49 protein-coding genes, 1 tRNA gene and 2 rRNA genes (2 of these 52 cut by a window edge) are annotated in these 56,200 nt (G+C 69.9%); 32 read left to right on the top strand and 20 right to left on the bottom strand.

Annotated elements, in window-relative coordinates; genetic code table 11:
• From G495_RS0105425 to G495_RS0105465, 8 genes are all read left to right on the top strand, one after another.
• Nucleotides 1-1,528: ribosomal RNA gene (locus G495_RS0105425) — 23S ribosomal RNA — on the top strand; it begins 1,407 nt to the left of the window's first position.
• A gap of 43 nt (nt 1,529-1,571) precedes the next feature.
• Nucleotides 1,572-1,686 (top strand): 5S ribosomal RNA (gene rrf, locus G495_RS0105430).
• A gap of 459 nt (nt 1,687-2,145) precedes the next feature.
• Nucleotides 2,146-2,529 carry a DUF3568 family protein gene (locus G495_RS0105435; protein ID WP_028586969.1) on the top strand — a complete coding sequence of 128 codons (384 nt, stop codon included), beginning with the start codon at nt 2,146-2,148 and terminating at the stop codon, nt 2,527-2,529.
• 148 nt (nt 2,530-2,677) lie between these two features.
• Nucleotides 2,678-3,364: a hypothetical protein gene (locus tag G495_RS17795; RefSeq protein ID WP_035251123.1), complete on the top strand. Its 687-nt coding sequence runs from the start codon at nt 2,678-2,680 to the stop codon at nt 3,362-3,364.
• A gap of 87 nt (nt 3,365-3,451) precedes the next feature.
• Complete coding sequence (locus G495_RS0105445; RefSeq protein WP_028586970.1) at nt 3,452-4,495, top strand: OmpA family protein; 1,044 nt, start codon at nt 3,452-3,454, stop codon at nt 4,493-4,495.
• A 132-nt stretch (nt 4,496-4,627) separates the two neighbouring features.
• A complete protein-coding gene (locus tag G495_RS20220) occupies nt 4,628-5,392 on the top strand; it encodes a hypothetical protein (RefSeq protein WP_156939591.1) in 765 nt (254 codons plus the stop codon).
• 171 nt (nt 5,393-5,563) lie between these two features.
• Complete coding sequence (locus tag G495_RS0105460; RefSeq protein WP_028586972.1) at nt 5,564-6,028, top strand: hypothetical protein; 465 nt, start codon at nt 5,564-5,566, stop codon at nt 6,026-6,028.
• Between the two features lie 108 nt (nt 6,029-6,136).
• A complete protein-coding gene (locus tag G495_RS0105465) occupies nt 6,137-6,454 on the top strand; it encodes a hypothetical protein (protein ID WP_028586973.1) in 318 nt (105 codons plus the stop codon).
• 126 nt (nt 6,455-6,580) lie between these two features.
• Here the strand turns inward: G495_RS0105465 and G495_RS17805 are convergent, their stop codons facing one another.
• Entirely contained in the window at nt 6,581-7,744 is a 1,164-nt protein-coding gene (locus G495_RS17805; RefSeq protein WP_051445103.1) for a GAK system CofD-like protein, read from the bottom strand.
• Nucleotides 7,745-7,932: 188 nt separating this feature from the next.
• Between G495_RS17805 and G495_RS0105475 the strand changes: the two genes are divergently transcribed.
• From G495_RS0105475 to tmcA, 5 genes are all read left to right on the top strand, one after another.
• Nucleotides 7,933-8,766, top strand: a complete 834-nt coding sequence (locus G495_RS0105475; protein ID WP_028586974.1) for a zinc-ribbon domain-containing protein — start codon at nt 7,933-7,935, stop codon at nt 8,764-8,766.
• 589 nt (nt 8,767-9,355) lie between these two features.
• Nucleotides 9,356-10,624, top strand: coding sequence for an electron transfer complex subunit TmcD (gene tmcD / locus G495_RS0105480; protein ID WP_028586975.1), 1,269 nt, complete (start codon nt 9,356-9,358; stop codon nt 10,622-10,624).
• A 3-nt stretch (nt 10,625-10,627) separates the two neighbouring features.
• Complete coding sequence (gene tmcC, locus G495_RS0105485) at nt 10,628-11,290, top strand: TmcC family electron transfer complex membrane anchor subunit (protein ID WP_028586976.1); 663 nt, start codon at nt 10,628-10,630, stop codon at nt 11,288-11,290.
• Nucleotides 11,291-11,323: 33 nt separating this feature from the next.
• Complete coding sequence (gene tmcB / locus G495_RS0105490; RefSeq protein WP_035251125.1) at nt 11,324-12,670, top strand: electron transfer complex ferredoxin TmcB; 1,347 nt, start codon at nt 11,324-11,326, stop codon at nt 12,668-12,670.
• 46 nt (nt 12,671-12,716) lie between these two features.
• The gene (gene tmcA, locus G495_RS0105495; protein WP_028586978.1) at nt 12,717-13,109 is read left to right on the top strand and encodes an acidic tetraheme cytochrome c3 TmcA; all 393 of its coding nucleotides are present in this window, start codon (nt 12,717-12,719) and stop codon (nt 13,107-13,109) included.
• 353 nt (nt 13,110-13,462) lie between these two features.
• Here the strand turns inward: tmcA and G495_RS0105500 are convergent, their stop codons facing one another.
• Nucleotides 13,463-14,368, bottom strand: coding sequence for a helix-turn-helix transcriptional regulator (locus tag G495_RS0105500; protein ID WP_028586979.1), 906 nt, complete (start codon nt 14,366-14,368; stop codon nt 13,463-13,465).
• Between the two features lie 276 nt (nt 14,369-14,644).
• Between G495_RS0105500 and G495_RS17810 the strand changes: the two genes are divergently transcribed.
• The 8 genes from G495_RS17810 to murI all read left to right on the top strand — a co-directional run bounded on the left by G495_RS17810 (nt 14,645) and on the right by murI (nt 22,996).
• A complete protein-coding gene (locus tag G495_RS17810; protein WP_084457912.1) occupies nt 14,645-16,006 on the top strand; it encodes an ABC transporter substrate-binding protein in 1,362 nt (453 codons plus the stop codon).
• A 10-nt stretch (nt 16,007-16,016) separates the two neighbouring features.
• Nucleotides 16,017-18,035: an ATP-binding protein gene (locus G495_RS0105510; RefSeq protein ID WP_028586980.1), complete on the top strand. Its 2,019-nt coding sequence runs from the start codon at nt 16,017-16,019 to the stop codon at nt 18,033-18,035.
• A 13-nt stretch (nt 18,036-18,048) separates the two neighbouring features.
• Nucleotides 18,049-18,762, top strand: coding sequence for a response regulator (locus G495_RS0105515; protein ID WP_035251127.1), 714 nt, complete (start codon nt 18,049-18,051; stop codon nt 18,760-18,762).
• Between the two features lie 168 nt (nt 18,763-18,930).
• On the top strand, nt 18,931-19,509 hold the full coding sequence (locus G495_RS20225; RefSeq protein WP_051445104.1) for a peroxiredoxin family protein: 579 nt from the start codon (nt 18,931-18,933) through the stop codon (nt 19,507-19,509).
• Nucleotides 19,510-19,518: 9 nt separating this feature from the next.
• Complete coding sequence (locus G495_RS20230) at nt 19,519-21,270, top strand: rhodanese-like domain-containing protein (RefSeq protein WP_028586982.1); 1,752 nt, start codon at nt 19,519-19,521, stop codon at nt 21,268-21,270.
• On the top strand, nt 21,267-21,743 hold the full coding sequence (locus G495_RS0105530) for a MauE/DoxX family redox-associated membrane protein (RefSeq protein ID WP_028586983.1): 477 nt from the start codon (nt 21,267-21,269) through the stop codon (nt 21,741-21,743). The genes G495_RS20230 and G495_RS0105530 overlap by 4 nt, the downstream gene beginning before the upstream one ends.
• A complete protein-coding gene (locus G495_RS0105535) occupies nt 21,740-22,069 on the top strand; it encodes a hypothetical protein (RefSeq protein WP_028586984.1) in 330 nt (109 codons plus the stop codon). Before G495_RS0105530 ends, G495_RS0105535 begins: the two co-directional genes overlap by 4 nt.
• A gap of 84 nt (nt 22,070-22,153) precedes the next feature.
• The gene (murI, locus tag G495_RS0105540; protein ID WP_028586985.1) at nt 22,154-22,996 is read left to right on the top strand and encodes a glutamate racemase; all 843 of its coding nucleotides are present in this window, start codon (nt 22,154-22,156) and stop codon (nt 22,994-22,996) included.
• A 93-nt stretch (nt 22,997-23,089) separates the two neighbouring features.
• Here murI and G495_RS0105545 read toward each other — a convergent pair whose 3' ends face one another.
• The 12 genes from G495_RS0105545 to G495_RS0105605 all read right to left on the bottom strand — a co-directional run bounded on the left by G495_RS0105545 (nt 23,090) and on the right by G495_RS0105605 (nt 36,423).
• Entirely contained in the window at nt 23,090-23,815 is a 726-nt protein-coding gene (locus G495_RS0105545) for a 4Fe-4S dicluster domain-containing protein (protein ID WP_028586986.1), read from the bottom strand.
• A 3-nt stretch (nt 23,816-23,818) separates the two neighbouring features.
• On the bottom strand, nt 23,819-26,875 hold the full coding sequence (gene fdnG, locus G495_RS0105550) for a formate dehydrogenase-N subunit alpha (protein ID WP_028586987.1): 3,057 nt from the start codon (nt 26,873-26,875) through the stop codon (nt 23,819-23,821).
• 29 nt (nt 26,876-26,904) lie between these two features.
• Nucleotides 26,905-27,117, bottom strand: coding sequence for a hypothetical protein (locus G495_RS0105555; protein WP_028586988.1), 213 nt, complete (start codon nt 27,115-27,117; stop codon nt 26,905-26,907).
• Nucleotides 27,118-27,472: 355 nt separating this feature from the next.
• Entirely contained in the window at nt 27,473-28,201 is a 729-nt protein-coding gene (locus tag G495_RS0105560) for a 4Fe-4S dicluster domain-containing protein (protein WP_028586989.1), read from the bottom strand.
• Nucleotides 28,202-28,216: 15 nt separating this feature from the next.
• Nucleotides 28,217-31,240, bottom strand: coding sequence for a formate dehydrogenase-N subunit alpha (gene fdnG, locus G495_RS0105565; protein WP_084457914.1), 3,024 nt, complete (start codon nt 31,238-31,240; stop codon nt 28,217-28,219).
• Between the two features lie 33 nt (nt 31,241-31,273).
• On the bottom strand, nt 31,274-31,477 hold the full coding sequence (locus G495_RS0105575) for a hypothetical protein (protein ID WP_245588376.1): 204 nt from the start codon (nt 31,475-31,477) through the stop codon (nt 31,274-31,276).
• Nucleotides 31,478-31,763: 286 nt separating this feature from the next.
• Nucleotides 31,764-32,633: an IS1595 family transposase gene (locus G495_RS0105580; RefSeq protein ID WP_245588377.1), complete on the bottom strand. Its 870-nt coding sequence runs from the start codon at nt 32,631-32,633 to the stop codon at nt 31,764-31,766.
• Nucleotides 32,634-32,641: 8 nt separating this feature from the next.
• A complete protein-coding gene (moaA, locus tag G495_RS0105585) occupies nt 32,642-33,634 on the bottom strand; it encodes a GTP 3',8-cyclase MoaA (protein ID WP_028586994.1) in 993 nt (330 codons plus the stop codon).
• A 5-nt stretch (nt 33,635-33,639) separates the two neighbouring features.
• Nucleotides 33,640-34,152, bottom strand: a complete 513-nt coding sequence (locus G495_RS20235) for a TlpA family protein disulfide reductase (RefSeq protein ID WP_051445105.1) — start codon at nt 34,150-34,152, stop codon at nt 33,640-33,642.
• Entirely contained in the window at nt 34,140-34,742 is a 603-nt protein-coding gene (gene mobA, locus G495_RS0105595) for a molybdenum cofactor guanylyltransferase (RefSeq protein ID WP_156939592.1), read from the bottom strand. The genes G495_RS20235 and mobA overlap by 13 nt, the downstream gene beginning before the upstream one ends.
• Before the next feature lie 20 nt (nt 34,743-34,762).
• Entirely contained in the window at nt 34,763-35,521 is a 759-nt protein-coding gene (locus G495_RS0105600) for a formate dehydrogenase accessory sulfurtransferase FdhD (protein ID WP_051445106.1), read from the bottom strand.
• Between the two features lie 11 nt (nt 35,522-35,532).
• Nucleotides 35,533-36,423, bottom strand: a complete 891-nt coding sequence (locus tag G495_RS0105605) for a formate dehydrogenase accessory protein FdhE (protein WP_028586997.1) — start codon at nt 36,421-36,423, stop codon at nt 35,533-35,535.
• A gap of 262 nt (nt 36,424-36,685) precedes the next feature.
• Between G495_RS0105605 and G495_RS0105610 the strand changes: the two genes are divergently transcribed.
• The 6 genes from G495_RS0105610 to G495_RS0105635 all read left to right on the top strand — a co-directional run bounded on the left by G495_RS0105610 (nt 36,686) and on the right by G495_RS0105635 (nt 42,053).
• Nucleotides 36,686-37,510 carry an ABC transporter substrate-binding protein gene (locus G495_RS0105610; protein WP_028586998.1) on the top strand — a complete coding sequence of 275 codons (825 nt, stop codon included), beginning with the start codon at nt 36,686-36,688 and terminating at the stop codon, nt 37,508-37,510.
• Between the two features lie 79 nt (nt 37,511-37,589).
• On the top strand, nt 37,590-38,285 hold the full coding sequence (locus tag G495_RS0105615; RefSeq protein WP_028586999.1) for an ABC transporter permease: 696 nt from the start codon (nt 37,590-37,592) through the stop codon (nt 38,283-38,285).
• Nucleotides 38,282-38,965, top strand: a complete 684-nt coding sequence (locus tag G495_RS0105620) for an energy-coupling factor ABC transporter ATP-binding protein (protein ID WP_028587000.1) — start codon at nt 38,282-38,284, stop codon at nt 38,963-38,965. Before G495_RS0105615 ends, G495_RS0105620 begins: the two co-directional genes overlap by 4 nt.
• Nucleotides 38,966-39,475: 510 nt before the next feature.
• Complete coding sequence (locus tag G495_RS0105625) at nt 39,476-40,180, top strand: molybdopterin-guanine dinucleotide biosynthesis protein MobB (protein ID WP_028587001.1); 705 nt, start codon at nt 39,476-39,478, stop codon at nt 40,178-40,180.
• Between the two features lie 108 nt (nt 40,181-40,288).
• Nucleotides 40,289-40,364 (top strand) — tRNA-Thr (locus G495_RS0105630).
• Nucleotides 40,365-40,460: 96 nt separating this feature from the next.
• The gene (locus G495_RS0105635) at nt 40,461-42,053 is read left to right on the top strand and encodes a peptide chain release factor 3 (RefSeq protein WP_028587002.1); all 1,593 of its coding nucleotides are present in this window, start codon (nt 40,461-40,463) and stop codon (nt 42,051-42,053) included.
• Between the two features lie 143 nt (nt 42,054-42,196).
• Here G495_RS0105635 and G495_RS17830 read toward each other — a convergent pair whose 3' ends face one another.
• On the bottom strand, nt 42,197-42,964 hold the full coding sequence (locus G495_RS17830; RefSeq protein ID WP_051445107.1) for a substrate-binding periplasmic protein: 768 nt from the start codon (nt 42,962-42,964) through the stop codon (nt 42,197-42,199).
• Entirely contained in the window at nt 42,961-45,111 is a 2,151-nt protein-coding gene (locus G495_RS0105645) for an adenylate/guanylate cyclase domain-containing protein (RefSeq protein ID WP_028587003.1), read from the bottom strand. The genes G495_RS17830 and G495_RS0105645 overlap by 4 nt, the downstream gene beginning before the upstream one ends.
• A gap of 191 nt (nt 45,112-45,302) precedes the next feature.
• On the opposite strand from G495_RS0105645, the gene dgt reads away from it, so the two are divergent.
• The 3 genes from dgt to typA all read left to right on the top strand — a co-directional run bounded on the left by dgt (nt 45,303) and on the right by typA (nt 49,576).
• Nucleotides 45,303-46,649, top strand: coding sequence for a dGTP triphosphohydrolase (gene dgt, locus G495_RS0105650; protein ID WP_169734356.1), 1,347 nt, complete (start codon nt 45,303-45,305; stop codon nt 46,647-46,649).
• Nucleotides 46,650-46,672: 23 nt separating this feature from the next.
• Nucleotides 46,673-47,599, top strand: coding sequence for a hypothetical protein (locus G495_RS22775; RefSeq protein ID WP_156939593.1), 927 nt, complete (start codon nt 46,673-46,675; stop codon nt 47,597-47,599).
• Nucleotides 47,600-47,734: 135 nt separating this feature from the next.
• Nucleotides 47,735-49,576, top strand: coding sequence for a translational GTPase TypA (gene typA / locus G495_RS0105660; RefSeq protein ID WP_028587005.1), 1,842 nt, complete (start codon nt 47,735-47,737; stop codon nt 49,574-49,576).
• 91 nt (nt 49,577-49,667) lie between these two features.
• On the opposite strand, the gene G495_RS20240 is transcribed toward typA, so the two are convergent.
• The 4 genes from G495_RS20240 to G495_RS17845 all read right to left on the bottom strand — a co-directional run bounded on the left by G495_RS20240 (nt 49,668) and on the right by G495_RS17845 (nt 53,795).
• Nucleotides 49,668-50,057, bottom strand: a complete 390-nt coding sequence (locus G495_RS20240) for a hypothetical protein (RefSeq protein WP_156939594.1) — start codon at nt 50,055-50,057, stop codon at nt 49,668-49,670.
• 126 nt (nt 50,058-50,183) lie between these two features.
• Nucleotides 50,184-51,536 (bottom strand): dihydrolipoyl dehydrogenase family protein, encoded by a 1,353-nt coding sequence (locus G495_RS0105670; protein ID WP_028587007.1) that lies wholly within the window; start codon nt 51,534-51,536, stop codon nt 50,184-50,186.
• Nucleotides 51,537-51,768: 232 nt separating this feature from the next.
• Nucleotides 51,769-53,049 (bottom strand): DUF401 family protein, encoded by a 1,281-nt coding sequence (locus tag G495_RS0105675; protein WP_028587008.1) that lies wholly within the window; start codon nt 53,047-53,049, stop codon nt 51,769-51,771.
• Between the two features lie 308 nt (nt 53,050-53,357).
• Nucleotides 53,358-53,795, bottom strand: a complete 438-nt coding sequence (locus tag G495_RS17845) for a DUF2784 domain-containing protein (protein WP_051445109.1) — start codon at nt 53,793-53,795, stop codon at nt 53,358-53,360.
• A 543-nt stretch (nt 53,796-54,338) separates the two neighbouring features.
• Here G495_RS17845 and G495_RS0105685 point away from each other — a divergent pair.
• Both G495_RS0105685 and G495_RS0105690 read left to right on the top strand, forming a co-directional pair.
• Nucleotides 54,339-55,184: a GNAT family N-acetyltransferase gene (locus G495_RS0105685; RefSeq protein ID WP_028587009.1), complete on the top strand. Its 846-nt coding sequence runs from the start codon at nt 54,339-54,341 to the stop codon at nt 55,182-55,184.
• 858 nt (nt 55,185-56,042) lie between these two features.
• Nucleotides 56,043-56,200: the beginning of a hypothetical protein gene (locus G495_RS0105690; protein ID WP_028587010.1), read on the top strand. 511 nt of this gene lie beyond the right edge of the window; 158 of the gene's 669 nt are visible here — the first part of the coding sequence; it begins with the start codon at nt 56,043-56,045; the stop codon falls past the right edge of the window.

Below are 56,200 nucleotides of genomic sequence, written 5' to 3' on the forward strand. Positions count from 1 at the left end.
GCGTAGTTGATGGGAAACAGGTTAATATTCCTGTACCTCACGAAGTGTGCGATGGAGGGACGCAGGAGGATAGACAGTCCGGCTGTTGGATGCCGGTGCAAGCGTGTAGGCTTGAGTGGCAGGCAAATCCGCCGCTCTTCAAGGCCAAGGCGTGATGCCGAGACTTTACCGTCGAAGCTGTTGATTCCATGCTGCCAAGAAAAGCTTCTAAGTTTAGCTTCGTGAGACCGTACCGCAAACCGACTCAGGTGGGCGGGGTGAGCAACCCAAGGCGTTTGAGAGAACTATGGCTAAGGAACTCGGCAAAATGACCCCGTAACTTCGGGATAAGGGGTGCCCCTGATGGTAATCAGACTCGCTTTGTGAGCTGTTGGGGGCCGCAGAGAAATGGCGGGGGCGACTGTTTACTAAAAACATAGGGCTCTGCGAAGTCGTAAGACGACGTATAGGGCCTGACGCCTGCCCGGTGCCGGAAGGTTAAGAGGTGAGGTTAGACTTCGGTCGAAGCTTTAAATCGAAGCCCCGGTAAACGGCGGCCGTAACTATAACGGTCCTAAGGTAGCGAAATTCCTTGTCGGGTAAGTTCCGACCTGCACGAATGGCGTAACGATCTCCGCACTGTCTCGGCCATAGACTCAGTGAAATTGAATTGGCGGTGAAGATGCCGTCTACCCGCAGAAAGACGGAAAGACCCTGTGCACCTTTACTATAGCTTGACATTGGATTTTGGGCTAGCATGTGTAGGATAGGTGGGAGGCTTTGAAGCCGGTACGCCAGTATCGGTGGAGCCAACCTTGAAATACCACCCTTGCTATTCTAAGATTCTAATTCCGACCCGTAATCCGGGCGGAAGACAGTGTCTGGTGGGTAGTTTGACTGGGGCGGTCGCCTCCTAAAGAGTAACGGAGGCGTGCAAAGGTTCCCTCAGGCTGATTGGAAACCAGCCGTCGAGTGCAAAGGCATAAGGGAGCTTGACTGTGAGAGAGACATCTCGAGCAGGTACGAAAGTAGGTCTTAGTGATCCGGTGGTCCCGAATGGAAGGGCCATCGCTCATCGGATAAAAGGTACGCCGGGGATAACAGGCTGATCGCATCCAAGAGTTCACATCGACGATGCGGTTTGGCACCTCGATGTCGGCTCATCACATCCTGGGGCTGGAGCAGGTCCCAAGGGTTCGGCTGTTCGCCGATTAAAGTGGTACGCGAGCTGGGTTTAAAACGTCGTGAGACAGTTTGGTCCCTATCTTCTGTGGGCGTAGGAGACTTGAGAAGGTTTGTCCCTAGTACGAGAGGACCGGGATGAACGAACCACTAGTGTTCCTGTTGTCGCGCCAGCGGCATAGCAGGGTAGCTATGTTCGGAAAGGATAACCGCTGAAAGCATCTAAGCGGGAAGCCTGCTTCAAGATTAGGTCTCCCTGACTTCGGTCCTGAAGACCCCTTGTAGACTACAAGGTTGATAGGCCGGATGTGTACGTGCAGCAATGCATTCAGCAAACCGGTACTAATAGGTCGTGCGTCTTAACTCTAATACAAGACTTCAAATCCCTTCCCTATTAACTATATCTTTGTCCTGGTGTCCATGGAGGAGAGGTCACACCCGTTCCCTTTCCGAACACGGAAGTTAAGCTCTCCCTCGCCGATGATACTGCTGAGGAGTCAGTGGGAAAGTAGGTCGATGCCAGGACTTCTTTTCAAGGCCCCCCGCCCAACCGCGGGGGGCCTTGCTTTTTGGCGGACACATCCCGGCAAACCCGCGTGACCGCATCGCCCGCGTGCAGCCAAGCCGTTCCGCGCAGCCGCGCCAGTCCCGTACCCCTCCACGCCCATGCCCTTCCCGGTCTTCGGCAGATGGTTTGTACAGAGTGCGCGAAGGCGGCTGTACAGAGATGATATTCGCCTGACACTGCCACCCTTGGCGGGGTGATCTCCGGGCGGCCTTCTGGGGAACTTTTCTGGCTCCGCGCCTTTCTCGCTTTTCTATCCCTTTTGCCTCGCGGCAGGGCCGCTGGCCGGGGCCGAACCTTCTGCGCGCGCTGGCTTCCGGGGCCGCGGGGGCTTGTGCCCGGGCCCGGGCCCGGATTTTGGAGTTGCGCAACCCGGCGTGAGCCCATAGAATCCTGGCAAATCGTACAGGAGAGATGTCATGAAAAAGCAATTTGCTGCGCTTGTGCTGGGCCTTGCGGCCCTTGCGGCCCTGTCGGGCTGCATGGTCGTCGCCGCGGGGGCGGTGGCGGGCGGGGGCACCTACGCCTACATTTCGGGCTGGGGCGAGCAGTCCTACAACGTGGACCTCGCCGACGCCTATGACGCGACTCTGCGGGCCTGCTCGGCGCTGAACCTGCACGTCGAGGAGAAGTCGCGCTCCCTGAGCGACGCCTCCGTCAGCGGCAAGGACGGGGACACGCCGGTGTGGATCAAGCTCAAGACCGTGAACCCCAAGGTGACCAAGATCAGCGTGCGCGTGGGCTACCTGGGGGACGACCCGGCCACCCAGCGCATCCAGCAGGCCATCCGCAACCAGATCTGACCGCCCGGCGGTTCCGGATGCCCAAGCCCGCCGCAAGGCGGGTTTTTTCTTGTCGGCCCCTGGGCGGGGGGGCTATATTCATGCTGGGACGCCTCGCCATCCGGGCCGGGCGCCGCCGCAAGGCCGTCCACGAGGAGGTCACCCCTTTTTGCCCGCACGGATCATCCCCCTGCGCGACGGGCACGACACCCGCCAGCGCATCCTGGACGCCCTGGCCACGCTGCTGGCCCTGGCCGGGCCCTCCCGCGTGACCTCGGCGGCCGTGGCCGCCCGGGCCGGGGTGGACGAGGCGCTGGTGCGGCGGATCTTCGGCGGCCTGGCCCGGCTCCAGGACACCTTTGCCCGCAGCGACGCCTTCTGGCCGGACGTGGACGAGCTGGCCGGGGGCAGCGTGCTTGCGCTGCGGGGCCAGCCGCTGGGCGCGGTGCTGGCGCAGTTCTTCCGCGCCTACCTGCGGGCGATGATGGCCCGGCCCTGGACCCTGGCGGTGATGGAGGCCGAGGCCCGGGGCGAGCACTGCCTGCTGACCCACGCCCTGGCCTATGTCCGCGAGCGGCGGGCTCTGGAGTTCTTCGAGGCCGCCCTGGACGGCGACCCGCCCCCGGGGCTGGACCTCTCTGCGGTGATCCTGCTCATGGCCATGGCCGTGTCGGCCATCGGCATCCGCTCGCGCAGCGAGCACAGCCTGGGCGGCATCGCTCTGGACTCCCCGGCGGGCTGGGCGCGCATTGAGCGGAGCATCGAATTCCTGCTGGCCGGGGCCATCGACGGCCCGCGCTCCGGCGCCCGGACCTGCTGCGGCGCGGCCCTGGGCGAGAACGAGGAAAAGTGTTGAAAGTGTGCGGGAAAGTGCTACTCTTCTATTGTCCATCTGGCCCCGGAGCGTTCCGGGGCCGCAACAACTGAACGCGAGGATATCATCATGCTGCAAAAGAAATCCGGGCTGCTGGCCCTGGCCTTTGCCCTGTGCGCCCTGCTGCTGGCCTCCGGCGCCGCCCAGGCGAAGACCGAACTGGTGTCCAAGGTCGACAGCTTCGTGCTGTTCGTCGACTACTCCGGCTCCATGGCCATGACCAATGCGGACGCCAAGCTGGAGAAGATCGAGATGGCCAAGGACCTGCTGGCGAAGATGAACGAGAAGATCCCGGCCCTGGGCTACGACTCCCGGCTGACGACCTTCGCCCCGACCTCCAAGCTGTACTCCGGCATCTATGACCGCGCTGCCATGGCCAAGGGCATCGGTTCGCTGGCCACCGGCTTCGAGATCTTCGGCCGGCTGACCCCCATGGGCGGCGGCCTGCAGGACATCCGCCCGACCCTGGACGCCCTCAAGGGCCGCATCGCCGTCATTGTGTTCTCCGACGGCGAAAGCAACCTTGGCGCGAACCCGGTGCCCGTGGCCACCGAGCTGTACAACGCCTTCGGCGGTCGGCTGTGCTTCCACACCGTGTCCTTCGCCGACAAGCCCGAGGGTCAGGCCACCATGGACGCCATCGGCAAGCTTTCGGGCTGCTCCGTGACGGCTTCGGCCATGGACCTGCTGGGCAGCGAGGCCGCTCTGGACAAGTTCGTGCGCGACGTGTTCTACGACGAGGTGGAGATCGCCGAGCCCGCGCCCGCCCCGGCGCCCGTGGCCGAGGTCATGCCCCTGCGCATCCACTTCGACTTCGACTCCGCCAAGATCCGTGACGACATGGCCCCGATCCTGGATGAGGCCGCCGAGCAGATCAAGGCTCGCGGCGGCAGCGTGACCCTGGAAGGCCACACCTGCAGCATCGGCTCCGACGCCTACAACCAGGGCCTGTCCGAGCGCCGCGCCGACTCGGTGAAGAAGTACCTCGCCGGGCAGGGCATCAGCGCTGATGCCATGGCCACCGTGGGCAAGGGCGAGAGCATGCCCAAGTACGACAACAACACCGACGAGGGCCGCAAGCTCAACCGTCGCGTGGAAATCATCTTCGAGTAGTCCTTTCCGGGACTTCCGGCTCACGGGGGCCCGGCGCGCAGGCGCCGGGCCCCTTTGCGTCTTGCGGGGCCGGGGCGCTTGGGATATATCCGCGCCATGAAGCCGTGCCCGCGCGTTTTTTCGTTCCTGGTGATGGTGTTGCCGCTTGTGGCGGGCCTGGGCCTGCTTGGCGGCTGTGGTTCGGACTCCACGGACGCGCCCAAGGCCCAGGCGGACCCCTGGGCCCGGGAGCGGGAGCAGGACTGGGCCGCGAGCGTCAACGCCACGGACTGGCTGGCCACCGTGCAGGCCGGACAGGCCCAGGCCTGGGCCGCCCGCGTGGGCGCCAGCGCCCTGGCCGCCGCCGACTATGCCGCCCAGGTCCGGATCGGCCAGGCCGTCCGGGCCGCCGAGGCCCTGGCCGCCGCCAAGGAAGCCGCCGCCAAGGCCGACGCCGCCAAGGGCAAAGCCGCCGCCAAGGGGGCCGCCCCCAAGGCCAAAACCGTCGCCAAGGCCGCGCCCCCCGCCAAGGCCAAGGCGCAGTCCAAGGCCGCGCCCAAGGGCGGCTCGGGCATCGAGTCCGCCCAGGCCCAGTTCGACGCCTTTGCCCGCAAATGGGTGGGCACCATCAGCCGCAACCTGCGGCACACAGCGGCGGACATGGCCCTGAAGCACGACGGCGGCGGGGTGGTGGCGCGGTTCATGGAAGTGGACCACGGCTCCCTGGAGTTGCAGGTCAAGCCCTCGGCCTCGGGCGGGGCGAGTTGCCCCTATGTGGGCGTGCTGCGCTACCAGGAGCACCATTACGAGGCGCGCGCGGCCAGCGAGGCCGAGGTGCGCCAGGGGCCGTTCACGCGCGTCAAGACCCAGCGCGTGACGGAAATCTTCCGCTACGTGTCGGGCCGCTGGACGAACTGAGCCCGCGCCGGGAGGCCCCGGCCCGTTCCCCCGGGTGCTGGGCCCTGCCGCCGAACTGACCCGCGCCGCCGCGCCGCGCCCCGGGGCAAGCCTTGCCCCGGGGCCGCTTTTGGCTTATCCTGGACGTCCTGCAGGCGAACCCCACATCCAATCCCCCTCCCGGAGGACACCATGAGCGCAGCGGAAAAGATCCATCACATCGGCAAGCCCGGCGACGGCGGCGACGGCGCCGAAACCCCCACGCATCCCGGCCCGCGCTGCTGCGAGGGCGACGAGGCCACCCGCCGCGACATGAGCAAGGTGGCGCTGTTCGTTTCCCTGCTGGCGGTGGTCCTGCTGGTGGTCTTTTTCTTCGGGCTGAACCAGAACCTCAAGGGCGTGTCGGCCACGGTGGAGCAACTGGCCATGAACACCGGCGAGCTGACCGGGCGCATGGACGGCATCGAGGGCAAGGTCGCCGAGCTGGAGAACCTGCCCGAGAAGAGCCGGATGATGGTCATGGGCACCATGCTCCAGGAGATGGCCCAGCGCGCCGCCTACCTGGGCACCCAGATGCAGACCGAGGAGCAGAACGAGAAGCTGCACCGGGCCATGGAGCTGCTCCAGCAGGTGCAGACCGAGATCGCCACGCAGTAGCCGCGGCGGCGACATTTGTGCAGCGGGCGGGGGCGCGAGCCTTCCGCCCGTTCCTTTTTTGTGCGATGCTGGGCCCGGCGTGGCAGATCGCCCGCCGGGAGCCGCTGCATGGAGCGCGTGATCGTGCGCATGGACAACGGGGACGTCCTCGAATTCACCGGCACCCTCGTGGCGCGTTCCAGCCGCGAGGTGGCCCGCGACGGGCGGCGCAGCACGGTGTTCGAATACCGGCTCTACCGCGCGCAGGAGGGCGGCTTCGTGCTGGCCCTGGACAGCTTCGAGAAGATCCGCGCGCGCAGCTTCTACCTGCGTTTCAACTCCCGCGACGACGCCCGCGACTATGTGGCGGGCGACAACGACGGCGCGGCCCTGGCCCGCGAGCTGTTCGGCCCCGGCGAGGGCGGCGAGGGCGGCGGGCGCAGCTAGCGCCGCGTCCTTGCCCTGGGAGCCCTGCGGGCCGTCCTGGCAACGCAGCCGCCTTGAAGGCAGAAAGTATTCCATTACAATGAGTTGTGCGGCGAAGCTCTGGCGTTGTCCTGTGCGGACGCAACGCTAGTCCGCCCCAGCCAGGCGCCGCAGGGCCGAGGCCAGCAGGCGATCGTCCAGCAGCGGGGCGCTGGCCGGAGTGACCAGCGCGGCGGGGCAGAGGCCGATGCCCCGGGCGGCCAGGGGCCCGGGATCGAGGCCGTGCTCGGGGGCCGCCAGCACGAAATCCAGCACCCGGGCCGCGCTGCCCGGAGGCAGGTCGGCGCGCAGGGCGTCGTCCAGCAGCAGGGCCTGGTCCGTGGTGCTCAGGCCCAGGGCCTCGGGGTCGTGCCCCAGGTTGGGCACGAAGACCTTGGGGCAGGGGTTGGCGGCCACGGCGCGGCCCACGCCCCGGGGCAGCAGGTTGGCCAGGATGCTCGTGTAGAAGCTGCCCATGGGCAGCACGATGAGCCCGGCCCCGGCGATGAGGCGGCGCACGGTGGGGCCGATGGCGCAGGGCGGGGCGGGGCTGCCGTCCAGGTCGGCCACCAGCCGCAGGCGGCGGATGGGCGCGGCCAGGGGCGCGGCCTCCTTGCCCGTGAGCAGGTGCTGGCCGACCACGGTGCTCCCGTCGGCCAGCTCGGCGGCCAGGTGCAGGTCGGCTTCCACGGTGGGCAGCACCGTGCCGCGTACCCCGGCCAGGTGCGTGAAGGTGAAGACCACCGGCCCGAAGCGCCGCTCGGCCTCCAGGTAGCCCGCCGTGAGGATCAGGTTGCCGATGCTGGCCCCGCGCAGGTCGAAGCCGCGCGGCATCCGCTCCAGGAACGCCCCCAGATAATGGCGGACCACACCGCCCAGGGGCTCGGGCACCCGGGCCGCCAGGGGATGCGTGCCCGTGGCCAGCTCGGCCAGTTCGGCGTCCAGCCCGTGTGGCTCCGCCCCCTTGGGCAGGCGCGTGGCGAACAGCTCGATGATCTCCGGGCCGCCCTGGGCCAGGGCCATGAGCCGGTTGCGCAGGTCGCCGGGGGCGGGCATGGCGAAGGCCCGGCGCAGGGCCGCCGAACTGCCGCCCGAGTCGAAGGGCGTCACCAGGTGGATGGAATTGTGGGTGTGGCGGATGAGCTGGCGCGAAAGCCCGCGCAGGGCCGTGCCGCCCGAGAAGAACAGGATGCGCGGCCCCCGGCCCGGGTCGGCGGGCGGGTCGGCAGGGGGGCCGTCGAGGCGCGGGGCGGGCAGGGCGTGCGTGCGCATGGCGTCGGGCCGGGCGGCGCGGGGCGCGGCTCCGGGCAGACTCTCAGCAAAGCACAAAAGCCGGGCCCTGTCCATGCGTGCAGGCCGGCCCGTTGCTGCGGCCAGCCAGGGCGATGCGCGGTGCTTCCCTTTTTGGCGGAATCCTGTATCTTCGGCTTTGGATTGCACCCATTGCAAAGGAGAGCGGCATGTACGTCCAGTGCGTTCCATGCAGGAAGAAATACAGGCTCGACCCGGCGCGCATCCCCCCCGGAGGGGGCGCCGTGTCCTGCAAGGGTTGCGGGGCCAAGCTGCATGTCGCCCCGCGCGACAATGTGGAGGCCGACGCCACGCGGATGCCCGTGACCAAGGCCGCGCACCAGAAGGAGGTCAAATGGCACGACCGCAGCGGGGCCATGCTGCGCAGCATGGGCTACGAGAGCAAGACTGCGGAATACAACATGATGTTTTTCCTGCTGCGCGAGTTCCGCAAGCGGCTGGGCATCACCTTCTTCGACATGGGCTGTAGCGCGCGGGTCAAGCATGTGGACCGCGAGCTGATGTACAACCGCCTGTCGTTCTTCGGCGACTGCTGCGTGCCGCCGTTCCCGGGCGGGCCGCAGAGCTGCGTGCCCGACCTGCTGGGCGGCATGGCCGAGGTGCTGCGCGCCAAGGACTCGGCCCGGCGCTACTGCGTGGACGAGCTCCTGCGCGTGGCCTATCCCGACTCCTTCCCGATGCTGGTGCGTTTCGTCCTGGGGGTCGGCTTCGAGGCCTCCTACGGCGAGACGGTCTACGGCAGCGCCGTGCAGATGGACATCACCCTGGACGCCGTGCGCGAACTGCCCGACCAGTACGACGGCGCGGACCTGGAACGCCGCGCGCGCATCGAGATTTCGCGCACGCCCATCGAGACCGGGCACCTGACCCTGGCCGAACTGATGACCCCCGGGCTGCACCTGAACCCCGAGCGCGACCCGGACCTGCGCTGCGCCTGCCCGGTGGTGGACGGGCTGCTGCGCCATTACGGGGGCCAGCCCTAGCCGCAGCGGAGCAGGCAGCGCCATTTCATCCTCGCCAAGGAGGATATTGCCCCGGTTTTTTCCGGGGCTTTTTTTGGGGTTTGCGCGCCGGGAGAGTGGCTGCACTCGCGGAGCCGCCGCAGGCCGGGCCTGCCGGTGGCTGGCGCCGCTTTGCGCCCGCCGGGACGGCCCTGCCGGGTTGCTGGCGGCCCGGGCTTCTGCTCCGGGGGCTATTCTCCTCCCTGGATGTGGGAAAAGCGGGCAACGGCCCGGGATCGCCGCATATCTTCGCGCGGCGCAAGGCACAACCAGCCATGACGCCTTGCATTTTGAAAACATACCATGGAAGTATGTAATAGCTGCAAAGGGCCTCGCAGGGCGCGGGAAACAGGGGCACGTATTGACTGAAAATAAATCATACTGCTATGGAGGGTCGTAAAAAGCTAGGAAAGACGGCGATGCATGGACCGCCCCGCCCGGGCTCCGGCCCGGGCCGTGTTCCGCATCGCCAGGGGCTGGCGGTGGCGGCACGGTGCGTGCGCGCTGGCCCGCAGCGGCAGGGAGAGGCAACCCGCAACGTCTTTGCGCGCCCAGCGCGGCAGGAGGGGCCATGGTCGATGTCCGAACGTGGGATTGGGAACCGGGGGAGCGGGCCGTCGCCGATGTCGGCGCCTGGGACGACCGCTTCGAGTGGGTCGAGGAGCTGCACGCCAGCCCCGACGGCGAGAGCGTCGCCGCCGTGGTCAACAAGGGCGACGCGCAGTTCTCGGTATGCGTCAACGGCGAACCCTGGGAGGGCGACTACGACCGGGCCTGGTTCCTGCGCTACAGCCCCGACGGGCGGCTGACGGCCCTGGTCTCGGAATCCGCCGAATGGACCCTGTGCGTGGACGGCCAGGCCTGGGAGAACACCTTCGGCTACGCCTGGGGCACGCGGTTTTCCGAGGACGGCGCGGTCATCGCCTGCGCCGTGCAGCAGGACGGGCGCTACGGCTGGTGCGTGGACGACGCGCCCTGGGACACGCTCTTCGAGGCCGCCACGGACTTCACCCTGAGCCGCGACGGCAGCGCCGCCGCCGCCGCCGTGCAGGTGGTGACCTTCGGCCAGGCCGACATCTACACCTTCCAGGCCGGGGGCTACACCGCCGCCGTCAACGGCCGCGCCTGGGACGAGCGCTTCGTGAACATCTTCCACCTGGACATCAGCGCCGACGGGGCCCACGTGGCCGCCGAGGCGCGCACCTCGCTGTACGACTACACCATCGTGGTGGACGGCAAGGCCTGGAACAAGAGCTACCCCTGCGTGTGGAAGCCGCTGTTCCACCCCGGGAACGGCTCGGTGGTCGCCCCGGTGCGCACGGCGGGCAAATGGACCATGGCCACGGAGCTGGGGCCCATCTGGCCGCTGTTCGCCCAGTGCTGGCACGCGCTCTACAGCCCGGACGGCGCGCGTCTTGCGGCCATCGTGGCCCCGGCCTTCGGGCGCTGGACCATGGCCGTGGACGGGCAGCCCTGGGCCACCACGTTTTCCACCCTGGTCACCGACGCGGTGTTCGGCCCCGGCGGCGAGCGCCTGGCCTGCCTGGGCAAGAACGACGCCGTGTGGAAGGTGGCCGTGGACGACCGCGTCTGGCCCGGGAGCTACGACATGGCCTGGAAGCCCGTGTTCAGCGCCGACGGCGCGCACGTCGCGGCCAAGGTCGAGCGCGGCGGGCGCCAGACGGTGGCCGTGGACGGCAGGGAGCTGCCGCAGAGCTTCGCCCAGTGCTGGGAGCCCGCCTTCAGCCCCGACGGGCGCCATGTGCTCGTGCGCGGGGTCGAGGACGGCGCGTTCCTGCGCCGGGTGGTGCCCGTGACGGACTTCAGGGAAAGGGGGTAGGCCATGCATGGATTCTACGCACTGGTGAGCGGCCCGCTGGTCTGGGTGGCCTTCGCGGTCTTTTTGGGCGGCGGCGCCTGGAAACTGTGGCGCCTGCTCTCCACGGCCCGCAGGAAGGACGTGTTCATCCACGAATACTGGAGCTGGAGCCACGCCGTGCAGTCCTACCTGCACTGGCTCACGCCGTTTGGCAGCGAGAATTCGCGCCGCCAGCCGGTGATGACGGTGGTCACCTTCCTGTTCCACCTCGGGGTGGTGGTGGTGCCGCTGTTCACCCTGGGGCACCTGGTGCTGCTGGAGGAGGGGGCCCTGGGCCTGTCCTGGCCGGCGCTGCCCGACGCGGTGGTGGACGCCTTCGCCTTCGTGGTGCTGGGCGGCTGCGCCTACTTCGGCTGGCGGCGGCTGGCCCTGCCCCAGGTCCGCTCGGTGACCTCGGCTGCGGACTGGGGCATCCTGGCCCTGGTGGCCGCGCCGTTCGCCACGGGCATCCTGGCCTACCACGGCATCGGCGACGCCCTGCTCATGACCAGCCTGCACATGCTCGCGGGCGAGGTCATGTTGGCGGCCATTCCCTTCACGCGCCTGTCGCACATGTTCACCTTCTGGGTGACGCGCGGGTACACCGCCTCCGAGTTCGGCTCGGTGCGCCATGTGCGGGACTGGTGACGCCCCGCATCCACACCGCAGGAGGATTCGACCATGTCTGAAGCCGCCGAGAAGAAGATCGACATCGTGAATATCGAGGACACGGGGCTGGACCAGGGCATCGCCCGGCTGACCCCCGAGCGCATCGAGAAGGTCATCAACCAGATCATCGACACCGAGACCGGGGTGCGCCTGAAGCTCTACGTGGACACCTGCGTCCACTGCGGGCTGTGCTCCGACGCCTGCCACTGGTATCTGTCCTACGACCGCAACCCCCGCTTCTCGCCCGTGGGCAAGGTCCGCCAGACCATCTGGAAGATCCTGGAGCGCAAGGGCAGGCTGAGCCCCGCCGAGGTGCGCGAGCTGGCCGTGGTGGCCTACACGGAGTGCAACCTGTGCCGCCGCTGCCAGCAGTTCTGCCCCTTCGGCATCGAGATCGCCTACATGATCGCCCTGGTGCGGCGCATCTGCCACAAGCTGGGCGTGACGCCCCTGTACATGCAGGACACCTGCCACAGCCACTCCGCCGCCCTGAACCAGATGTGGGTCAAGGAGGACGAGTGGACCGACAGCCTCCAGTGGCAGGAGGACGAAGCCCGCGACGAATTCCCGCATCTGCGCATCCCCCTGGCCAAGGAGGGTGCGGAGATCATGTACTCCGTCATCGGGCCCGAGCCCAAGTTCCGCACCCAGCTCATCTACCAGGCCGCGAGCATCCTGCACGAGTCGGGCGTGGACTGGACCATGCCCGCCACCCCGGGCTGGGACAACTCCAACATGTGCATGTTCTCCGGCGACGCCGAGATGGCCGGGCGCATCGTCAAGGAGCACTTCGAGGCCGCCTTGCGCCTGAAGGTCAAGCGCATCGTCATGGGCGAGTGCGGCCACGCCTACCGCGCGGTGTACGACGTGGGCAACCGCTGGAACGCCTGGAAGATGTTCCCCCTGCCGGTGATCCACTCGGTGCAGTTCTTCCACGAGCTGCTCACCAGCGGGCGGATCAAGGTCCGCGAGAAGATGCCCGGCAAGGTCTCCTTCAACGACCCGTGCAACATCTCGCGCGGCATGGGCCTGCACGACATGGGCCGCCACGTGACCCGCGCCTTCTGCGAGGAGCTGGTGGAGATGACCCCCAACCGCGAGCACAACCTGTGCTGCTGCGCGGGCGGCGGGGTCATCAACTGCGGGCCGCCGTGGAAGAAGAAGCGCGTGCTGGGCAACTCGGCCAAGGCCGAGCAGCTGCGCCGCGTGGCCGACCAGGGCGTCAGCATCATCGTGGCCCCGTGCCACAACTGCCACGGCGGGCTGGATGACATCATCCACCACTACAACCTGCCGCTGAAGCTGAAGTTCCTGGGCGACATCATCTACGAATACATGGAGAAGACCCGGGCCGAGTAGGCGGGGCCCCGCCCCGGCCAAGGCTCCACAACCAAGGAGACGGGCTATGAAGATCACGACCGCACTGGCCGTGCCGTGCGCGGTGGCCCTGGCCGCCATGCTCTGGCTCCCGGCGGCCTTCTCGCAGGACGATATCGTGCAGTTGCGCAGCGCGGCCTTCGGCGCGCACAAGCGGCCCCCGGCGGTGTTCGTCCACGACGCACACAACGAAAAGGCCGGGCTGGAGGAGGCCTGCGCCACCTGCCACCACGTCTATGACAAGGGCGCCCTGGTGCCCGACGAGGACTCCATCGGCACGCCCTGCGCCGACTGCCACGCCGTGGACGCCCCGCAGATGCCCCTGCGCCAGGCCTTCCACGGCCAGTGCAAGGGCTGCCACGAAATCCGCGCCGCAGGCCCCGTGGCCTGCGGGCAGTGCCACCCCCCGGGCGGCATGTAGCCCCGGCCCGCGCCGGGCGCGCCGGGCGTGCGGGCGCACCCCATAACCCGAGCCCCCTCCCTGCCGGACCTGCGGCGGGAGGGGGCTTTCGCGTCCTTGCAAGCCGGGGCAAGCCGGGGCAAGCCGGGAGCAGGCGCGGGCAAACGGGGGAAGGCAGAGGCAAGCCGGGGGCAGGCCGGGGGCAGGCCGGGGGCAGGCGCGGGCAAGCGGGGGAAGGCAGAGGCAATCCGGGGGCAAACGGGGCGTGCCGGGCCGGGCGGGGCCGTAGGCCAGGGGGCGTGGGGCCTCGGGGTTGGCCTGGCCTGCAACGCTGGCGCAGGGCCTGTGGAATGCGGGGTGCGGACCTGGGGGCGTCAGCTCCCGGGAAAGATCATCTTGCCCGACTGGGACAGGTCGTAGCCGTCCACGCCCTGGGCGAGTCTGCGGAAGTCCTTTTCCGGCAGCATGTTCAGGAAGAGCTGCACGGCCTTGTCGAAGAAGCGGTCCTTGGGCACCAGCAGGTCGAAGCGCTCCCAGGCCACGGGGATGAAGCCCAGGCCGAGCAGGGCGGCCACGGGGCGGATGGCCGGGCCGCAGTCGGCGCGTCCGGCCAGGATTTCCAGGCCCACGTCCAGGTGGCGGGCCAGCTCGTTGCCGTAGCCGGGCAGGGTCGCCACGTCCACTCCGGCGCGCTCCAGTTCGCGGTCGAAGAGCAGGCGGGTGCCCGTGCCCAGGGCGCGGTTGCACACCGTGAGCGCGCCTGCGCCCAGGTCGGCGAAGCCGGTGATGCCCCTGGGGTTGCCCGGCGCGGTGAGCAGGCCCTGCTCGCGCCGCGCGAAGTTGACCACGGCGGGCAGCTCGCGCAGCTCCTCGCGGGCGTGCTCGAAGTTGAAGTCCCCGCCGCCTTCCCCGGCCAGGTGGCTGGAAGCCATGTGGCACAGCCCGCGCCGCAGGGCGCGGATGCCGCCCAGGCTGCCCATGTTGCCGAAGACCGCCGCGTGGTCCGGGTGCAGGCGCATGAACAGCGACAGCGCGCGCTCCAGCAGGATGTCGTTGGACCCGCAGACGATGAGCAGGTCCTCCTCGGGGGCCAGGGCCGCGCGCTCGGGGAAGTTGATGGTCCGCGACTCGACCCATTGCTCCACGAGATGGTCCGGGAACAGCCACTTGCCGGTGATCTTCGTGGCTGGCAGGCCCTTTTCGGAGATCAGCGTGTAGACCATCTTCTCGTTGACGCCGAGCTTGACGGCGACTTCCTTGGTGGAAAGCAGGCGTTTCATGGCGGTATCCGGGGGTTTGGGTGCGCGGGGCGCCGGGCCGGGGCGCGGGTCCGCTTCCGGGGTGTGAAAGCGACTCCTTCTCCCTATCTGCAACACAGCGTCGAAGCAACGCGCCCGGGGTGTTTTTTGCTATGCTTTTGCAGGCATGTCATTTTTGTCCAAGACCTTGCGGGAGTTCATGTTCCTTGACCCGACCGGGCAGTGTGCTATCGTGGGCGCAATCCGGCCAGGACGCCCGCCGCCGCCCGGCGGCAGACGATACAGAGGAGGGGCCCCGTGAAGCGTGCTTTGATCCTTGCGGCCCTTGCTGCGGTCTGCGTCCTGGCTCTGGCGGCCTGCGAGCGCGGCGCCTCGGACGACGCCGCCGCCGTGGCCGCCACCCCCGGCGTCTCCGACGACGAGATCCTGCTGGGCTCCTCCCTGGCCCTGTCCGGCCACGCCAGCTACCTGGGCAAGCAGACCATGCTCGGGGCCATGAGCTACATCAAGTACGTCAACGAGCAGGGTGGGGTGCATGGCCGCCGGATTCGCGTCATCACCTACGACGACAAGTACGACCCGCCCCTGTGCGTGGCCAACACCCAGAAGCTGATCATCGAGGACAACGTCTTCTCGCTGTTCTGCTACGTGGGCACGCCGACCACGGTGAAGATCATCCCCATGGTCGAGGAGGCCGGCATCCCCCTGGTGGGCATGTTCACCGGCGCCAACGCCCTGCGCGAGCCCTTCCACCGCTACATCATCAACGTGCGTGCCTCGTACTACCAGGAAACCGCCGAGGCCGTGCGCCGTTTCGTGGAGGACCTGGGCTTCACGCGCATCGCCGTGTTCTACCAGTACGACGCCTACGGCTTCGACGGCCTCAAGGGCACCGAGCTGGCCCTCAAGCGCTACGATATGACGCCCGTGGCCCGGGGCAGCTACGCCCGGGGCACCCTGGACGTGGAAGAGGGCCTGGAGCGCATCCTCGCCTCGGGCGCCGAGGCCGTGGTCATGATCGGCACCTACGAGCCCTGCGCCAAGTTCATCCGCCTGGGCCACGAGCGCGGGTTCACCCCGCTGTTCTACAACGTGTCCTTCGTCGGCGCCGAAGAGCTGGCCCGCCGCCTGGGCCCGGACCACGGCGACAAGGTCTTCGTGACCCAGGTCGTGCCGCCGCCCGAGTCGCCGGAATCCAAGACCCTGCTGTGGGGCGCCGGGGAATACACCGAGCTCTTGGCCCGCTACTATCCCGGCGAGCCGCCCAACTCCGTGGGCCTGGAGGGCTACATCAACGCCAAGGTGCTGGTGGAGGGCCTGCGCCGCGCCGGGCGCCAGCTGACCCGCGAGCGCCTGCTCGACGCCCTGGAGTCCATCCACGACTTCTCCCTGGGCATCGCCAACACCCTGGACTTCTCGCCCACGGACCACCAGGGCTTCGACCGCGTCTATTTCACGCGCTTCCAGGACGGCAAGTTCGTGCTCATCAGCGACTGGAACGAGCTGGGCAAGAGCCTGGGCGTGACCCGCCCGGCGCAGGCCCCGCCCGCCGCCGCCCCGCAGGCCCCGCCCGCCGCCGCCCCGCAGGCCCCGCCCGCCGCCGCCCCGCAGGCCCCCGACGCTCCGCCCGCCCCGGCCGCCCCCGCCGGAGCGCAATAGGCCCGCGCGCATGAAGCGGCTGCGCAACATCACCCTGAAGCGCAAGATCACCTTCTCCATCCTGGCGGTGATCATGTGCATCAGCGTGGCCATCGCCCTGCTGGCGCGCTGGATCCTGCTCTCCAGCCTCACGGCGGAGTTGCAGCACCGGGGCATCGCCATCGCCCAGTCCGTGGCCGACCAGGGCAGCGGGTTCGTGCTCGACGGCAACCACCCCGCGCTTACGGCGCTGCTCTTCGACATGAGCAAGCTCGGCGAGCGGCGCGACCTGGTCTCCTACGTGTTCATCACCGGGCCGGAGAACGAGGTGCTGGCCCACACCTTCACCCGGCCCTTCCCCGAGGGCCTGCGCCACGAGAACTCGCTGGTGGGCGACCGGCCCGCCGCCGCCGTGAAGCAGATCGAGGTGGACGGCGAACCGGCCCTGGACATCGCCGTGCCCGTGCTCGAAGGCATCTACCGCATCGCCACCGTGCACGTCGGGCTCAACCAGCGCCACATCGACCGCCTGGTCTCCAAGCTGCGCATCACCTTCCTGGGCTTCATCGCCCTGGTGGTCATCATCATCTCCTGGATCAGCCACCGCCTGTCGGGCTACATCACCATGCCGGTGACCAAGCTCATCGAGATGTCCGACGAGATCAGCAAGGGCAACCTGAACTTCCGCCTGGACCTGGGCAAGCAGTACGAGGACATGCTCTCGGACCATGCCCGCGAGGAGCGCTGCCCGGCCTACCACAACTCCGACCTGCCCTGCTGGCACGTGGACCGCACCCTGGGCCCCGTCTCCCCGGGCAGCCCGCAACCCAAGAAGCCGCCCTACTGCCGCGAGTGCGTCATCCGCCGCAAGCAGACCGGCGACGAGGTGCTCCAGCTGGCCGACTCCTTCGCCTACATGGTGCGCTCCATCAAGCTCTACCGCAACCGGCTGCGCGAGTCCGAGTCCAAGTACCGCTCGCTGTTCGACGCCGGGCCGGACCCGATCTTCGTGCTCGAGCGCGCCACCCTGCGCGTGCTCGACGTGAACCCCCGGGCCGAGGACGTCTACGGCTACACCGAAGAGGAGCTGCTGCGCATGACCTTCCACGCCCTGGAGGCCGAGGGCTCCATGGGCTCGCTGACCACCTTTTCGGCCCACGAGGCCGGGCCCGGGCAGTGCGTGTTCTACCCCAAGGCCATCCACCACAAGAAGAACGGCCAGCCCTTCTTCGTGAACATGCACGCCTGCGCCACGCGCTACGGCGAGCGCGAGGCGATCATCGTCTCCACCACCGACATCACCGACATGATCGAGAAGGACGCCCAGCTCATCCAGGCCAGCAAGATGACCACCCTGGGCGAGATGAGCGCGGGCATCGCCCACGAGCTGAACCAGCCCCTCAACGCCATCAAGATGGGCAGCGACTTTCTGGCCATGCTCGTGGACCAGGGCGGCCAGGTGCCCGGCGAGCAGCTGACCCAGGTCACCCGCGAGATGAGCACCCAGGTGGACCGCGCCACGGAGATCATCAACACCCTGCGCCAGTTCGGGCGCAAGTCGGGCATGACCCCCGAAACCCTGGACCCCAACCGCTCCGTGCGCTCCATCCTCAAGATCATTGGCCGCCAGCTGGAGATCCAGCGCATCGGCGTGACCCTGGACCTGGCCGAGAACCTGCCGCTGATCCGCGCCCACGACAACCGCCTGCAGCAGGTGCTGTTCAACCTCGTGTCCAACGCGCGCGACGCCATCAACATGTGGTCCGACCCCGACGACGGCGACCTGGCCCACCGCCAGGTGACCCTGCGCACCTTCATGGACGACGGCAAGGTGATCATCACCGTGGGCGACACCGGCTGCGGCATCGACCAGTCCCAGGTGGACAAGATTTTCGAGCCCTTCTACACCACCAAGGAAACGGGCAAGGGCATGGGCCTTGGGCTTGCGATTTCCTACGGAATCGTGAAAGACTACGGGGGCGAAATTTCCGTCACCTCGCGTATCGGGGCGGGCACGACATTCAGGCTGGCCTTCCCGCCAGCGCAATAACAAAGGAATGGGCATGAGCAAGATACTGGTCATCGACGACGAAAAGCCCACGCTGTCCATGTTCAAGCTGTTCCTGGGCGCCTACGGCTACGAGGTGCTCACCGCCGAGAGCGGCGAGGAGGGCCTGGAGGTCTTCCAGGCCGAGCGGCCGCCCATCGTGCTCACGGACATCAAGATGCCCGGCATGGACGGGCTTCAGGTCCTGAAACGCATCAAGGAGATCGACCCCCTGGCCGAGGTCATCGTCATCACCGGCCACGGCGACATGGACATCGCCATCAAGGCCCTGAACCTCAACGCCACGGACTTCATCAACAAGCCCATCCAGAAGACCGACCTCGACGCGGCCCTGCGCCGGGCCAAGGAACGCCTGCAGCTCATCCAGGACCGCGAGGAGGAGGTCGGCGTGCGCGAGCGCGACGGAGTGACTTTCGTGGACGTCAAGGGCAACATCACCGCACGCTCGGAGCCCTTCCTGGTGGCGGCCTTCGAGCGCATCGGGTCCCCGGGCCGGGTCGTGCTGCGCTTCGAGGACAATTCGTCCATCAACGGCGCGGGCATCGCCGTGCTCATCCAGCTCTTGTCCGACAGCGAACGCAAGGGCACGGCGGTGGCCATGGCCGGGCTGTCCGAGAATTTCCGCAAGGTGTTCGACATGGTGGGCATCACCCGCTTCGCCGCCATCCACGACACCGAAGACGAGGCCGTGGCCGCGCTCACCCGCTGACGGGCTGCCGGGAGGGTCCCTTGCCCGGGCCGCTGGAAAAGGGCGGGATGGCGGCGCGGAAAAATCCCCGGCCGGGCCGCAGCGGGACAGGCGCGAGGGTTTGGATTGTTTGAGCAACGCGGCAGCGCGCCCCCTGGGGGCGGCCTGCCGAGGCTCCCGGAGGTGCCCATGGTTTTTCGGCTGACTTTCGCCCCGGGGCGCGTCGCCCTGCTGGCCGCCGCGCTGGCGGCCCTGCTGGCCCTGGCGCCTGCCGCGTCCGTGCGCGCCGCCAGCCTGCCCGGCCCCGGTGACGTGCTGCCGCCCCTGGTCTTCCAGAACTGCCCGCGCCCCGAGGACCGCGCGGTCCTGGGCGTGGGCGACGGGCCGACCTTCGCCCTGGCCGATGTGCGCGCCGAACTGATCCTGTTCGAGTTCTTCGGCGTGTACTGCCCGGTGTGCTTCGAGCAGGCGCCGGATTTCAACCGCCTGGTGCGCAGCCTCTCGCGCGATCCGGCCACTGCGGGCACCGTGCGCGTGCTGGCCCTGGCCGCCGGGGCCACGCCGATGGAGCTGGACTATGCGCGCGGGGAGATGAAGGCCGCCTACCCCATGTGCATCGACCCCGATTTCAGCGTCCACAAGCAGCTGGGCGAGCCCAAGACGCCCTTCGCCATGCTCCTGCGGCCCGACGGCACGGTCTTGTGGTCGCACCTGGGGCGCATCGAGGACCCCGGGGCCCTGCTCAACCTCATCAAGTCCAAGCTCTAGGGGGGTGGCGTGGGCAGCGGCGCGGACACGGACCTCACCCAGACCCTGGAGCGGGCCCGGGCCGCCGTGGCCGAGCAGGACCGCAAGCTCCTGCACCTCAAGACCCTCTACGACGCCTCCCGCGAGCTGGCCCGGCTGACCGACCCGGCCCGGGTGCTGGAAACCTTCCTGCTCATGGTCATGGGCCCCCTGGGCGTGCGCCAGGGGTTCGCCCAGCTCTTCGTGCTCACCGGCGGGCCGCCGGAGTTCGCCGCGCGCGGGCTGGACCCCGCCGCGACCCAGGCCCTGCGCCAGAGCCAGGAGCACATCCGCGAGGCGCTCTTCGGCGCGGCCTGCGAGAACGTGCCGGGCCGGGTGGACGTGCTGACCTCGGGGCTGGATGCCTACCCCTTCCTGCCGCCGGGCACCACGACCCTGGTGCGCTGGTGCGGGCCCGAGGAGTACGCCGGGCTGCTGGGCCTGGGGCCGCCGCTGTCGGGCCAGCCCCGGGGCCCGGCGGACCTGGAGTTCATCTCCCGTCTGGCGGGCATCCTCATCGCCGCCCTGGACCACGCCGTGGCCATGCGCACGGTAGAGCGCCTGTACCGCGACCTGGCCGTGCGCAACGAGGAGCTGGACCGCGCCGTGGGCCGGGCCCAGTCCATGCAGCGCGAGCTGGACCGGCGCATGTTCCAGCTCAATTCGCTCTACGAGGCGGGCCAGGAGCTGGCAGGCATCGTGGAGACCCGCGGACTGCTGGACGCCTTTCTGCTTACGGTGATGGGCGTGTTTGGCGCGCGTGAGGCCGGGGTGTACCTGCACAGCGCCGAGCCGCTGCTGGTCGTGCGCGGGGCGGGCGGCGCGGCGGTGGACGAGCAGGCCCAGGATGCCTGCCGCAAGGCCCTGGGCGCGGCCTTCCAGGCCGACCCCGGCACGCAGGACGGCGAGGCCATGCACGTCACGGTGCTCACCGGCGAGAAGCAGCTCGCCGGGGCGGCCTTTCCCTTCGCCGCGCGGGTGGCCGTGGCCTTCTCGGTGGGCGGGCGCGCCCGTGGGCTGATGGCCCTGGGCGCGCGCCTGGACGGCGAGCCCTACCGCATGGCCGACCACAATCTGCTGCGCGCGCATGTGGCCAACGTGCTGGCCTACGTCAACAACGCCCTGAGCTTCGGCGAGATCAACGCGCTGAACGCCAGCCTCGTGCGGCGCAACGAGGAGCTCAACCGGCTGCTGACCGAAATCAGCGCCTGCCGGGTGGAGCTGTCCGACGTGGAGCGGGCCCGCGAGCGCATCCTGGCCGTTATCCGCCGCGAAACCTCGCGCTCGGGGCGCGTGCGGCGCATGGACTTCGCCCTCATCCTGCTGCTGGCCCTGGTCATCGGCCTGGCCTTCAACTTCTCCAACCCCGCCGGGGTCGCCCTGGTGCCCGCCGCCTGGACCCGCGAGCCCCTGCCGGTCATCGACGCCCAGTGGCTGCGGCTCAAGACCGAGGGCGGCGCGGCCCTGGTGGTGGACGCCCGGCCCGTGGAGATGTTCCGCCGGGCCCATGTGCGCGGCGCGGTGAACCTGCCCCGGTCGTTGTTCGACTTCGTGTACGCCATGCGCTTCGCCAGCCTGGACCCCGCCACGCAGATCGTGGTCTACGGGCGCACCGTGAGCAGCCGCTACGACGAGGACGTGGCCGCCATGCTGCGCGACCGGGGGTTTGCCAGCGTGGCCGTGCTCGAAGGCGGGCTGGAGGCCTGGCAGGCCCGGGGCTACCCCGTGGAGCACGGGCCATGAGCGCCGCCACGCGCCTGCTGACCAGCCCCTGGCTGGCCCTGGCCCTGCGGGTCTACCTCGGGGGGCTGTTCGTCTACGCCAGCATGTACAAGATCCAGTACCCCGGCGAGTTCGCCGAGGCCGTGGCCGCGTACCGGCTGGTGCCGTATTTCCTGGTCAACCCCCTGGCGGTGCTCATGCCCTGGGTCGAGCTGGTCAGCGGGGTGATGCTGGTGGCCGGGGTGCGGGCCAAGGCCGCCGCCCTGACCATCGCGGCCATGCTGGCCCTGTTCTCCCTGTCCCTGGCCTATGTCCTGGTGGCCGACATCCCCATCGGCTGCGGCTGCTTCTCCAGCCAGGAGGACGAGGCCTCGTGGCTGACCGTGCTGCGCGATCTGGCCTGGCTGGCCATGGCCCTGCATGTGTTCTTCTGCGACCGCCGCTTCCATCTGGACAACGTGTATTCATGGAAAATCGAGGAGTTGCAGCGATGATGGCCTGTGTCCGGCATGGTGCGGCGGCGGTCTGCCTGGCCACCGTGGTGGCTCTGTGGGCCTGCTCGGGCGCCGCCGACCTGGAGGGCCGCTACGTGGCCACGGGCGGCGACGTGACCGTGACCCTGGACCTGGGCCCCGGCGGCAAGGGCGTCTGGAGTACCGACGAGGAGCAGATTCCCGTCACCTGGGAGCGGCGCGGGGCCGAGGTCTGGCTGCACACCAAGGCGGGCGGGATGGTGCCCGGGCGCCTGGAAGGGGACGGCAGCCTGACCATGGACCTGCCCGGGGTGGGGCTGTTCTCCTTCGTGCGCGCCCCGCGCTGAGCGGGGCGGGCGCCCCGGCAGCCGGGCCCGCCCGGCCCGCGCGCGGGCATGGACAAGGCCGGTGAAGAGGGGTACCTCCTGCCCATGCAAACCGACACCACGCGCCTGCCCATCGGCGTTTTCGACTCCGGCGTCGGCGGCCTGACCGTGCTGCGCGCCCTGCGCCAGCACCTGCCCGCCGAAAGTTTCCTCTACCTGGGCGACACCGCCCGCCTGCCCTACGGCACCAAAAGTCCGCAGTCGGTGATGCGCTACGCCCTGCAATGCACCCGCCAGCTCGTGGAGCGCGGGGTGAAGATGCTCGTGGTGGCCTGCAACACGGCCTCCGCCGTGGCCCTGGACGCCCTGGCCCAGGCCTGGCCCGAGGTGCCGGTGGTCGGCGTGGTGCGGCCCGGGGCGCGGGCGGGCTGCGCGGCCACGCGCAGCGGGCGCATCGCCGTCATCGCCACCGAGGGCACCGTGCGCGGCGGGGCCTACCAGCGGGCCATCCAGGAGCTGTGCCCCGAGGCGCACATCGTGGCCAAGGCCTGCCCGCTGTTCGTGGCCCTGGCCGAGGAGGGCTGGACCAGCGGCCCCGTGGCCGAGGCCGTGGCCCGCGAATACCTGGAGCCGCTGTTCTGCGTCCCCGGCGGCCCCGGCGCGGCGCAGGCCCCGGACACCCTGGTGCTGGGCTGCACGCATTTCCCGTTGCTGGCCGGGACCGTGGCCCGGGTGGTCGGGCCGGACGTGGCGGTCATCGATTCGGCGCAGACCGCCGCGGCGGAGGTGGCCGACCTGCTGGCGCGCACGGGCCTGGCCGCCCCTAAGGGCTCCCCGGCGCCCACGCGCTTTCTGGCCACCGACGACCCCGGGCGCTTCGCCCGCGTGGGCGGGCTCTTCCTGGGCCGCACCCTGGCCCCTGACGACGTGGCGGTGGTGGACCTGTAGCGGCGGCTTGCACGCAACGCCGCGCACGCGCAAGGGCCGCGCCCCCCGGCAGGGGAGCGCGGCCCGCGCGTTTGTGGTGTTGCGGCCCGGGGCTCAGCCCAGCAGGCGCAGGGGCGGGAGCAGGCGGGCCAGCATCCGGCGCCGGTCCATGCCCGGGGGCGTGGCCTCGGCCATGGCCCACTCGTAGTACAGCTTGGGGTCGAACTCCGCGAGGTAGATCACGTTCACGTCGTCGGGGTTGAGCAGCTGCGCCGTGGGCGTGCGCTTGCGGATCTTGGCCAGGCGCTCCTCGGCCAGGGCGAGCATCTCGTCGCGGTCGCCGAAGTTCATGGTCGAGGTGGGGCAGACCTTCACGCAGGCGGGAATCTCGCCGTTGTGCAGCCTGTCCAGGCACATGTCGCACTTGCTCATCAGCCCCGAGGCCTCGTCGATGCGCGGGATGTTGTAGGGGCAGGCCGCCTTGACCTGCTCCTTCTCGTCGGGCGAGAGCCTGGCCGTGAGGGCGGTGTAGACCACGGCCCCGGTGCTCTCGTCGCGGCGGATGGCGCCCTCCACGTAGACGTCCGCCGTCAGCTTGCAGGGGGGCAGGACGCAGTGGCGGCACTGCTCGGGGAAGAACAGCCAGCGCACCCGACCGTCGATCATCACGTCGTTGAAGCGCACCACGCGGATGGTGTTGAAGGCCAGGTCCGGCGGGTTCTGGTAGCTGCCGGTCTGTTCGGTTTTTTCCGCCGGGAGCTTCTTCCACTGCTTGCAGGCCACCTGGCAGCCCCGGCAGGCCGTGCAGCGGGTGAGGTCCACGAATATTGCCTTGCTCATTGCTTACCCCTCCTGCGCCTTGCGGATGTTGGCCATGAAACTCTTGGTTTCGGGAATGGCCGTGTTTGCGTCGCCCACCGAGGGGGTCAGCAGGTTCGCGGAGTCGCCGCCGCTGCCGTCGGCGGGCATGCGCCAGCCGAAGCACCAGGGCAGGCCGATCTGGTGCGTCTTCTTGCCCATGACGGTCATGGGCGTCATGCGGTCGCTGACCATGGCCTTGGCCCAGATGGCGCCGCGCAGGCTCTCCACCCAGACCTTCTCGCCATTCTGGATGCCCAGCTCCGCCGCCAGCTCGCGGGAGATCTCCACGAACTGCTGGGGCTGGCATTCCAGCAGCCAGGGCACGTTGCGGGTCATGTTGCCGGTCTGCCAGTGCTCGGTGAGGCGGTAGGTCGTGGCCACCAGGGGGAACCTGCGGTCGGCCACGGCCATGTCCTCGTCGGCGAAGCGCAGGGCCGTGGGGTTGTTGAACTGCCCGGAGAAGGGGTGCTTCTTGAGCGGGCTCTCCATGGGCTCGTAGTGCTCGGGGAAGGGGCCGTCCATGCGCCCGGGGCCGAAGAGGTGCCCGTGGCCGTTGGGCAGCATGATGAACGAGTAGCGGGTGCCCGGGGCCCAGCCGCCGTCGGGCACATCGCCCTCCCAGGCGTCGCCGTTCCAGCGCAGCACGGGCTTTTGCGGGTTGTAGGGCTGGCCCTGCATGGTGCACGAGGCGCGGTTGTAGAGGATGCGCCGGTTGAGAGGCCAGGCCCAGGCCCAGTTGGGGAACAGGCCGATGTTTGCCTGCATTTCGGTCTGGGTGGGGTCGCGCCGCGCGGCCATGTTGCCCTTTTCGGTGTACGAGGCGCAGAACAGCCAGTTGCCCGAGCTGGTGGAGCCGTCGGCCCGCAGCAGGGCGAAGCTGGGCACCAGGGTGCCCTTCTTGTAGACCGTGCCGCCCGCCTCCACGTCCTTCAGGAAGTAGCCGTTGATGAGCTTGGCCACGTTGTGGGCGTTGTAGCCCTGTTCGTCGCGCCACTGCGGCACGGACAGGCCCAGGATGGGCTCGGGGAACACGCCGCCCTGGGTGGCGTACAGCTCGCGGATCTTCTCGTGCAGCTCGACCATGATGTGCCCATCGGACTTGGCCAGTCCGTAGGGCTCCGGGCCCTTGTAGCGCCACTGCGACCAGCGCCCGGAATTGGTGATGGAGCCCTCCTTCTCGAAGGACGCCGCCGCGGGCAGGAAGAAGACCTCGGTCTTGACCGCCTCGGGCTTCATGCCCGGGCCGTGCCAGAAGGAGGCCGTCTCGTTGTCGAAGAGGTTGACGTGGACCATCCAGTCCAGCTTGGCCATGGCCTCGCGGTTTTTGCCCGCGTTGGCCCCGCCGCAGGCCGGGTTCTGGCCCCAGGAGAAGAAGCCCTGGAAGGCGCCGTCGTGCATGGCGTCGAACAGCTCAAGCCAGGTGTGGGTGCGCCCGGGGTCGGTCCTGGGCAGCCACTGGTAGGCCGTGGCGGGGTCCGCCGCCGGGTAGATGGATTTGAGGTAGCTGACCATGTAGCTGGGCAGGTTCTGCCACCAGGCCGCGCTCATGGGGTCCTTGGCTCCGGCCAGGTGCGGGGCCACGGCGCGCTCGATGTAGGCGTCCAGGGTCGGCAGGTCGGCCTTGGGGTTGGCCAGGTAGCCGGGCAGGGTGTGCCACAGCAGGCCCTGGTCCGTGGAGCCCTGGACGTTGGACTCGCCGCGCAGGGCGTTGACCCCGCCGCCCGCCACGCCGATGTTGCCCAGCAGCAGCTGGACCATGGCCATGGTGCGGATGTACTGGGTGCCCACAGTGTGCTGGGTCCAGCCCATGGCGTACATGATGGTTCCGGCCTTGTCGGGCTTGCCCGTGGCGGCGAACAGCTCGTAGAACTGGCGGATGCCGTCCTTGTCGGCGCCCGCAACGGAGCACACGGTGTCCAGGTCGTAGCGCGAGTAGTGCTTCTTGAGCAGCTGGTACACGCAGCGCGGATTCTGGAGGGTGGGGTCCTTCTTCGGCAGGCCGTCGGGCCCGGTCTCGAAGGCCCATTTGGACTTGTCGTAGACGCCCAGGTAGCTCTGGGCGGAGTCCTTGCGCGGGGAGTAGCCCGAGAACAGGCCGTTCTTGAAGGAGTAGCCCTTGTCCACGATGAAGGACGCGTTGGTGTGCGCGAGCACGTAGTCCTTCTGGATCAGGTCGTTGTCCAGGATGTACTTGATGAGCCCGCCGAGGATGGCGATGTCGGTGCCGGTGCGGATCTGCACGTGCAGGTCGGCCTTGGCCGAGGTGCGCGTGAAGCGCGGGTCGATGTGGATGAGCTTGGCGCCCCGGTCCATGGCCCGCAGCACCCATTTGAAGGAGATGGGGTGGTTCTCGGCGGCGTTGGAGCCCATGACCAGCACCACGTCGCTGTTGGCGATGTCGCACCAGTGGTTGGTCATGGCCCCGCGCCCGTAGGACTCGGCCAGGGCGTCCACGGTGGAGCTGTGGCAGATGCGGGCCTGGTGCTCGATCCAGTGCAGGCCCAGGCTGCGCATCAGGGCTTGCAGGGCCCAGCATTCCTCGTTGTCCAGGGCGGCGGAGCCGATGTGCGCGATGCCCTCGGTGCGGTTCACCGCCTGGCCCTTGGCGTTGGTGGCGGTGAAGGTCGCGTCGCGCGAGGCCTTCACGCGCCGGGCGATCTCGGTCAGGGCGAAGTCCCAGGACACGGGCTGCCAGTGGTCGGAATAGGGCGCCCGGTAGAGCGGGGTCTTGGGCCGGTTGGGGTTGTCGGCCAGTTGCCACAGGGAGATGCCCTTGCAGCAGTTGGTGCCCTCGTTCACCGGATGGTCGGGGTCGCCCTCGATGTTGATGCATTTGCGGCTGGTCGTGTCCGTGGAGACGATGACCCCGCAGCCCACGGCGCAGTAGCAGCACACGGAGGTCGTCTCCCGGGCCCAGCGGGTCCGCAGCAGTTGGGCCGAGGCCCGGGTGGGCGCCAGGCTCACCCCCAGCCCGCCGAAGGCGGCGACCGCCCCGGTGGCTGCGGCGAGTTTCAGGAATGCTCTGCGTTGCAACGTCATGCTTCGACTCCTTGGTTTCGGATATGGGTTCAACTGCCGCGAATCTCGCGCGACAGGCCGAGCAGCAGGGCGTAGCCCCAGGCCGCGCGGGGCGCGGGCCAGGGCCCGGGGGCCGTGCCGGGCGGTGCGGGCCGGGAGCGGCCCGCATAGTTGGCCGCCTGGGCCCTGGCCCGCCGGGCCACGGGGGCGAGGTCGTGCCCCAGCCCGGCAAAGGGCCCGCAGGGTGAAGCCGGGTGCGCCATGCGCTGTATCCTCCTGCTTTGCTTGGTTTTGCGCCCGTGGGGTCCCGGGGGAGCGTCCGGGGAGGGCGTACCGTTCTTCCTGTTTAGCATAACCCGGCGGGCATGGGAATGCTTTGGCACCAAAAAATGGAGCAGGCGGGGCGGCTGGTGCAGGCTGGGGCGCTGTCGCGGCGCCAGGGCCGCGCCGTGGGCGCCATGTGCCCCTGGTCCGGCCTGCATGGTCATACGCACAGTCCGGCACCATTTGTCTGGGGGGCGTCAGGCGCACAAAAAAACTGCGGCCCGGGGGCATCCGGGCCGCAGCTGTTGAGGGTGGACGGGGAGGTGTCTTGGAGGAAACCTTGACCCGCCGGGGCTAGCCGAGCCTGGCCAGGGACGGGAACATCCTGGCCATCATCCGGCGCCGGTCCATGCCGGGGGCCTGGGGGCCCTCGGCCACGGCGTGGGTGTGGTACAGCTTGGGATCGACCTCGGAGAGGTACAGCACGTTGACATCATCGGGGTCCATGAGCGTGGCGCCCGGGTGGGTCTTGCGCAGCTCGGCCAGACGCGCTTCGGCCAGGGGCAGCATTTCCTCGCGGTCGCCGAAGTTCATGGCGCCGGTGGGGCAGATGCCCACGCACGCGGGCTTGAGCCCGTTGTGTACGCGGTCGATGCAGAAGTCGCACTTGGCCATCAGGCCGGACTCGGGGTCCAGGCGCGGGATGTCGTAGGGGCACGCGTCGCGCACCTCCTGCTTCTCGTCGTCGGAGAGCTGCTTCATGCGCTCGGTGAAGAGCACGGCCCCGGTGGCCTCGTCGCGCAGCACCGAGCCCTCGATGTAGCCGTCGGCCACTTCGAGGCAGGGGGCGATGACGCAGTGGCGGCACTGCTCGGGGAAGAACAGCCACTTGAGCTGGCCGTCGGCCTCCACCTCGCTGAAGCGCACGAGCTTGTAGGTGTGGAAGGAGAGGTCCGCCGGATTCTGGTGCGACCCGGTCTGGCGGGTCTGTTCGGCGGGCAGCTTGTGCCACTGCTTGCAGGCCACCTGGCAGCCCCGGCAGGCCGTGCAGCGGGACAGGTCGATGAAGAAGGTCTTTTCCATGATGCGTGAACCTCCTTACGCCTTGCGCAGGTTGACCATGAAGGCCTTGGTTTCGGGAATGCCGGTGTTGGGGTCGCCCACGGACGGCGAGAGGATGTTGGCCGAGTCGCCGCCATCCTTGGGGAAGCTCCATCCGTAGTGCCAGGGGATGCCCACCTGGTGCACCGTGCTGCCCATGACCTTGAAGGGCTTCAGGCGCGCGGTGACGATGGCCACGGCCCACAGCGAGCCGCGCGGGCTTTCCAGGATCACCTTGTCGCCGTTTGCGATACCGCGCATCTTGGCCAGCTCGGGGCTCAGTTCGCAGAACATCTGCGGTTCGGTCTCCAGCAGCCAGGGGGTGTTGCGGGTCATCAGGCCGGTCTGCCAGTGCTCGGTGACGCGGTAGGTGCTGCACACGAAGGGATACTTCGGGTCGCACACGGCCTTGTACTCGGCCTGGAAGTGCACGGCGGTGGGGTTGCTGAGCTGCTTGGAGAACGGATGCCTGGGCACCGGGCACTCCAGGGGCTCGTAGTATTCGGGGAAGGGGCCGTCGGCCAGCCCGGGCCCGAACAGGCACGCGTGGCCCTGGGGCTTCATGATGAAGGGGTACTTGGCGTCCGGGGCCCAGCCGCCGTCAGGCACGTCGCCCAGCCACTTCTCGCCGTCCCACTTGATGACGGCCTTGTCCGGGGCGTAGGGCTGGCCCTTGGCGTCCACCGAGGCGCGGTTGTAGATGACGCGCCGGTTCACCGGCCAGGCCCAGGCCCAGTTGGGGAACAGGCCGATCTTCTCCTGCTCGGGGGTCTGGGTGGTGTCACGCCGGGCGGTCATGTTGCCCGCGTTGGTGTACGAGGCGCAGTACAGCCAGTTGCCCGAGCTGGTGGACCCGTCGGCCTGCAGGAAGGCGAAGCTCGGCACCAGGTCGCCCTTCTTGAACGACTTGTCGTTCACGGTCACGTCCTTCAGGAAGTAGCCGTTGATGAGCTTGGCCGTGGCGTGGGGGTCGAACTCGCCGTGGTCGTTTTCCCACTGGTGGGTGCCCAGGCCCAGGATGGGCTCGGGGAACATGCCGCCCTCGGCGGCGTACAGCTCGCGGATCTTCTTGTGCAGTTCGAGGATGATCTCGCCGTCAGGCCGCGTGTCGCCCCAGGGCTTGGGCCCCTGGTAGCGCCATTGCGCCCAGCGCCCGGAGTTGATGATCGAGCCTTCCTTTTCGACGGACACGGCGCAGGGCAGCATGAAGACCTCGGTCTTGATCTGCTTGGGGTCCATGTCCGGGCCGCGCCAGAAGGAGGCCGTCTCGTTGTCGAAGATGTTGACGTTGACCAGCCAGTCGAGCTTGGTCATGGCCTCGCGGGTCTTGCCGGAGTTGGCCCCGCCGCAGGCCGGGTTCTGGCCCCAGGCGAAGAAGCCCTGGAAGGCGCCCTTGGCCATTTCGTCGAACAGGAACAGCCAGGAGTAGTTCTTGCCCGCCTCGGCCTTGGGCAGCAGGTCGTAGCCCGCTTCGGGGCTGGCGGAGGGATACAGGGCCTTGAGCAGGCTGTTCATGTACTTGGGGCTGTTCTGCCACCAGGCGGCGCTCTTGGGGTCCTTGGTTCCGGCCAGGTGCGGGGCGGTCTTGGCGGCGTTGTACGCCTCCAGGGTGCCCAGGTCCGAGGTGGGGATGCCCAGGTAGCCGGGCAGCAGGTGCCACAGCAGGGCGTGGTCCGTGGAGCCCTGGACGTTGGACTCGCCGCGCAGGGCGTTGACGCCGCCGCCGGCCACGCCGATGTTGCCCAGCAGCAGCTGGATCATGGACATGGCGCGGATGTTCTGCACGCCCACGGTGTGCTGGGTCCAGCCCATGGCGTACATGACCGTGCCGGACTTGGTGGGCACGCCCGTGGCCGAATAGGCCTTGTAGACCTTGAGCAGGTCGTCCTTGGAGGTGCCGGTGATGTCGCTCACGCGGTCCAGGGTGTAGCGGCTGTAGTGCTTCTTCATCAGCTGGAACACGCAGCGCGGGTGGGCCAGGGTCGGGTCCTTCTTCGGCACGCCCGCCTCGTCGTACTCGAAGTTCCAGGACTTCTTGTCGTACTTGGAGGTCTTGGGGTCGTAGCCGGAGAACAGGCCGTCCTTGAAGGCGAAGTCCTTGCCGACGATGAAGGAGGCGTTGGTGTAGTTGACCACGTACTCCTTGAAGAACAGCTCGTTGTCCAGGATGTACTTGATCATGCCGCCCAAAAAGCCGATGTCCGACCCGGAGCGCAGCGGCGCGTAGATGTCGGCCTTGGTGGATGTCCTGGTGAAGCGGGGATCGACGTGGATGATGGTGGCGCCCTTGTCCTTGGCGCGCATGACCCACTTGAAGGAAATGGGATGGTTTTCGGCAGCGTTGCTGCCCATGATCAGAATGCAATCACTGTTCTTCAGGTCGATCCAGTGATTGGTCATCGCGCCGCGTCCGAACGACTCTGCCAGAGCCGCAACAGTGGCGCTGTGTCAGATACGTGCCTGGTGCTCTATGTACACCAGGCCGAGTGCTCTCAGGAACGCCTGATAGGCCCAGCATTCCTCGTTGTCCATGGCCGCCGAGCCCACCGAGGCGATGGCGTCGCAGCGGTTGACGGTCTGGCCCTTGGGGTTGGTGGCGGTGAAGGTGGTGTCGCGCGTGTTCTTGACCAGGCGGGCGATGCGCGCCAGGGCCCAGTCCCAGTCGCGGACTTCCCACTTGTCGGAATAGGGCGCGCGGTACAGAACGTTCTTCACGCGCTGGTCGTTTTCGGCCAGCTGCCAGATGGACGCGCCCTTGGCGCACAGGGCGCCTTCGTTGATGGGATGGTCGGGGTCGCCTTCGATGTTGATGGCGCGCTGGGAGGCCTTGTCCGTGTGGACGATAAGCCCGCAACCCACGGCGCAGTAGCAGCACACCGAGGTGGTCTGCTTGGCCCAGGTCGTCTTGAGCAACTGCGCCCTGGCCGCGGTGGGCGTCAGGGTGATTCCCAGCCCGCCGAAGGCCGTGGCCGCACCGGCCACGGCGGAGAGCTTGAGGAAGCCTCTACGACAGATCTTCATGCCGCAACTCCTTGGTTGAAAGGAACAAACAGGTCAACGTCCCCGGATTTCGCGCGACAGCCGCACCAGCAAGCCGTAGCCCGCGGGCTGGGGCGCGGCGGCGCGGGAGGCCTGGGCCCGCACGGGCCGGCCCGGGCGCACGCGCCGCAGGGTCAGCAGCCCGGCCCGCCTGCGCACCGGGGCCAGGTCCTGCCCCAGGCCCGCGAAGGGCAGCGCCGTCTGCGTCGCATGGATCACGGAAACCTCCACGTGGTTGCGCGGGCCTGGGGCCCGCCGGGTTTTCCATCAATTCAGGCTATACAGGGCGCGCGCGACGGGGGCAAAGAATCGTCTCTTGGGCATGGTTTTGCACTTCGGATGGAGCGGGGCCGCGCAGGGGAATGGGGTGAAGGTGTGCTGTTTTATCTTTGAAAAAGAGGGTGTTGGCGGATATTTTCTGGAAGGGGAGGAGGGGATTTGTTTGTTCGCTGTGTGCCGATGCTTTTTGTCTTACGCAGGGTTTGGCACGACTTTGGGCGGAGCGTCAGGGGAGCTCGGGCACGAAATCGCACACGCAGGCCGCCAGCAGGGGCAGCAGGTCCTTGGTGCGCGAATTATAGCGGAATTCCAGCTCCTTGAGGTAGAGCGGGAAGCGCTGGGGCGTGACGCCGTGGTACTTGAGCAGGCGCTGGCCCGCGTAGCGCCAGAAGCCCTCGGGCGCGCCGTCGATGCTCACGCCGCGCCGGGAGCTTTTGATGTAGTCGGCGGTGGGCGAGTTGCCCACGCAGCAGATCAGGGTGTCGTAGCGCTGGTAGCGGTCGGTGTAGGTCACGTTGCCCTGGCGCACGACGGCCAGCTGGAAGTTGAGCTGGAAGTGCAGGATGGTTTCGGCGTCGAAGCCGGGGATGAGGTCCACGAAGACCCATTCGCGGCGGTCCATGATGCCGAAGACCGGGGTTTCCACCTTGCCGCAGGGCCCGGGGCGGTCCTTGAGCATCCGCCCGGACAGGGTCAGGCCCAGGCAGGAGTTCTCGCCCAGCATCTGCTTGGCGTCCAGGGCGTGGGCCAGGATGGAGAAGCGCAGGGTGTTCACGGCCTTGTAGGCCGTGTTGTACGACAGGCCCAGCTCGCGCGCCACCTGCTGGGCCGTGGCCTCGGCGGCGAACAGGTGCATGACCCGCAGCCAGTCCCGGCAGGTCAGGTTGCAGTTGTTGATCCAGCGCCCCGAGAAGTCGTGGAAGGTGTAGCGGCAGCGCGCGCAGCGCCTGCGCCCGCTTTTCAGGCGGTAGTTCTTGCGGCTTTTGCAGCGCGGGCAGAAGCGCTGGTGGTTCTCCCAGCAGTGGCGCAGCAGGTAGCGCTCGGCGCTGGCCTCGTCGGCCACCAGGGTGTCGAACTCTTCCCTGTCCATGAGCATGGGCCCTCCTATCCGCCGATGGACGACATGACCCGGTCGCAGACCTGGGCCCGCCTGCGCAACTCGAGCAGCTCGTAGCCCATGGGCTTGGTGCGCAGCGCGCGGCGCATGATGCCGACCACATGGTCGATGCCCAGGCGCGGGTGGCGCAGGGCCGGGCGCAGCCGGTATTCCTTGTCCGAGAACAGGCAGGTGCGCAGCCTGCCGTCGGAGGTCACGCGCAGCCGGTTGCAGCTCGTGCAGAAATGGTCCGACAGCGGCGAGATGACCCCCAGGCGCCCCTGGCCGCCCTCGATGGCGAACAGCCGGGCCGGGCCCCCGCTGCGGCCATGACGCTCCAGGGGCGTGAGCCGGACCATGGCCCCGGCCTGCGCGATGATCTCGCGGGCGGTCCAGGTGGCGGCGTCGTTCCAGCGCGTGCTGGCGCCGATGGGCATGAACTCGATGAAGCGCACGTCCACGGGCTTGTCGCAGGCCAGGCGCACGAAGGCAGGCAGCTCCATGTCGTTGACGCCCTTCATGGCCACCACGTTGATCTTGACCCTCAGGCCCAGGCCCAGGCACTCGTCGATGGCCGCCAGCACGCGGTCCAGCATGTCGCGCCCGGTGATTTCCAGGAACTTGGCGGGGTCCAGGGTGTCCATGGAGATGTTGATGCGCCGGATGCCCAGGTGCTTGACCGCAGCGGCCTTGCCCGCCAGCAGGGTGGCGTTGGTGGTGATGCGCACGTCCAGCTCCGGGCACTGCTCGCGCAGCAGGCCCAGGAAGGCCAGGAAGTCGCGCCGGGCGAAGGGCTCGCCGCCCGTGAGCCGCAGCTTTTCCACCCGCAGGGCCCGGGCCGCGCGCGCCAGTACCACCATTTCCTCGTAGGTCAGGATGTTTTCGTGGGGGATGTACTCCATCTCCTGCCCGGTGCGGCAGTAGAAGCAGTTCAGGTTGCAGCGGTCGGTGACCGACAGGCGCAGGTAGCTGACCTCGCGGCCATATCCATCGACAAGCATCGGGTCTACTCCTTGCTGCGGCCCGGGCCGCCCTGGGCGGCGCGCACGGCGCCGCGCAGCTCCTGGAGGCTGGCGGGGCCGTCGTGGTTGCGGGCCAGGGTGCCGTCCGGGGCGAAAATCCATGTCCTGGGGATGGCGTCCAGGTCCAGGGCGTCCATGAGCGTCGCGTCGGCCAGCAGCACGGGATAGCCGAAGGGGTTGCGCTCCAGGTATTCCTCCAGCGTGCCCCTGTCGAAGTCCACGGACACGCTGATCATGGCCAGCTCGCCTTCGGGGATTTCCCGGCGCAGGCGTTCCATCTCGGGCAGCTCGCGGCGGCAGGGGCCGCACCATGTGGCCCAGAAATTCACCACTACCACCCGGCCCCGGGCGGCGTCGATGGCCTTGTGCAGCCCCGGCGCATCGACCTCGGGCACCCGGCCCTGCTGGCCCGGGGCGGCCACGGCGCACAGGGCCAGCAGCGCGGCCAGGCCCAGGGCCCTGGCCAGGCGGCGCGCCGCGCGCCTCACGGGGCGCATTCCGTGGCGCGGACCCGTTCCAGCATGGCCAGGTCCGCCGGGTAGTTGATGTTGAAAAAGACCGCTGACTCCTGCTGGGAGTAGGGGATATGGTGGCGGACCCCGGGCGGCACGGCGCGGCTCAGCTTGTACAGCCCCCGGGCCCCGGCCTCGGCCAGCAGCGGCGCGCAGCCCTGCTCGTAGACCGCCACCAGGGCCTCGATGTAGCCCGTGGCCGGTTGCAGGAAGGTGGTCATCACCGCCTGGGGCGGGCGCTCGGCGCGGGCGGCCAGCAGCCTGCGCACGGTCTGGTCGTCCAGCAGGGGCAGGTCGCAGGCCAGCACCAGCAGCGGCCCGCCGATGTGCCGCAGCCCGGTGAGGATGCCGCCCAGCGGGCCCATGCCAGGCTCGTCGTCGGGCAGCCAGGGCGCGTCCACGCCCAGGGCCCCAGGCTCGCGGCCCGAAACCCAGACCCGCGCGCAGTGCCGCCCGGCCAGTTCCACCATGCGCGCCAGCAGCGTGCGCCCCGAGAAGGGCAGCACGACCTTGTCCGTGCCCAGGCGGGTGCTCTTGCCGCCCGCCAGCACCAGCGCGTTGATCGTCTCGGCCATGGCCGCTCCTTGTCCTGCGCTCATCCTGCGCCAGGCCCGCATTGTGCGCCCAGGAAGACCCCGGCGGGATCGGTGAACACCGTGAAGCGCGCCGCGCGCGCGAATCCGGCCAGGGACAGCCCGGCCCCGGCGGCGGCGGCGATGCCCGCCGTGGTCACCGCCGAGCGGCTGACCATGGCCCCGAACCCGGCCCGCGCGGCCTTGGCGGCCAGCGAGGCCGTGGCCCGCGCCGAGACGAACAGCAGGCGCCCGGGCAGAGGCTCGCCCGACTCCAGGGCCCAGCCCGCCAGGCGGTCGATGCAGTTGTGGCGGCCGATGTCCTCCACGTGGTGCACGAAGCGCCGCGCGCCGGGGTCGAAGACCGCCGCGCGGTGGAAGCAGCCCGTGTCGTCCCAGCGGCCTCCGGCCTGGATGAACCCGGCCATGGCGTCGAGGACCTGGGCGGGCTCCAGGGGCAGCGGGCCGGGGGCCGGGGCCGGTGCGGGGGCGGTGTCGGGGGCCAGCAGGAATTCGTCGCCCTTGCGCTGCACCAGCCGGGGCCGCTGCCCCGGGCGGCACAGCTCCAGCAGGGCGTGGCCCAGGGCCAGGGCGTCCAGGTCCTCGGCGAAGGCCCACAGCCGGACGGGGTCGCGCCCCGGCCAGTGCAGCACCACCGGCGCCTCGGGGGTCACGGTGTCGGCGAAGTCGCGCCAGGCGCCGTCCTTGAACTGGCGGCAGGCCAGCCGCAGCAGGCCGCCCGGGGCGGGGGGGCCGCAGGGCTTGGGGGCGTCGCTCGTCATGCCCGCTCCTCCTAGAACCCGAAGCCCGACAGGGTGGGGCGGTTGTAGCCCTCGTTGGCCGCCAGGATGTCCAGGCTCAGGGATTCCAGGTCGTCCAGCAGGGGCAGGGGCCGCTTGTCCAGTTTCCGGAAGTCCGTGGTCTTGATGTAGTGCTTGCAGGTGTCGCACACGTCCACGCGGTAGCCCTGCTCGTCGTCGGCGGTGAAGTAGGACAGCCTGGCGTGGTCGGTCTCTCCGCAGAAGGCGCAGCGCAGGCGCGGCATGCGGTAGCTGGTGCGGCAGAAGGAGCAGGCCGCGTAGCGCAGGCCTTCCTTTTCGCGCAGCTCGCCCATGAGCGGGGCACTGCCGCAGATGGGGCAGTGGGGGTGGGGCCAGGCCTTGGCCGTGTCGTGCCGCTCGCCCAGGGCGCGGGCCACGGCGGCCAGCGAGGGCGCCAGGGCCGACTGCACCAGGAAGGCCAGGGTGCGCGGGGCCTGCGGCGTGCGCTGCCTGCCGAAGGCGTCGAAGAACTCCTCGTCGCCCTGCAGGTGCGCGGCGAAGCAGCGCTCCAGGGCCGGGTCGCCCGCCGCCACGGCGCCCGCCGCCACCGAGGCCGCCTCGGCCATGGGCCCGGGGCGCTCCAGCAAAAGCCGCAGGAATTCCTCGAACAGCGCCCTGGCCTGGGCGGCGTCGTAGGGGAAATGCTCGCGCGCCAGCAGCGGGGCGCCCTGGATGTGGGTGTCCTGGGCGGCCAGCCTGTCCTGGGGCGGGGCGCCGGGGTCGGCCTCGGCCACGGCGCGCAGCTGGCGCGCGCAGACCTGGCCCACGAGGTCCAGCAGTTCCGCAGGAATATGGTCGCGCTTGCGCAGGAGTTCCAGCCGCTTGTCGAGCAGTCGCAGGTCCGGGTCCGGGGTGGGTGCCATGGTGTGCGTCCTTGGGCGGAAGGTTCGTGGTTGGTCCAGCGTACTCCTTTTGCCCCGGCATGGGAATAAGTGTTCAACTTCCCGGCATCGCGGATGAAATTTTCCCGTGCCCGTGGCCCGGCCCCTGAAGTTTGGTGTCAGATACTGAGCAAGTCGCAAAATGATGGACTTCGCGGCCTTGAGTGCGTAATGGTTCGAATTGGTTCTTTCCTGTTTTCTTTGTGCCAGATATTGAAAAACACTTCGTGAAAGGAGAAAAGCCGTGAAGAAATTCCTGCTGCTGGCCGCCGTGCTGGCGATGCTCGCCGCGCCGGGCGCGGCCCTGGCCGAAAAGCCCGTGCTGATGATGGCCACCACCACCAGCACCGACAACACCGGCCTGCTGGATGTGCTGGGCCCGCTGTTCGCCGAGCAGACGGGCATCGAGCTGCGCTGGACCGCCGTGGGCACCGGCAAGGCCCTGGAACTGGGCCGCAACTGCGACGTGGACGTCTTGCTCGTTCACGCCCCGGCGGCGGAGAAAAAGGAAGTCGAGGCCGGGGCGGCGGTGGACCGCACCCAGGTCATGTACAACGACTTCGTGCTCCTGGGCCCGGCGGCGGACCCGGCGGGCGTCAAGGGCATGACCGTGGCCCAGGCCCTGAAGGCCATGGCCGACAAGCAGGCCGTGTTCGTCAGCCGCGGCGACGACTCGGGCACGCACAAGAAGGAGCTGTCCCTGTGGCAGGCCGCCGGGATGGATGTGCCCGACAAGCAGGCCTGGTACGTGCAGACCGGCCAGGGCATGCTGGCCACCATCCGCGTGGCTGCCGAGAAGAACGGCTACACCATGGCCGACCGCGGCACCTTCATCACCTACGAGGCCGAGAGCGGCGGCACGCCCCCGGTGGTCATCCTCGTGGAGGGCGACTCCCCGCTGCTCAACCAGTACAGCGCCATGGCCGTGAACCCGGCCAAGTGCCCCGGCGTCAAGTACGAACTGGCCAAGAAGTTCATTGACTGGATGGCTTCTCCCGGGACACAGAAGGCCATTGGCGAGTACTCCCTCATGGGCAAGCCCCTGTTCGTGCCCAACGCGGGCCAGTAGGCTCCTGGCGCCATGAGGCAAGGCAGGGGGGCTGCGGCCCCCCTTGCCGTTTTCCGGCCACCCGGAGCGGGAGCAGCGGATGGATTACCTGCTTGACGGCCTGACCCAGGCCTTTTTTCTGCTCGTCACGGGCCATGCCGAGACCTATTCGGCGGTCTGGGCGACGCTTGTCGTTTCCACCTCGGCCATCGTCCTGTGCATGGCCTTCGGCGCGCCCCTGGGCTTTGTGCTGGGTCACGCCGACTTCCCCGGGCGGCGGGCCCTGCGCCTTGTGGTGGACACCATGCTGTCCTTCCCCACGGTGGTCATCGGGCTTTTGGTGTACTCCTTCCTGTCGCGCCAGGGGCCCCTGGGCGGGCTCGGGCTGCTGTTCACCCTGCCGGGCATCGTCATCGGCCTGGTGCTGCTGGGCCTGCCGGTGGTCACGGCCATGACCGCCAGCGCCGTGGAGAACCTGGACCGCCGCCTGAAGCCGACCCTGCGCACCCTGGGCGCCTCGCGCCGCCAGGAGCTGTGGGCCACGCTGCACGAGGCGCGCTTCCACATGGCCTTGGCCGCCGTGGCCGCATACGGGCGCATCGTCTCCGAGGTGGGCATCGCCATGATGGTCGGCGGCAACATCAAATGGCACACGCGCACCATCACCACGGCCATCGCCCTGGAGACGGGCAAGGGCCAGTTCGCCATGGGCGTGGCCCTGGGGCTGGTGCTGCTGCTGGTCGCCTTCGCCATCAACCTGGGCGTGGCGTCCCTGAGGAGGTTGGCCGGAAAATGAGCGAGGCGGCATACCGGCTGGAGGATGTGGTCCAGGTCTACGCCGGGCGCGAGGTGCTGCGCGTGGAGGCGCTGGAGATCCCGGCCCGGCACGTCACGGGCATCGCCGGGCCCAACGGCAGCGGCAAGAGCACCCTGATGCGTCTGCTGGCCTTCCTGGAGGCGCCCGTGAGCGGGCGGATGTCCTTTTTCGGCGCGCCCTGCGGCTTCGAGGACGAAGCCCTGCGCCGCGAGGCGACCCTGCTGACCCAGGAGCCCTACCTGCTGCGGCGCACCGTGGCGGGCAACGTGGCCTACGGGCTGAAGGTCCGTGGCCTGGAGGCCAGCGAGGGCGCCGTTGGCGCGGCCCTGGAGATGGTCGGGCTGGCCCCGGAGCGCTTCGCGCGGCGCAGTTGGTTCGAGCTGTCCGGCGGCGAGGCCCAGCGCGTGGCCCTGGCGGCGCGGCTCGTGCTGCGGCCCCGGGTGCTGTTGCTCGACGAGCCCACCGCCAGCCTGGACGAGGACAGCGCCCGGCGCATCCGCAAGGCGGCCCTGGCCGCGCGCGAGCAGTGGGGCGCCACGGTGGTGGCCGTGAGCCACGACATGGTCTGGCTGCGTTCCCTGGCCGACTCCGTGGTGGCCATGCGCGCCGGGCGGCTGGCGGGGCCTGCGGAGCCCGGGGGCGGCTGCGGCTGCGGCTGAAACCGGGCCTCGGGGGGCGGCGTCCAAGGGGGCGGCCCCGCCCGCGCGCCCTGGCGCAGGCCCCCTGCCCCGGCGCCAGGCGGCAGACGATGAGGAGGGGCGGCCCGCTGTCGCGACGGGCCGCCCCTCCTGCCTTGTGTACCGCCAGGGTGCTGAGGGGGATACCTGGCAGTGAAGCAAATTGTAGACGCAGTTGCTGCCTCTGTCAATTCCGTGCGTTGGATTTTGCGGCTCCTCGTGCGCATGGGGAGCCATTCGGCGGGGTTCCGGGCGCAGTGTTGTATCTGGTTGTTCCTGGTTTGTAATCGGCAGCCCCGGCCAGCCAGGAATAATGCATGACCAGGGGGCGCCTTTTGGCCGTGTTGCGTTTGTCGATAGTTTTGTGCGGATGCGCTGTATCCGTAAAGGGTTCGGCCCGGGCGGCCCTCGACCCCGGGGGCGCTTTGGGGTAGGGCTGGGCTGGCCCGGCAGCGCGCCGGGCGCAGGCGAGACCACCAAGGGAGGCGGCGGATGATCGCGGTGAACATCGTGGGCTACAAGAAGACGGGCAAGACGACCCTGGCCGTGGCCCTGGGCCAGGAGCTGGCCCGGCGCGGGGTGCGCGCGGCGGCGGCCAAATTCACCCACCAACCCGAGGCCGACGCGCCGGGCACGGATTCCCACGCCCTGCGCCAGGCCTATGGCCGGGTGGCGCTGCTGGCCGGGGAGGCCACGGGCCTGTTCTGGCAGGGGCGGCGCCACCTGCCGGACCTGGTGCCCCTGCTGGACGCCGACGTGCTGGTGGTGGAGGGCGGCAAGCACCTGGGCTGGCTGCCGCGCATCCTGTTGCTGCGCAGCGTGGCCGACGCGGGCGAGCTGGAGCAGGGCCTGGCCCTGGCCAGCGCCGGGCAGGTGCCGGGCTACGGCCTGGAGCATGTGCCGGACGTTTCGGCCCTGGCCGACCTGATCCTGGCCCGGGGTTTCGCCCTGCCGGGGCTGGACTGCGGCTCGTGCGGCAGGCCGGACTGCGCGGCCCTGGCCCGCGAGATCGTGGCGGGCAAGGCCACGGCGGCGGACTGCCGCGCGGCGGGCTCGGCGGTGGAGGTCACGGTCAACGGCCAGCCCCTGGCCATGAACGCCTTCGTGCAGGGCGTGTTCTCTGGCGCGGTGACGGGCATGCTGCGCCAGTTCAAGGGCTACGCCCCGGGCACGGTGGAGATCCGCCTCAAGGGCTAGGGGCGGGGTGTCCTCCCTGCGCCCCGGGCGGCCCGGGCCCGCCGGGCGTCCATGTTTCCCCTTGACGCCCGGCAACGCCTTGGCTATCAAAGCTCTCCGCATTGGCGCGCCAGCGTAGCTCAGTTGGTAGAGCAGCTGATTCGTAATCAGCAGGCCCGGGGTTCAAGTCCCCGCGCTGGCTCCAGGAAAATCAAGGGACTCGCAGGTTCGCTTGCGGTCCCTTTCTCTGTTGCGCGGGGCGCCCGGCGCCGCCGCGCCGCAACACACGGACGCAGCCACCATGACCACCACCAGCACCCTGCAGCGCCAGATCGCCCGGCGGCGCACCTTCGGCATCATCAGCCACCCCGACGCGGGCAAGACCACGCTCACCGAAAAGCTGCTGCTCTTCGGCGGGGCCATCCAGATGGCGGGCTCCGTGCGCGCGCGCAAGGCCGACCGTCACGCCACCAGCGACTGGATGGCCATCGAGCGCGACCGGGGCATCTCCGTGACCAGCTCGGTGTTGCAGTTCGAGTACCGGGACTACGCGGTCAACCTGCTGGACACCCCCGGCCACCAGGACTTTTCCGAGGACACCTACCGCGTGCTCACCGCCGTGGACAGCGCCGTGATGGTCATCGACTGCGCCAAGGGTGTGGAAACGCAGACCCGCAAGCTGATGGAGGTCTGCCGGATGCGCAACACGCCCATCCTGACCTTCATCAACAAGCTCGACCGCGAGGGCCGCGACCCCTTCGAGATCATGGCCGAGATCGAGGAGACCCTGCAGATCGAGTGCGCCCCGCTGTCCTGGCCCATCGGGCGCGGCGGTGATTTCCTGGGCATCTACCACCTGCACCGCCGCGAGGTGACCCTGTTCACCCCCGGGCGCGGGCCCGAGGTTGGCGACGCCGTGACCATCCACGACCTGGCCGACCCGCAGCTCGACGCGCTGCTGGGCGACAAGGCCGACACCCTGCGCGAGGACGTGGAGCTGCTCCAGGGCGCGGGCAACCCCTTCGACCTGGACGCCTTCCTCAAGGGCAGCCAGACCCCGGTCTTCTTCGGCAGCGCGGTGAACAACTTCGGCGTGCGCGAGCTTTTGGACAGCTTCGTGGAGATCGCTCCCGAGCCCCAGCCCCGGGCCGCCGCCACGCGCGTGGTCCAGCCCGACGAGGAGGCCTTCTCGGGCTTCGTTTTCAAGGTCCAGGCCAATATGGACCCCGCCCACCGCGACCGCATCGCCTTCGTGCGCATCTGCTCGGGCCGCTTCGCGCGCGGGATGCGCGTGCGCCACCACCGGGTGGACAAGGACATCGCCATCGCCAACCCCATCATGTTCCTGGCCCAGGAGCGCACGGCGGTGGAAGAGGCCTGGCCCGGGGACATCATCGGCATCCGCAACCACGGCACCATCCGCATCGGCGACACCTTCACCGAGAAGGAGCCCCTCGCCTTCGCGGGCATCCCCAACTTCGCCCCCGAGCATTTCCGCGTGGTGGTGCTGCGCACGCCCCTCAAGGCCAAGCAGCTGCGCAAGGGCCTGCAACAGCTCGTGGAAGAGGGCGCGGCGCAGCTCTTCCAGCCCCTGCTGGGCAGCGACCTGATCCTGGGGGCCGTGGGCGTGTTGCAGTTCGAGGTCATCGTGGCCCGGCTCAAGGACGAATACGGCGTCGAGGCCAGCTATGTGCCCACGCCGTTCACTACCGCGCGCTGGGTGGATTGCCCGGACAAGGCCCGGCTCAAGGCCTTCGAGAAGGGCCAGGCCTCGAACCTGGCCCGCGACGCCGAGGGCCACCTGGCCCTTCTGGCCACGGGCTCGTGGCAGCTCAAGCACATCAAGGAGCTGTGGCCCGAGGTGGAGTTCCACGCCACCCGGGAATGCCAGTAGCCCCGGGCGCAGGCGCCCGCAGCGCCACGCGGCAGGGCGCGCAGAAAAGGCCGGCGGATTGTTCCGTCGGCCTTTTTTGTGCGGCGTGGCGACCGCCTGGGCGCAGGATCAGGGGCGCAGCGGCGCCCCCTTGCCCCGTGCGGCTACCTGTAGCGCTCCAGGATGGCCTGCATGGTCCCATCTTCGATCATGGTCCGCATGGCTTCCTCCATGGCCTCGCGCTCGGCCAGGGCGGCTTCGCTGCGGCGCGCGATGGTCAGGTAGGGCGGCTTGCCGGGCACGACGTACGGCGATTTCTTCAGCCCCACGCCCAGGTGCATGAGCAGGTAGTCGGCCTCCTGCTCGGGCATGAGCATGGCGTCGCATTCGCCGGTGAGCACCTTCTCCAAGGCCTGGATCTGGTCGAAGCATTCCACCTTGCGCAGGGTGGGGTCGTCGTCGAACTCCGGGTAGTAGCGCGCCCCGCGCTGCACGGCCACGGTCATGGCCGCCAAGTCGGCGTGGGCCGTCACGCGGGGGGTGCCGGGGTAGACGTAGAAGGCCTTGTCCGCCGGGGGAAAGCGGACGCGGGTGTAGACCATGAACGCCTCGCGTTCGGGGGTGCGGTTGGGGCCGAGCATGATATCGGCCTCGCCCAGCTCCATCATGGCCAGGCTGCGCTGGAAGGGCGCCTCCACGAAGCGCACGCGCAGCCCGGCGCGCCGGGCGATTTCGAGCATGGCGTCGTAGTAGATGCCGTAGAAGGCGCCGCCGTCGATGATGCGAAACGGCGGGGCGTTGTTGCCGACCACCACCAGTTGCGGGGCGGGCTCCCGGGCCGGGGCGGGCCCGGGGGGCAGGCACAGCAGCAGGGCGCAGAGCAGGGCGGCGGCCAGGGCCGGGAAGCGGGCGGGGGTGCGGGGGGCGCTCATTTGGTGTGGAACTCCTCGATGCCGGTCCAGTCCGGGCCCGGGTTCTGGGCCATGGCCCGGGCCGCGCGTTCCAGGTAGACCCGAGTCAGGCGGCTGGGGGCGGCCTCGTGCAGGGCGCGCAGGGTCTCGTGGGCCCGGGCCCAGTGCCGGGCGCGGTAGTCGGCGTAGGCCTGGTGCCAGGTGTGCAGGCGTTCCAGCTCTGCCGGGGCCACGGCCAGCTCGGGGTGCGGCCCGCCGGGGCGGGTGCCCAGCAGCTCGTGGATGGTCACGGGCGTGAGCGCGCCCTTGGGCAGGGCCACGTCCACCGCGCGGAACACGAAGTCGTCCCCGGCGGCGTCCACCACGGCCTGGCTGGCCAGGATGGTGGTGCCGTAGAACTTGTTCATGCCCTCCAGGCGCGCGGCGACGTTCACCGCCGAGCCCATGGCCGTGTAGTTCAGGCGGTCCGACGAGCCGATGTTGCCCACCACGGCCTCGCCCCGGTGCAGGCCGAAGCGCGTGGCCAGCATCCGGCAGTCGTCCGCGCCCGGCACGCAGTGCCCGGACAGGGCCGCCGCCCCGCGCAGGGCCGCCAGGCAGGCCAGGGCGGTGTGGTCCGGCGCGCGGGTCGGGGCGTTCCAGAAGGCCATGACCGAATCGCCGATGAATTTGTCGATGGTGCCCCCGCTGCCGGAAATGGTGTCGCCCAGGATGTGGAAATAATTGGACAGCAGCTCCATCAAAGTTTCCGGGGCCATGGTGTCCGACAGGGTGGTGAAGTCGGCGATGTCGGTGAACAGCAGGGTCAGCTCGCGGCGGTCGCCGCCCAGGCGCGGCTCGGCGCCGGACTCCACCAGCCTGCGCACCAGGTCGCGCGGGATGTATTGCCCGAAGGAGCGCAGGGCGCCCTTCATGCGGCTCATGGAGGTGGAGAGGTTGTCCACTTCGATGATGTGCGAGCGCAGGTGCAGGGTCGATTCCAGGTCGAAGCGCTTGATGCGCTCGGCCTCGGCGGCCATGAGGTTCAGGGGCCGGGCGATGCGCTGGGCCACCAGGACGATGATCGGCATGGAGGCCAGCAGCACCACCAGGGAGAAAAGCAGCAGGTGGTCGCGCACGCGGATGAGCGGGGCGACGAAATGCTCCTCGGGGGCGACCACGGCCACGAATTCGTGGCTGCCCAGCCCCCCGCCCAGGGGCGTGAGCATGGACAGGAAGCGCTGTCCGTCCACGCTGAAGGCCTTGACGCCGTTTTGCATGTCCGCCCCGGAGACATACTGGTCGTAGACGCCCTGAATCACGGGGTCGTTCAGGTCGCTCACGCGTGCGGGCAGGTTCCAGGTCTTGCCCTGGCGGTCGGTGATGCGGCGCACGACCTTGCCGGGGAAGCGGTGCCCGGTGATCTGCCCGTCGGCGGCGAAGGTGAACACCTGGCCCCGCTCGCCCAGGCGGTAGCGGTCCAGGAACTGCGACACCCCGCCCAGGGTGATGTCGATGCCCAGCACCCCGCCCACGGGGCCCTGGAAGCTGTGGGCCACGGTGGTGCCCAGGTTGCGGGTGCTGGCGAAGATGTAGAGCTTGGTTTTCATCAGCTCGGCCCGGGGCCGGGCCAGCTTGTACCACGGCCTGCTGCGCGGGTCGAAGGCCGTGGTCTCGTTGCGCTGGGCCAGCGGCGCGCGCGCGGCGTCCAGGAACGTCCAGGTCTGGGTGGTGCTGCCGAAGGGGCCGGGGTTGACGTGGCGCAGGGCGTAGCGTGCGCCTTCCGGGGCCCGCAGGGCCGAGCTGACCGCCGGGTCCAGGATGTGGATGGCCTGGTAGAACTCGCCGTCGTCCCAGCCCAGGAAGAAGCCGTAGATGTGCTCGTTGCTGTCCAGGGCCGCCAGGAAGGCTTCGCTCAGGGGGTGGCGGTGGGCGGCGTCGGGTTTGGTGGCGACCTCGGGGGCCAGGGGCAGGGTGTTGCCCAGGGTGCGCACCGGGGCGTAGATGGTGTCCATGTCGCGCAGGATGGCGCCGTTGACCTCGCGCATCAGGTTCTCGGCCAGGACCAGGGCCGTCTCGAAGTTCTTCTGGTAGTTGTACCAGGTCAGCAGCGCGGCCAGGGTCAGGGCCACCGAGAAGAAGATGCTCTGGATGGAGACGCTCAGGCTGATGCGGAAGCGCGGGGGCATCGCGGGCTCCTGGTTTCGGTGGCGATTCCCGATATATATGCGCGGACATTCCCGAAAGGGCAAGGGATATTCCGCGATGCGTCCGGCCTTTTGCCCGCGCAAGGCGGTTGTGCCCGGGGCGCGCTGGCCGTATGCTGGGCAGGCCATCCCGGCGGGCCCGCCCCGGGCCGCCACGAACCAAGCGAGGCACCATGACCCCACCGGATTCCATGCGCTGGGACCTGCTGCTCAGCGGCAGCCGCCACGGCACTGACCGGCCCGAGCCCGCCGACGACCCGCGCAGCCCCTTCCAGCGCGACTACGACCGCATCGTCTTTTCCGGGCATTTCCGCAGGCTGGGCCGCAAGACCCAGGTCCACCCCCTGAACGAGAACGACAACATCCACACCCGGCTCTCGCACAGCATGGAATCGGCCAGCCTGGGCCGCAGCCTGGGCCAGCATGTGGGGCGCTTTCTGGCCGGGCGCGGCCAGCTGCCCGCCGGGCTGGACCCCGAGCACGTGGGCCAGATCGTCCAGGCCGCCTGCCTGGCGCATGACATCGGCAACCCGCCCTTCGGCCACAGCGGCGAGGAGGCCATCAAGGGCTGGTTCGCCGCCAACGCGGACCTGTTCGCGGGGGTGCCCGAGGCGCATCTGGCCGACCTGACGCGTTTTGACGGCAACGCCATGGCCCTGCGCATCCTGGTGTGCACCGGGTTCGAGGAGGGCGGCACGGGCATGCGCCCGACCCTGGCCGTGCTCGGCGCGCTGATGAAATACCCGCGCACCGCCGCCAACGCCCCGGCGGGCAAGGACAAGTTCAGCTGCCTGCAATCCGAGGCCGGGGTGCTGGACGAGGTGGCCGGGCGCCTGGGGCTGCCGGGGGAACCGGGCAACTACGCGCGCCACCCCCTGGCCTTCCTCACCGAGGCTGCCGACGACATCTGCTACCGGGTCATGGACCTGGAAGACGCCATGGAACTGGGCATCCTGCCCGGCGATTTCCTGCTGACGGAGTTCAAGGACGCCCTGGACATGGACGCCGCGCGGGTGGCGGACTACGCCGCCCGGCCCATGCGCGCCCGCAACGGCAGCCTGCGCGCGGCCATCATGGGCCGGGCGGTCCCGGCCTGCGTGGCGGCCTTCACGACGTACCACGAGGCCATCATGCGCGGGGCCTTCGGCGCCAGCCTGCTGGAGGCCGCTGCGGACCCGCTCTGCCAGCGGCTGCTGGAGGTCTACGGCGGCGTGGAGGACCGCCTGTTCCGCTCGCGGCGCAAGGTGGAGCTGGAGCTGGGCGCCCAGCGCTCCCTGGGGCTGCTGCTGGATACGCTCATGCCCGCGGCCCTGGCCGTGTGCGGCGGCGCCGCGCGGCGCGGGCCGGGCACCCGGGCCCAGGTGGCGGCCATCCTGGGCCGCGAGCGGGTGGCGGCGCTGCAAGCGGGCGACGCCGCGTGCCCGTATCAGGCCGCCGTGTTGGTGCTCGACTATCTGGCGGGCATGACCGACCACTACGCCACGGGCCTGAGCCGCAAATTCCTGGGGCTGGGGGGCTAGCCGTGGGCGGGGCGGCCCAAGGCGTGGTTCTGGGCCTGGCCCGGGCCGTGGCCCGCGAGCTGGAGCGTGAAACCCCCGCCGGGCCGGAGGTGGAACGCTTCGCGCGCACGGCCCTGGGCGGCGCGGACGACGCGGCCCTGGCCGCGCTGCTGGCCGACCCCGCCGACCCCGACGCGGCGGCCCTGGCCGAGCTGCTGCTCTTCCCGGGGCGCGCAATGCAACAGGCCCTGGAACCGGCCCTGGCCGGGGCCGACGCGGCCCTGGGCGGGGACGCGGCGCCGGCCCTGGGCCGGGCCCTGGCGGCCCTGGCGCCCCGGGCGCGCTTCACCCTGCCCGGGGGGCTGGCGGTGGCCCTGGCCCCCGATGCCCGGGCCTGCGCCGGGGTGGCCGTGCGCCTGCGCCCGGGCCACGGCGCGCCCCCGGCCCTGGCCCGCGCGGTGGACGCCGCCCTGGCCCCGCAGGCCGCCCTGGCCGCCCGCGCGGCCCTGCGCCACAGCCGCTGCCCGTGGACCGCGCGCAACGTGGACCTGCTCGCGCGGCTGGCGGCCTCGCCCCTGGCCGGGCCGGAGTTGCCCGCGCTGCTGGCCTACGCCTGCGCCCTGCTGCCGGGCCTGGACGAGGGCGCGGACCTGGCCGTGGCCCTGGCCCGGGCCCACGCCGCCGCCCTGCGCCACCTGGAGGCCCACCAGCGCTTCGCCCGGCGCCTGGCGGAGCAGAATTTCGAGACCCTGGCCCTGCGCGGCGAGCGCGCGCCCCACGCCGACCCCGAGGCCCTGCGCCGCGAGATGCGCGCGGCGGACCGGCTTTCGCGCATCCTGTGCGGCGTGCCCGCCGCCGCCCCGGGCGTGGCCCACCAGAACCTGGGTGCCCGGGCTCCCGGCGACGGCCTGCTGGACCCCGGGGGCCCCGATTCCTTCGATCCGGAGCTGCCGGAGTTGCCCGATATCTGAACGCCCGCGCGCCCGGCGCAGGCCCCGTTTGCGCTGCCGCCCCGGCCCCTGCGGCGCGTGTTGCGCCCCGGGGGCAAACAGCGTAGGAGTGCGGTCCCGGCGCATCGCCGGAGCCATCATCACGAGGACACCACCATGCCCAGGAACAAGGCCCGCAACGAAAAGATCCGCAATATCGCCATCATCGCCCACGTTGACCACGGCAAGACCACCTTGACGGACAAGATGTTCCGCCAAAGCGGCCTGTTCCGCGACAACCAGGAGGTCCAGGACCGCGTGCTGGACTCCATGGACCTGGAACGTGAGCGCGGCATCACCATCGCCGCCAAGAACTGCTCCATCGAGTGGCAGGGCGTGAAGATCAATATCATCGACACCCCCGGCCACGCCGACTTCGGCGGCGAGGTGGAGCGCGCCCTGTCCATGGCCGACGGCGCCATCCTGCTGGTGGACGCCTCCGAGGGCCCCCTGCCGCAGACGCGCTTCGTGCTCGAAAAGGCCCTGGCCGCGCATCTGGCCGTGTTCGTGGTCATCAACAAGATCGACCGCGCCGACGCCCGGCCCGAGGAAGTGCTGAGCGAGATCTACGACCTGCTCATCGACCTGGGGGCCAGCGAGGAGCAGCTCGATTTCCCGCTGTTCTATGCCGTGGGCCGCGACGGCGTGGCCTCGCGCAGCCTGGACGAGCCCGGCCAGAACCTGCACTGTCTCATGGACGCCATCGTCTCCGACATGCCCGCCCCGGTCTATGACGCCGACGCGCCTTTCCAGATGCTGGTGTCCGACCTGGGCTATTCCGACTACCTGGGGCGGCTGGCCGTGGGCCGCGTGCTGGGCGGCACGGTGCGCGGCAACCAGAGCCTGGTGCGCATCGGCGAGAGCGGCACGCCCAAACCCCTGCGCGTGACGCGCCTGCAGACCTACCGCGGCCTGCAACTGGTGGAGGCCGACACCGCCGAGCCCGGCGACATCATCGTGCTCTCGGGCATCGAGGACGTGCGCATCGGCGACACCATCTGCACCGCCGCCGAGCCCCGGGCCCTGCCGCGCATCACCGTGGACGAACCCACCGTGTCCATGCGCTTTTCCATCAACACCTCGCCCCTGGCCGGGCGCGAGGGCAAGAACGTGACCTCCTCCAAGATCCGCGACCGGCTGATGCGCGAGGCCCTGTCCAACGTGGCCGTCCGCGTGGAGGACAGCGACGAGCGCGACGCCTTCGTGGTCAAGGGCCGGGGCGAGTTCCAGATGGCCATCATCATCGAGACCATGCGCCGCGAGGGTTTCGAGCTGAGCGTGGGGCGGCCCGAGGTCATCCTCAAGCTCGACGACCAGGGCCGCGTGCTCGAACCCATCGAGCACCTCTATGTGGACTGCGACGAGGCCTTCGCGGGCGTGGTCACCGAAAAGCTGGCCATCCGCAAGGGTCGGCTGACCAACATGGTCAACAACGGCTCGGGGCGCGTGCGCCTGGAGTTCTCGGTGCCCTCGCGCGGGCTCATCGGCTACCGCGACGAGTTCCTCACCGACACCAAGGGCACGGGCATCATGAACTCGTACCTCTCGGGCTACGAGGAGCACCGGGGCGACTTCCCCACGCGGTTCTCGGGGTCCATCGTGGCCGACCGCGCGGGCAGCGCCGTGCCCTATGCCCTGTTCAACCTCGAGCCGCGCGGCCAGCTCTTCGTGCGCGCCGGGGACCCGGTCTACGAGGGCATGATCGTCGGCGAGCACAACCGCGACAACGACATCGACGTGAACCCCTGCAAGGAAAAGAAGCTGACCAACATGCGCGCCTCGGGCAAGGACGAGGCCGTGGTGCTGACCAATGTGCAGACCATGACCCTGGAGCGCGCCCTGCACTTCATCCGCGAGGACGAGCTGGTGGAGGTTACGCCCAAGTCCGTGCGCCTGCGCAAGGCCGTGCTGCCCGCCACCCTGCGCCACCAGGCCGCAGGCAAGAAGAAGAAGGCCTGACCCGCCCTGGCCCCGCCGCCCGCTGCGGCGCCCACCATGCGGCCTCCCGGCAGCCCGGGGGCGCCCCGCGCCGCAGAGGCCGCAGCCAGGCCTAGGCTGCGCGCCCGGAGTCCAGGGCCCGTTGCAGGTCGAGGATGCCCAGGCCGAGGTGGAGGTCGAACTCCAGGCCCGCCTCGGGGCCCATGGTCCAGGCCACGCGGCAGGGCAGGCCGTCGAGCAGCCGCCCCGAGGCCGTGAACCGGGCGTGCAGCAGGGCGCGCTGGTCCAGCCGCAGGGCATGGCCCGGGGGCGCTTCCAGGCGGATGCGTGCCGACGCGGCGTTGATGTCGATGAGCCGCGCGGGCAGCGCCAGGCCGTCCGCCGCCAGCTCGCAGCGGTGCGCGCCCGCGTAGGCCTTGATCATCCTGTTCAGGCGCACTCCGGCGTTTTCCTGGCCTTGGGCCGCCGCCTCCGGCGGTGTTGCCGTGGTCCGTCCGGTCATGGTTTCCCCCTCGGCGAGGCGTGAGGCCCCGCCGCAAGCAGGAAACCACGGCGCGGTGATGGGCCCATGGCGGGCTCGTGACGTTTGGACGCCGGGCGTTCCCGGGTGGCCCGGACCTTTGCGCTCCTATTCCTGGGGCAGCATGTACTGGATGTAGTACCCGCTGGTGGGGTAGGCCCAGATGGTGCGGCGCACCTGGGCCGCCGTGAGCCCCAGGCGCACGGCCAGGGCGAAGGTGTTGGCCAGCTCCTCGGCGTGGTGCCCGGCCAGGTGGGCGGCCACGATGCGCCCGTCCGGCGCGGTGAGGATCTTGTAGCCCGTGTGTTCCTCGCCCAGGCGCTGCCAGGGCAGCCAGTCGCTCATGTCGCCCTGGTGGGCCGTCACCTCCAGGCCGTGGGCCCGGGCCTCGGCCTCGGTGGGCCCCACGGCGGCCAGGGGCGGCACGGTGAACACCACGCGCGGGATGCCCGCCTGGTCCACGGTCAGGCTGTTGCCGTGGATCATATTGTGCGCAGCCACCAGCCCCTCGTTGTTGGACGATGGCGTCAGGGCGAACGGCGTGCTGGCGGCGTCGCCGCCCGCGTAGACCGCCGGATTGCTCGTGCTCTGCATGTATTCGTTGACCAGGATGCCGTGCGGGCCAACGGCCACCCCGGCCTCGGCCAGCCCCAGGCCCTCCAGGGCCGGGGCGCGCCCCGCGCCGTGCACGGCCATGTCGCAGGCGAAGGCCCTGGCCCCGCCGGGCCCGGCGAGGACCGTCAGGCTGCCGTCCGCCCCGCGTTCGATGGCCGTGACCGGCATGTTCGTGTGCACCTCGATGCCCGCTTGGCGCGAGGCGTCCACCACCACCTGGGCCAGCTCGGGCTCGAAGCCCGCCAGGACCCGGGGGCCGCGGTGCAGCACCGTGGCCTGTACCCCGGCCCAGGCAGCCATATGCGCGAATTCAAAAGAAATATACCCGCCGCCGATGAAGACGATGCGCCGGGGCAGGGCCGCGAGGTCCAGGAAGGCGTCGGACAGGGTGGCCAGCTCCTGGCCGGGGATGCCCAGGGGCGCCGGGGCCGACCCCGGGCCCAGGAAGATGCGCCCGGCCTCCACGGCCTGCCCGTCCACGTCCAGGGTCCTGGGGCCGGTGAGCCGCGCGTGGCCGTGCAGGGTGTCGATGCCGCGCTTGGCGTAGGCCGCCTCGATGCGCCCGGGCATCTCGTCCACGAAGGTCGCCTTGAAGGCCTGCAGCGCGGGCCAGTCCACCTCGGGCTCGCCGCGCAGGCCCTTGCCGCGCAGCGCGCGCACGCGGGCCAGGGCCTCGGCGGCGCCCAGCAGGACCTTCTTGGGGTTGCAGCCGCGCAGCGGGCAGGTGCCGCCGAACTGGGCGGACTCGACCACTGCCACGGTCATCCCGGCATCGCGGCAGGCTCGCGCCGCCGCGCCGCCAGCCACGCCAGCGCCCACGGCCACCAGGTCGTAGCGTTTCGCCATGGTTCCTCCTGTGCTTTGGGGGTCGGGGATTGCCCGCCATCAAAGCATGAAGCGGCGGCCCTGGCAACCGGAACCGGAGCAAAGCCCGGCTGGGCGTTGAAAATCCTTGGCCGCAGGCCGCACGGCAGCGGCGCGCTGGCGGCGGGGAACCAGCCGGGCGCGCGCGCCTGGGCATGAGGCGCAAGGGCCGCCGCGTCGCGTCGCGCCGCACGGCGGAACCCGGGGCGGCCCGCTAGCGGATGAGCAGGAAATACCCCGAGCCCCCCAGGGCCAGCAGGGTGCAGGGCACGACCAGCCTGCGCCACGCCCGGCCCAGCTCCACCCGGAAGTACTGGCAGGTGAGGATGAAGCAGATGTGGATGGGCGAGATCATCACGCCCGTGAAGCCGAAGAACTGGGCCAGCACCAGGTAGGGCAGGGTCTGGTCCTGCATGCCCAGGTTGTCCAGCACGCCCAGCAGCAGCGGGAAGGTCGCGCCCACGAAGGCCACGTTGATGCCCGAGATGGCGCCCACCAGGAAGGGCAGGAACACCGCCGAGGCGAACAGGGCCACCCCGCCCCCGGCCATGGCCGCCAGCTCGCGGACCACGCCCGCCGCCTCCATGGTTTCCTTGAACACGAAGATGGCCGCCACCACCAGCAGCATGGCGTACAGGTGGCGGTTGGTCAGGGTCTGGCGCACGGCGGCCAGGGGGAAGCCGGTCTGGGCCAGCAGGGTCACGATGGCCGCGCCCAGGGCCGCCAGCACGCCCCACTCGAAGGGCACCCCGGGCAGCAGCAGGCCGATGCCGCCCTCCAGGGCCACGGCGCCGCCGATGGCCACGACCAGCGGCAGGCCCAGGCCGAGGATGCCCGCCAGGGACGTGGGCGCCGTGGTCACGGGAACGGGCGTCTCCTCGATGCGCAGCCGCCCCGGGCGCAGCACGAAGACCCAGCCCAGCAGCAGCATCAGGGGCACCGCCGGGAAGGTCCAGGCGATGAGCCGGTGGATGGGCACGCCCCCCAGGGAGGCCGTGAGGATGATGCCCGGATACAGCGGCCAGCCCAGCTCCCAGACGTGGCGGAACCAGTAGTTGACCAGGACCTTGTCCTCCCCGTCCACGCGCATGGTGCGGGCCACCTCGCCGACCATGGGCGCCGAGAACACCGCGCCCCCGGGCATGGGCAACAGCCCGATGAGCGCCGGGAAGAACGCCAGCCGCAACCGGGGCGAGCGCATGCGCACGGCCAGGGCGTCCATGAGCCGCCGGGACTGCCCGGTCTTCTCCATGGTCGTGGACAGGGCCATGATCAGCCCGACGATGCCCGCCAGGAAAAGCGTGGTCTGGCTGGTCAGGGCCGCCAGGGCCACCTGGGGCCAGCGCCCCGGGGGCAGGCCGAAGAGCGTCGCGGTCAGCGCCGCGCCGCACAGGATGGAGGTGCCCAGGCCCAGGCGCAGGCGGATGCCCGCGAGCATGGCGGCGAAGGCGGCAAGGACTTTGGCCAGGGGCAGCAGGGCGGCGAAGGATTCCATGGTGCTCGGTCCGGGCTTGCGGGGCGACGGCGGGCCGGGGCCTCGGCGGTGGAGTGGGGGCTGCGGGGCGGCGCCCGGCGCAGGGGGCGGGTCGCCCCAAGGCGGCAATCTGCCGTGTTGTTGCGGAAAATTCAAGCCCTTGCGGAGGCGGAACCTGCCAGGGCCGGGCCGCCACAACCCCACGGGCCCGGTGCGGAAAGCGCAAACGCCTGGGGGGGGCGAACCGCGCGGACGGGGGCATTGCCGCGCGCCGCAGTGCTCCCGGGCGGCGCGCGCGGGCGGCGCTGCGGCGTCCGGCCCGGGCTGCGTCAGCCCCGCCCGGGCGGGCGGCTTTTCTCCCCGGCCCGGGGGCGGCGCGCCGGGGGCACCAGCCGCCAGGTGAGCACCATGACCGCCAGCAGGGCCAGGTAGAGGACGGTGAAGACCTCCTGGGGCAGGTCCCAGTAGAAGATGCGCTCGGCCCAGAAGGCGGTGAAGGGCGAGGTGTAGCGCCCGGGCGTCCCGGCGGCGCGGCGCAGGGCGTCCTCCCAGGTGGTCAGCGGGCAGGCCAGGCCGAGCACGGCCTCGGCGGCCACCACGGCCATGGCCCCCAGGTGGGCCATGCGCCAGCCCCGGCGGCGAACGAAGCCCCAGCCCGCCAGGGCCCCGGCCCATACCGCCAGCAGGCCGACGACGATGAACGCCGCCAGCAGGGCGTGCAGCGCAAGGACCACGTCGGCCAGCACGAGCAGGGCGGAGGGCGACATGGCCCCAGGATGCCCCGCCGGGCGGCGGAAGGCAAGCGGGCCCGGGCGCAGGGAGGGGGCGGGCGCGGGCGAAGCAAGGCGGAGCGGGCGGGCGCGGGGAAGGTGCCGGGCGGGCGCGGGGCGGCGCTGCCGCAGCACGGGAGGGCAGTGCCGTGATCCGGGCCGGCCTGGGCCTGCGGGCGGCTCCGGGGGAGGAGGACGGAGCGGGCGGGCGGCGTCAGGCGGCTGGGCCCCGCACGGGCGGCGCTGCCACGGCACGAAGGGGCGGCGACGTGATTCGGGCGAATTCCGGGCGCGCGGGCGGCGCGCAAGATGACTCCCGGGCCCTGGGCGCGGGTGGGCGCGCATGGGCATCACGCCCGTGCGCCGCGTGCGTCAGGGCCTTGGGCGCGCGGACGGCGCCGCGCCCCGGGCCGCTGGCCCCGGCGGGCTTGTCATCGCCACGGCTCTTCCCTACACTGGCCGGGCCTGCGGCGCCCGCGCCGCCTTCGACAACGAGCAGCCCAGGCCCGGCCCGCGCCGGGCCGTCATCTTGGAGGAACCATGGCCAGCCCCGAGACCCTTGTGCGCCCCATGCGCCGCGAGGAGCTGGACCTCGCCCTGCGCTGGGCCACCGAGGCGGGCCGCAACCCCGGGTTGCGCGACGCCGAAGCCTTCTGGGCCGCCGATCCGCAAGGGTTCTGGGTGGCCGAGGCGGACGGCGAGCCCGTGGCCGCCCTGGCCGCCGTGGACCACGGCGGCTTCGGTTTCGTCGGCCTGTATTTCGTGCGCCCCGACCGGCGCGGCCAGGGCCACGGGCGGGCCCTGTGGCGCACGGCCACGGCCCGGCTGGCGGGCCTGGGCGCCGGGCTGCACGCCCTGCCCGGGCAGGTGGAGCACTTCCGCCGGGCCGGGTTCGTCCCGTCCTACGAGCTGGTGCGCTTCTGCTGGGACCAGCCGCCCGACCCGTGCATCGCCGAACGGCTGGTGCCCCTGGAGGACGTGCCCCTGGCCGACGTGCTGGCCTACGACCGCACGGGCTTCCCCGGCGCGCGCGCGGCCTTTTTGCGCCGCTGGCTGGCCATGCCCAACGCCCGGGGCCTGGCCGTGGCCCACGACGGCGAACTGCTGGGCTACGGCGTGGTGCGCACCTGCGGGCAGGGCAGCACCATCGGCCCGCTGCTGGCCGAGGACTGCGACACGGCGGAAACCCTGCTCCTGGGCCTGGGGGCGGCGGCGGAGGACACCCCGGTGTTCCTGGACATGCCCTTGCCCAACGTACGCGGGGTGCGCATGGCCGGGCGCTGGGGCATGCGCGAGGTCTCGCGCCTGGTGCGCATGGACAGCGGCCCCGAGCCGGACGTGGACCTGTTCAAGATCTTCGGCGTGGCCAGCCTGGACCTGGGCTGAGGCCCCAGGGCGCGGGCCGCAGGGCCCGGGGTGCCAGCCCGGTGCGCGCAGGGCCCAGGCTCGGGCAGGGCCCGCAATACTCCCCGTTGTGCGCCAGTCCGTGCGCGCGCAGGGCCCGGGGCTGGCAGCCGTGTGCGCGCAGGCCGCAGGCGATTTTCGCGTGCGGGCGCTGCGGGAGTGGGGCGCCAGCCCGGTGCGCGCGGGCCGCAGGGCCGCCAGCCCGTGTGCGGTCACGGCGGGGCGGATTTCTGGGCCCCGGGTCGCTTTTGTCTTGATTGTTCGCTCAACCAGTGCTATTTCTGGCCCTGTCACACGCCTCCTCCAGGCGGATGACGGACTACGGGGCCGAAGGCCCCGGACACAGCCTCCATACCAACCAGCAGAAAGAGGCCCGGGGAACGGTTCCCCGGGCCTCTTTCCTGTTTGGCGCGCCGCCCGGCAGGCCGCCGGAAGCGCCTCCCTGCCGCGTTGCCGCGAGACGTTCGCGCCCTGGCTGCGCAACCGTGGGACAGGGTGGTTTTTCCGCACCGCATCGCTCGCCGCGCCCCCGGTGAACCCTGGCGCCGGCCTGTGCGCCTCCGGCGGGCGGGTTGTCTTTTCGTGTTGGCCGTTCAGGCAGACCACAGGGCCTAGCCAATCGGTATGGATGCCTTCTATTCGCAGTCGCGCTATTCGCATCAAAAAAGCGATACGAACAGGCCCGGAATCGTGCCGCGCCCACCTCGTCCGTTTTCGACCCGAAAACGCAACCCAGCGCAACGAATTGAGAATTGACGGGTTTTGCGAAATTAAGGATAATCGCGCCAAACAGATTCGACGAAATCCTCAGAGACTGAAATTCGCGTGTCGGAGAAAACCATGGAAAAGAGCGTGGACGAAATGCTGGCCGCCAGCACGGCAGCCGTGGCCCAGGAGCAGCAGGGCGTGGCCCAGGAGCCGTCCGTCGCCAGGGTGGAGGTCGATGCGGCCACCATGTACGATATCATGGGCCCCAGGGACACGTGGATGGCCTGGGT

It is taken from the genome of Desulfocurvus vexinensis DSM 17965 (genome assembly GCF_000519125.1).
Lineage (GTDB): Bacteria > Desulfobacterota > Desulfovibrionia > Desulfovibrionales > Desulfovibrionaceae > Desulfocurvus > Desulfocurvus vexinensis.

What these genes read in the sequence shown, in the direction of transcription:
- G495_RS0105435 (WP_028586969.1), top strand. Translation starts at nt 2,146, where the DNA reads ATGAAAAAGCAATTTGCTGCGCTTGTGCTGGGCCTTGCGGCCCTTGCG.
- G495_RS0105445 (WP_028586970.1), top strand. Translation starts at nt 3,452, where the DNA reads ATGCTGCAAAAGAAATCCGGGCTGCTGGCCCTGGCCTTTGCCCTGTGC.
- G495_RS20220 (WP_156939591.1), top strand. Translation starts at nt 4,628, where the DNA reads ATGGTGTTGCCGCTTGTGGCGGGCCTGGGCCTGCTTGGCGGCTGTGGT.
- G495_RS0105460 (WP_028586972.1), top strand. Translation starts at nt 5,564, where the DNA reads ATGAGCGCAGCGGAAAAGATCCATCACATCGGCAAGCCCGGCGACGGC.
- G495_RS0105465 (WP_028586973.1), top strand. Translation starts at nt 6,137, where the DNA reads ATGGAGCGCGTGATCGTGCGCATGGACAACGGGGACGTCCTCGAATTC.
- G495_RS17805 (WP_051445103.1), bottom strand. Translation starts at nt 7,744, where the DNA reads ATGCGCACGCACGCCCTGCCCGCCCCGCGCCTCGACGGCCCCCCTGCC.
- G495_RS0105475 (WP_028586974.1), top strand. Translation starts at nt 7,933, where the DNA reads ATGTACGTCCAGTGCGTTCCATGCAGGAAGAAATACAGGCTCGACCCG.
- tmcD (WP_028586975.1), top strand. Translation starts at nt 9,356, where the DNA reads ATGGTCGATGTCCGAACGTGGGATTGGGAACCGGGGGAGCGGGCCGTC.
- tmcC (WP_028586976.1), top strand. Translation starts at nt 10,628, where the DNA reads ATGCATGGATTCTACGCACTGGTGAGCGGCCCGCTGGTCTGGGTGGCC.
- tmcB (WP_035251125.1), top strand. Translation starts at nt 11,324, where the DNA reads ATGTCTGAAGCCGCCGAGAAGAAGATCGACATCGTGAATATCGAGGAC.
- tmcA (WP_028586978.1), top strand. Translation starts at nt 12,717, where the DNA reads ATGAAGATCACGACCGCACTGGCCGTGCCGTGCGCGGTGGCCCTGGCC.
- G495_RS0105500 (WP_028586979.1), bottom strand. Translation starts at nt 14,368, where the DNA reads ATGAAACGCCTGCTTTCCACCAAGGAAGTCGCCGTCAAGCTCGGCGTC.
- G495_RS0105510 (WP_028586980.1), top strand. Translation starts at nt 16,017, where the DNA reads ATGAAGCGGCTGCGCAACATCACCCTGAAGCGCAAGATCACCTTCTCC.
- G495_RS0105515 (WP_035251127.1), top strand. Translation starts at nt 18,049, where the DNA reads ATGAGCAAGATACTGGTCATCGACGACGAAAAGCCCACGCTGTCCATG.
- G495_RS20225 (WP_051445104.1), top strand. Translation starts at nt 18,931, where the DNA reads ATGGTTTTTCGGCTGACTTTCGCCCCGGGGCGCGTCGCCCTGCTGGCC.
- G495_RS0105530 (WP_028586983.1), top strand. Translation starts at nt 21,267, where the DNA reads ATGAGCGCCGCCACGCGCCTGCTGACCAGCCCCTGGCTGGCCCTGGCC.
- G495_RS0105535 (WP_028586984.1), top strand. Translation starts at nt 21,740, where the DNA reads ATGATGGCCTGTGTCCGGCATGGTGCGGCGGCGGTCTGCCTGGCCACC.
- murI (WP_028586985.1), top strand. Translation starts at nt 22,154, where the DNA reads ATGCAAACCGACACCACGCGCCTGCCCATCGGCGTTTTCGACTCCGGC.
- G495_RS0105545 (WP_028586986.1), bottom strand. Translation starts at nt 23,815, where the DNA reads ATGAGCAAGGCAATATTCGTGGACCTCACCCGCTGCACGGCCTGCCGG.
- fdnG (WP_028586987.1), bottom strand. Translation starts at nt 26,875, where the DNA reads ATGACGTTGCAACGCAGAGCATTCCTGAAACTCGCCGCAGCCACCGGG.
- G495_RS0105555 (WP_028586988.1), bottom strand. Translation starts at nt 27,117, where the DNA reads ATGGCGCACCCGGCTTCACCCTGCGGGCCCTTTGCCGGGCTGGGGCAC.
- G495_RS0105560 (WP_028586989.1), bottom strand. Translation starts at nt 28,201, where the DNA reads ATGGAAAAGACCTTCTTCATCGACCTGTCCCGCTGCACGGCCTGCCGG.
- G495_RS0105580 (WP_245588377.1), bottom strand. Translation starts at nt 32,633, where the DNA reads ATGCTCATGGACAGGGAAGAGTTCGACACCCTGGTGGCCGACGAGGCC.
- moaA (WP_028586994.1), bottom strand. Translation starts at nt 33,634, where the DNA reads ATGCTTGTCGATGGATATGGCCGCGAGGTCAGCTACCTGCGCCTGTCG.
- G495_RS20235 (WP_051445105.1), bottom strand. Translation starts at nt 34,152, where the DNA reads ATGCGCCCCGTGAGGCGCGCGGCGCGCCGCCTGGCCAGGGCCCTGGGC.
- mobA (WP_156939592.1), bottom strand. Translation starts at nt 34,742, where the DNA reads ATGGCCGAGACGATCAACGCGCTGGTGCTGGCGGGCGGCAAGAGCACC.
- G495_RS0105600 (WP_051445106.1), bottom strand. Translation starts at nt 35,521, where the DNA reads ATGACGAGCGACGCCCCCAAGCCCTGCGGCCCCCCCGCCCCGGGCGGC.
- G495_RS0105605 (WP_028586997.1), bottom strand. Translation starts at nt 36,423, where the DNA reads ATGGCACCCACCCCGGACCCGGACCTGCGACTGCTCGACAAGCGGCTG.
- G495_RS0105615 (WP_028586999.1), top strand. Translation starts at nt 37,590, where the DNA reads ATGGATTACCTGCTTGACGGCCTGACCCAGGCCTTTTTTCTGCTCGTC.
- G495_RS0105620 (WP_028587000.1), top strand. Translation starts at nt 38,282, where the DNA reads ATGAGCGAGGCGGCATACCGGCTGGAGGATGTGGTCCAGGTCTACGCC.
- G495_RS0105625 (WP_028587001.1), top strand. Translation starts at nt 39,476, where the DNA reads ATGATCGCGGTGAACATCGTGGGCTACAAGAAGACGGGCAAGACGACC.
- G495_RS0105635 (WP_028587002.1), top strand. Translation starts at nt 40,461, where the DNA reads ATGACCACCACCAGCACCCTGCAGCGCCAGATCGCCCGGCGGCGCACC.
- G495_RS17830 (WP_051445107.1), bottom strand. Translation starts at nt 42,964, where the DNA reads ATGAGCGCCCCCCGCACCCCCGCCCGCTTCCCGGCCCTGGCCGCCGCC.
- G495_RS0105645 (WP_028587003.1), bottom strand. Translation starts at nt 45,111, where the DNA reads ATGCCCCCGCGCTTCCGCATCAGCCTGAGCGTCTCCATCCAGAGCATC.
- dgt (WP_169734356.1), top strand. Translation starts at nt 45,303, where the DNA reads ATGACCCCACCGGATTCCATGCGCTGGGACCTGCTGCTCAGCGGCAGC.
- typA (WP_028587005.1), top strand. Translation starts at nt 47,735, where the DNA reads ATGCCCAGGAACAAGGCCCGCAACGAAAAGATCCGCAATATCGCCATC.
- G495_RS20240 (WP_156939594.1), bottom strand. Translation starts at nt 50,057, where the DNA reads ATGACCGGACGGACCACGGCAACACCGCCGGAGGCGGCGGCCCAAGGC.
- G495_RS0105670 (WP_028587007.1), bottom strand. Translation starts at nt 51,536, where the DNA reads ATGGCGAAACGCTACGACCTGGTGGCCGTGGGCGCTGGCGTGGCTGGC.
- G495_RS0105675 (WP_028587008.1), bottom strand. Translation starts at nt 53,049, where the DNA reads ATGGAATCCTTCGCCGCCCTGCTGCCCCTGGCCAAAGTCCTTGCCGCC.
- G495_RS17845 (WP_051445109.1), bottom strand. Translation starts at nt 53,795, where the DNA reads ATGTCGCCCTCCGCCCTGCTCGTGCTGGCCGACGTGGTCCTTGCGCTG.
- G495_RS0105685 (WP_028587009.1), top strand. Translation starts at nt 54,339, where the DNA reads ATGGCCAGCCCCGAGACCCTTGTGCGCCCCATGCGCCGCGAGGAGCTG.